Origin of the sequence: Paenochrobactrum gallinarii, from assembly GCF_014205685.1 — a bacterium.
Classification (GTDB): Bacteria; Pseudomonadota; Alphaproteobacteria; order Rhizobiales; family Rhizobiaceae; genus Paenochrobactrum; species Paenochrobactrum gallinarii.
Window position 1 is genome coordinate 57,310 of sequence record NZ_JACIIU010000007.1, and the last position, 56,755, is coordinate 114,064.

Annotated in this window: 57 protein-coding genes, 1 other RNA gene, 1 pseudogene and 1 riboswitch (1 of these 60 cut by a window edge); of the genes and pseudogenes, 23 read left to right on the forward strand and 36 right to left on the reverse strand. The window is 50.0% G+C overall.

Going from position 1 to position 56,755, the window contains the following annotated elements; all coding sequences use genetic code 11:
- Positions 1-116 precede the first annotated feature (116 nt).
- Entirely contained in the window at positions 117-866 is a 750-nt protein-coding gene (locus FHS77_RS08945; protein ID WP_184222506.1) for a YebC/PmpR family DNA-binding transcriptional regulator, read from the reverse strand.
- Between the two features lie 270 nt (positions 867-1,136).
- Here FHS77_RS08945 and FHS77_RS08950 point away from each other — a divergent pair, with 270 nt between their 5' ends.
- The 3 genes from FHS77_RS08950 (at position 1,137) to FHS77_RS08960 (ending at position 3,246) form a co-directional block, all read left to right on the forward strand.
- Positions 1,137-1,805 (forward strand): GntR family transcriptional regulator, encoded by a 669-nt coding sequence (locus tag FHS77_RS08950; protein WP_184222508.1) that lies wholly within the window; start codon positions 1,137-1,139, stop codon positions 1,803-1,805.
- A 382-nt stretch (positions 1,806-2,187) separates the two neighbouring features.
- On the forward strand, positions 2,188-2,739 hold the full coding sequence (locus FHS77_RS08955; RefSeq protein WP_374786237.1) for a biotin transporter BioY: 552 nt from the start codon (positions 2,188-2,190) through the stop codon (positions 2,737-2,739).
- A 69-nt stretch (positions 2,740-2,808) separates the two neighbouring features.
- Positions 2,809-3,246: a DUF1284 domain-containing protein gene (locus FHS77_RS08960; protein WP_184222510.1), complete on the forward strand. Its 438-nt coding sequence runs from the start codon at positions 2,809-2,811 to the stop codon at positions 3,244-3,246.
- A gap of 87 nt (positions 3,247-3,333) precedes the next feature.
- Here the strand turns inward: FHS77_RS08960 and FHS77_RS08965 are convergent, their stop codons facing one another.
- On the reverse strand, positions 3,334-3,594 hold the full coding sequence (locus FHS77_RS08965; protein ID WP_184222512.1) for a GapR family DNA-binding domain-containing protein: 261 nt from the start codon (positions 3,592-3,594) through the stop codon (positions 3,334-3,336).
- 89 nt (positions 3,595-3,683) lie between these two features.
- Positions 3,684-3,851 (reverse strand): hypothetical protein, encoded by a 168-nt coding sequence (locus FHS77_RS08970; protein WP_184222514.1) that lies wholly within the window; start codon positions 3,849-3,851, stop codon positions 3,684-3,686.
- Between the two features lie 166 nt (positions 3,852-4,017).
- On the opposite strand from FHS77_RS08970, the gene FHS77_RS08975 reads away from it, so the two are divergent.
- Positions 4,018-5,934, forward strand: coding sequence for a propionyl-CoA synthetase (locus tag FHS77_RS08975; protein ID WP_184222516.1), 1,917 nt, complete (start codon positions 4,018-4,020; stop codon positions 5,932-5,934).
- A gap of 65 nt (positions 5,935-5,999) precedes the next feature.
- On the opposite strand, the gene FHS77_RS08980 is transcribed toward FHS77_RS08975, so the two are convergent.
- Positions 6,000-6,305 carry a DUF1244 domain-containing protein gene (locus tag FHS77_RS08980; protein ID WP_184222518.1) on the reverse strand — a complete coding sequence of 102 codons (306 nt, stop codon included), beginning with the start codon at positions 6,303-6,305 and terminating at the stop codon, positions 6,000-6,002.
- 10 nt (positions 6,306-6,315) lie between these two features.
- A complete protein-coding gene (locus FHS77_RS08985) occupies positions 6,316-7,101 on the reverse strand; it encodes an N-formylglutamate amidohydrolase (protein ID WP_184222520.1) in 786 nt (261 codons plus the stop codon).
- A gap of 277 nt (positions 7,102-7,378) precedes the next feature.
- On the opposite strand from FHS77_RS08985, the gene FHS77_RS08990 reads away from it, so the two are divergent.
- Together FHS77_RS08990 and pyk are read left to right on the forward strand one after the other, a co-directional pair.
- Entirely contained in the window at positions 7,379-7,840 is a 462-nt protein-coding gene (locus FHS77_RS08990; RefSeq protein ID WP_184222522.1) for a DUF1036 domain-containing protein, read from the forward strand.
- Complete coding sequence (gene pyk / locus FHS77_RS08995) at positions 7,837-9,273, forward strand: pyruvate kinase (RefSeq protein ID WP_184222524.1); 1,437 nt, start codon at positions 7,837-7,839, stop codon at positions 9,271-9,273. Before FHS77_RS08990 ends, pyk begins: the two co-directional genes overlap by 4 nt.
- A gap of 69 nt (positions 9,274-9,342) precedes the next feature.
- Here the strand turns inward: pyk and FHS77_RS09000 are convergent, their stop codons facing one another.
- From FHS77_RS09000 to FHS77_RS09020, 5 genes are all read right to left on the reverse strand, one after another.
- Entirely contained in the window at positions 9,343-10,017 is a 675-nt protein-coding gene (locus FHS77_RS09000) for a tetratricopeptide repeat protein (RefSeq protein ID WP_374786236.1), read from the reverse strand.
- Between the two features lie 322 nt (positions 10,018-10,339).
- Positions 10,340-10,465, reverse strand: coding sequence for a type B 50S ribosomal protein L36 (ykgO, locus tag FHS77_RS09005; RefSeq protein WP_184222528.1), 126 nt, complete (start codon positions 10,463-10,465; stop codon positions 10,340-10,342).
- A gap of 200 nt (positions 10,466-10,665) precedes the next feature.
- Positions 10,666-11,763, reverse strand: a complete 1,098-nt coding sequence (locus FHS77_RS09010; RefSeq protein WP_184222530.1) for a 5-(carboxyamino)imidazole ribonucleotide synthase — start codon at positions 11,761-11,763, stop codon at positions 10,666-10,668.
- Positions 11,753-12,253, reverse strand: a complete 501-nt coding sequence (gene purE / locus FHS77_RS09015) for a 5-(carboxyamino)imidazole ribonucleotide mutase (RefSeq protein ID WP_184222532.1) — start codon at positions 12,251-12,253, stop codon at positions 11,753-11,755. The genes FHS77_RS09010 and purE overlap by 11 nt, the downstream gene beginning before the upstream one ends.
- A 79-nt stretch (positions 12,254-12,332) precedes the next feature.
- Positions 12,333-12,536 carry a YdcH family protein gene (locus FHS77_RS09020; RefSeq protein WP_184222534.1) on the reverse strand — a complete coding sequence of 68 codons (204 nt, stop codon included), beginning with the start codon at positions 12,534-12,536 and terminating at the stop codon, positions 12,333-12,335.
- Positions 12,537-12,785: 249 nt separating this feature from the next.
- On the opposite strand from FHS77_RS09020, the gene FHS77_RS09025 reads away from it, so the two are divergent.
- Complete coding sequence (locus tag FHS77_RS09025; RefSeq protein WP_184222648.1) at positions 12,786-12,968, forward strand: YdcH family protein; 183 nt, start codon at positions 12,786-12,788, stop codon at positions 12,966-12,968.
- A 496-nt stretch (positions 12,969-13,464) separates the two neighbouring features.
- On the opposite strand, the gene FHS77_RS09030 is transcribed toward FHS77_RS09025, so the two are convergent.
- On the reverse strand, positions 13,465-14,703 hold the full coding sequence (locus FHS77_RS09030; protein WP_184222536.1) for an MFS transporter: 1,239 nt from the start codon (positions 14,701-14,703) through the stop codon (positions 13,465-13,467).
- Positions 14,704-14,855: 152 nt separating this feature from the next.
- A complete protein-coding gene (locus FHS77_RS09035) occupies positions 14,856-15,044 on the reverse strand; it encodes a DUF1192 domain-containing protein (RefSeq protein WP_184222538.1) in 189 nt (62 codons plus the stop codon).
- A 182-nt stretch (positions 15,045-15,226) separates the two neighbouring features.
- Here FHS77_RS09035 and FHS77_RS09040 point away from each other — a divergent pair, with 182 nt between their 5' ends.
- Together FHS77_RS09040 and FHS77_RS09045 are read left to right on the forward strand one after the other, a co-directional pair.
- Positions 15,227-16,231, forward strand: coding sequence for an NAD(P)H-quinone oxidoreductase (locus tag FHS77_RS09040; protein ID WP_184222540.1), 1,005 nt, complete (start codon positions 15,227-15,229; stop codon positions 16,229-16,231).
- A 224-nt stretch (positions 16,232-16,455) separates the two neighbouring features.
- The gene (locus tag FHS77_RS09045; RefSeq protein ID WP_184222542.1) at positions 16,456-17,148 is read left to right on the forward strand and encodes a DUF1013 domain-containing protein; all 693 of its coding nucleotides are present in this window, start codon (positions 16,456-16,458) and stop codon (positions 17,146-17,148) included.
- Positions 17,149-17,273: 125 nt separating this feature from the next.
- On the opposite strand, the gene FHS77_RS09050 is transcribed toward FHS77_RS09045, so the two are convergent.
- The 4 genes from FHS77_RS09050 to tkt form a co-directional block, all read right to left on the reverse strand.
- Positions 17,274-18,299, reverse strand: coding sequence for a class I fructose-bisphosphate aldolase (locus FHS77_RS09050; protein WP_184222544.1), 1,026 nt, complete (start codon positions 18,297-18,299; stop codon positions 17,274-17,276).
- Between the two features lie 256 nt (positions 18,300-18,555).
- On the reverse strand, positions 18,556-19,746 hold the full coding sequence (locus FHS77_RS09055) for a phosphoglycerate kinase (protein WP_184222546.1): 1,191 nt from the start codon (positions 19,744-19,746) through the stop codon (positions 18,556-18,558).
- Between the two features lie 72 nt (positions 19,747-19,818).
- Positions 19,819-20,826 carry a type I glyceraldehyde-3-phosphate dehydrogenase gene (gene gap / locus FHS77_RS09060; RefSeq protein ID WP_184222548.1) on the reverse strand — a complete coding sequence of 336 codons (1,008 nt, stop codon included), beginning with the start codon at positions 20,824-20,826 and terminating at the stop codon, positions 19,819-19,821.
- Positions 20,827-20,917: 91 nt separating this feature from the next.
- Positions 20,918-22,912: a transketolase gene (gene tkt, locus FHS77_RS09065; protein WP_184222550.1), complete on the reverse strand. Its 1,995-nt coding sequence runs from the start codon at positions 22,910-22,912 to the stop codon at positions 20,918-20,920.
- A 503-nt stretch (positions 22,913-23,415) separates the two neighbouring features.
- Here tkt and FHS77_RS09070 point away from each other — a divergent pair.
- The 6 genes from FHS77_RS09070 (at position 23,416) to FHS77_RS09095 (ending at position 26,698) form a co-directional block, all read left to right on the forward strand.
- Positions 23,416-23,688, forward strand: coding sequence for a DUF4164 domain-containing protein (locus FHS77_RS09070; protein ID WP_184222552.1), 273 nt, complete (start codon positions 23,416-23,418; stop codon positions 23,686-23,688).
- 11 nt (positions 23,689-23,699) lie between these two features.
- The gene (locus FHS77_RS09075; protein ID WP_184222554.1) at positions 23,700-24,035 is read left to right on the forward strand and encodes a cell division protein ZapA; all 336 of its coding nucleotides are present in this window, start codon (positions 23,700-23,702) and stop codon (positions 24,033-24,035) included.
- 106 nt (positions 24,036-24,141) lie between these two features.
- Positions 24,142-24,300: non-coding RNA, 6S RNA (ssrS, locus tag FHS77_RS09080), on the forward strand.
- 43 nt (positions 24,301-24,343) lie between these two features.
- Positions 24,344-24,919 (forward strand): 5-formyltetrahydrofolate cyclo-ligase, encoded by a 576-nt coding sequence (locus FHS77_RS09085; RefSeq protein WP_343060983.1) that lies wholly within the window; start codon positions 24,344-24,346, stop codon positions 24,917-24,919.
- 21 nt (positions 24,920-24,940) lie between these two features.
- Positions 24,941-25,765: a TIGR00282 family metallophosphoesterase gene (locus FHS77_RS09090; protein WP_184222558.1), complete on the forward strand. Its 825-nt coding sequence runs from the start codon at positions 24,941-24,943 to the stop codon at positions 25,763-25,765.
- Between the two features lie 180 nt (positions 25,766-25,945).
- Positions 25,946-26,698, forward strand: a complete 753-nt coding sequence (locus tag FHS77_RS09095; protein WP_184222560.1) for a TerC family protein — start codon at positions 25,946-25,948, stop codon at positions 26,696-26,698.
- Between the two features lie 83 nt (positions 26,699-26,781).
- Here the strand turns inward: FHS77_RS09095 and FHS77_RS09100 are convergent, their stop codons facing one another.
- The 3 genes from FHS77_RS09100 to FHS77_RS09110 form a co-directional block, all read right to left on the reverse strand.
- Positions 26,782-28,602, reverse strand: coding sequence for an ABC-F family ATP-binding cassette domain-containing protein (locus FHS77_RS09100; RefSeq protein ID WP_184222562.1), 1,821 nt, complete (start codon positions 28,600-28,602; stop codon positions 26,782-26,784).
- Between the two features lie 190 nt (positions 28,603-28,792).
- On the reverse strand, positions 28,793-29,077 hold the full coding sequence (locus tag FHS77_RS09105; protein WP_184222563.1) for a YMGG-like glycine zipper-containing protein: 285 nt from the start codon (positions 29,075-29,077) through the stop codon (positions 28,793-28,795).
- Positions 29,078-29,195: 118 nt separating this feature from the next.
- Complete coding sequence (locus FHS77_RS09110) at positions 29,196-29,825, reverse strand: thiamine diphosphokinase (protein WP_184222565.1); 630 nt, start codon at positions 29,823-29,825, stop codon at positions 29,196-29,198.
- A gap of 85 nt (positions 29,826-29,910) precedes the next feature.
- A riboswitch (TPP riboswitch) is annotated at positions 29,911-30,023 on the forward strand.
- A 45-nt stretch (positions 30,024-30,068) separates the two neighbouring features.
- On the opposite strand from FHS77_RS09110, the gene thiB reads away from it, so the two are divergent.
- The 4 genes from thiB (at position 30,069) to cdlP (ending at position 35,259) form a co-directional block, all read left to right on the forward strand.
- Positions 30,069-31,073 carry a thiamine ABC transporter substrate binding subunit gene (thiB, locus tag FHS77_RS09115; RefSeq protein WP_184222567.1) on the forward strand — a complete coding sequence of 335 codons (1,005 nt, stop codon included), beginning with the start codon at positions 30,069-30,071 and terminating at the stop codon, positions 31,071-31,073.
- A gap of 16 nt (positions 31,074-31,089) precedes the next feature.
- Positions 31,090-32,745, forward strand: a complete 1,656-nt coding sequence (gene thiP / locus FHS77_RS09120; RefSeq protein ID WP_343060984.1) for a thiamine/thiamine pyrophosphate ABC transporter permease — start codon at positions 31,090-31,092, stop codon at positions 32,743-32,745.
- Positions 32,745-33,458: a thiamine ABC transporter ATP-binding protein gene (gene thiQ, locus FHS77_RS09125; protein WP_184222569.1), complete on the forward strand. Its 714-nt coding sequence runs from the start codon at positions 32,745-32,747 to the stop codon at positions 33,456-33,458. The genes thiP and thiQ overlap by 1 nt, the downstream gene beginning before the upstream one ends.
- Positions 33,459-33,801: 343 nt before the next feature.
- The gene (gene cdlP / locus FHS77_RS09130; RefSeq protein ID WP_184222650.1) at positions 33,802-35,259 is read left to right on the forward strand and encodes a cell division protease CdlP; all 1,458 of its coding nucleotides are present in this window, start codon (positions 33,802-33,804) and stop codon (positions 35,257-35,259) included.
- A gap of 71 nt (positions 35,260-35,330) precedes the next feature.
- Here cdlP and FHS77_RS09135 read toward each other — a convergent pair whose 3' ends face one another.
- From FHS77_RS09135 to FHS77_RS09155, 5 genes and pseudogenes are all read right to left on the reverse strand, one after another.
- Positions 35,331-35,900: a CarD family transcriptional regulator gene (locus FHS77_RS09135; RefSeq protein WP_184222571.1), complete on the reverse strand. Its 570-nt coding sequence runs from the start codon at positions 35,898-35,900 to the stop codon at positions 35,331-35,333.
- A gap of 384 nt (positions 35,901-36,284) precedes the next feature.
- Positions 36,285-36,623: a ferredoxin FdxA gene (gene fdxA / locus FHS77_RS09140; protein ID WP_184222573.1), complete on the reverse strand. Its 339-nt coding sequence runs from the start codon at positions 36,621-36,623 to the stop codon at positions 36,285-36,287.
- A gap of 236 nt (positions 36,624-36,859) precedes the next feature.
- Entirely contained in the window at positions 36,860-37,252 is a 393-nt protein-coding gene (locus tag FHS77_RS09145; protein ID WP_184222575.1) for an RNA-binding S4 domain-containing protein, read from the reverse strand.
- A gap of 247 nt (positions 37,253-37,499) precedes the next feature.
- Positions 37,500-40,308, reverse strand: a pseudogene (locus FHS77_RS09150) (helicase-related protein); the annotation flags it as partial.
- Positions 40,309-40,926: 618 nt separating this feature from the next.
- Positions 40,927-42,105 (reverse strand): acetyl-CoA C-acetyltransferase, encoded by a 1,179-nt coding sequence (locus FHS77_RS09155; protein ID WP_184222651.1) that lies wholly within the window; start codon positions 42,103-42,105, stop codon positions 40,927-40,929.
- A 257-nt stretch (positions 42,106-42,362) separates the two neighbouring features.
- On the opposite strand from FHS77_RS09155, the gene FHS77_RS09160 reads away from it, so the two are divergent.
- The gene (locus tag FHS77_RS09160; protein WP_184222579.1) at positions 42,363-42,794 is read left to right on the forward strand and encodes a GlcG/HbpS family heme-binding protein; all 432 of its coding nucleotides are present in this window, start codon (positions 42,363-42,365) and stop codon (positions 42,792-42,794) included.
- Positions 42,795-43,068: 274 nt separating this feature from the next.
- Here FHS77_RS09160 and rpmF read toward each other — a convergent pair whose 3' ends face one another.
- Together rpmF and mtgA are read right to left on the reverse strand one after the other, a co-directional pair.
- Positions 43,069-43,251 (reverse strand): 50S ribosomal protein L32, encoded by a 183-nt coding sequence (gene rpmF / locus FHS77_RS09165; RefSeq protein ID WP_184222581.1) that lies wholly within the window; start codon positions 43,249-43,251, stop codon positions 43,069-43,071.
- Positions 43,252-43,493: 242 nt separating this feature from the next.
- Entirely contained in the window at positions 43,494-44,222 is a 729-nt protein-coding gene (mtgA, locus tag FHS77_RS09170; protein ID WP_184222583.1) for a monofunctional biosynthetic peptidoglycan transglycosylase, read from the reverse strand.
- Positions 44,223-44,407: 185 nt separating this feature from the next.
- Between mtgA and FHS77_RS09175 the strand changes: the two genes are divergently transcribed.
- Positions 44,408-45,328, forward strand: a complete 921-nt coding sequence (locus FHS77_RS09175; RefSeq protein WP_184222585.1) for a polyprenyl synthetase family protein — start codon at positions 44,408-44,410, stop codon at positions 45,326-45,328.
- Positions 45,329-45,403: 75 nt separating this feature from the next.
- Here the strand turns inward: FHS77_RS09175 and ispG are convergent, their stop codons facing one another.
- From ispG to FHS77_RS09215, 8 genes are all read right to left on the reverse strand, one after another.
- A complete protein-coding gene (gene ispG, locus FHS77_RS09180; protein ID WP_184222587.1) occupies positions 45,404-46,678 on the reverse strand; it encodes a flavodoxin-dependent (E)-4-hydroxy-3-methylbut-2-enyl-diphosphate synthase in 1,275 nt (424 codons plus the stop codon).
- 156 nt (positions 46,679-46,834) lie between these two features.
- Complete coding sequence (locus FHS77_RS09185) at positions 46,835-47,941, reverse strand: MFS transporter (RefSeq protein ID WP_184222652.1); 1,107 nt, start codon at positions 47,939-47,941, stop codon at positions 46,835-46,837.
- 291 nt (positions 47,942-48,232) lie between these two features.
- The gene (locus FHS77_RS09190; RefSeq protein WP_184222589.1) at positions 48,233-49,360 is read right to left on the reverse strand and encodes a branched-chain amino acid ABC transporter substrate-binding protein; all 1,128 of its coding nucleotides are present in this window, start codon (positions 49,358-49,360) and stop codon (positions 48,233-48,235) included.
- Positions 49,361-49,468: 108 nt separating this feature from the next.
- The gene (locus FHS77_RS09195) at positions 49,469-49,813 is read right to left on the reverse strand and encodes a DUF6867 family protein (RefSeq protein WP_184222591.1); all 345 of its coding nucleotides are present in this window, start codon (positions 49,811-49,813) and stop codon (positions 49,469-49,471) included.
- Between the two features lie 11 nt (positions 49,814-49,824).
- Positions 49,825-50,556 (reverse strand): ABC transporter ATP-binding protein, encoded by a 732-nt coding sequence (locus tag FHS77_RS09200; RefSeq protein WP_184222653.1) that lies wholly within the window; start codon positions 50,554-50,556, stop codon positions 49,825-49,827.
- Complete coding sequence (locus tag FHS77_RS09205) at positions 50,556-51,815, reverse strand: ATP-binding cassette domain-containing protein (RefSeq protein WP_184222654.1); 1,260 nt, start codon at positions 51,813-51,815, stop codon at positions 50,556-50,558. Before FHS77_RS09205 ends, FHS77_RS09200 begins: the two co-directional genes overlap by 1 nt.
- A 29-nt stretch (positions 51,816-51,844) precedes the next feature.
- On the reverse strand, positions 51,845-53,221 hold the full coding sequence (gene livM, locus FHS77_RS09210) for a high-affinity branched-chain amino acid ABC transporter permease LivM (protein WP_184222593.1): 1,377 nt from the start codon (positions 53,219-53,221) through the stop codon (positions 51,845-51,847).
- A 2-nt stretch (positions 53,222-53,223) separates the two neighbouring features.
- Positions 53,224-54,132, reverse strand: a complete 909-nt coding sequence (locus tag FHS77_RS09215) for a branched-chain amino acid ABC transporter permease (protein ID WP_184222655.1) — start codon at positions 54,130-54,132, stop codon at positions 53,224-53,226.
- Between the two features lie 416 nt (positions 54,133-54,548).
- On the opposite strand from FHS77_RS09215, the gene FHS77_RS09220 reads away from it, so the two are divergent.
- Together FHS77_RS09220 and FHS77_RS09225 are read left to right on the forward strand one after the other, a co-directional pair.
- Positions 54,549-54,857 (forward strand): hypothetical protein, encoded by a 309-nt coding sequence (locus FHS77_RS09220; protein WP_184222595.1) that lies wholly within the window; start codon positions 54,549-54,551, stop codon positions 54,855-54,857.
- A 246-nt stretch (positions 54,858-55,103) separates the two neighbouring features.
- Positions 55,104-55,250 carry a hypothetical protein gene (locus FHS77_RS09225; RefSeq protein WP_184222597.1) on the forward strand — a complete coding sequence of 49 codons (147 nt, stop codon included), beginning with the start codon at positions 55,104-55,106 and terminating at the stop codon, positions 55,248-55,250.
- Positions 55,251-55,351: 101 nt separating this feature from the next.
- Here FHS77_RS09225 and FHS77_RS09230 read toward each other — a convergent pair whose 3' ends face one another.
- Together FHS77_RS09230 and atpD are read right to left on the reverse strand one after the other, a co-directional pair.
- Entirely contained in the window at positions 55,352-55,759 is a 408-nt protein-coding gene (locus FHS77_RS09230) for a F0F1 ATP synthase subunit epsilon (RefSeq protein ID WP_184222599.1), read from the reverse strand.
- A 70-nt stretch (positions 55,760-55,829) separates the two neighbouring features.
- On the reverse strand, positions 55,830-56,755 hold the 3' portion of the coding sequence (gene atpD, locus FHS77_RS09235) for a F0F1 ATP synthase subunit beta (RefSeq protein ID WP_184222601.1). 613 nt of this gene lie beyond the right edge of the window; the window shows 926 of its 1,539 coding nt (coding positions 614-1,539); its start codon lies beyond the right edge, outside the window — the gene reads right to left on this strand; it ends in the stop codon at positions 55,830-55,832.

The following is a 56,755-nucleotide window of genomic DNA, read 5'->3' on the forward strand; positions in this document are numbered from 1 at the left end:
TTAAAAAACCTCGCTTCGGCGGGGTTTTTTTATGTTCTGGTTTCCAGACGTCCAACCAATAAAAAAGTCCGGCTCGCTTGAGCCGGACTTTTTTAATTCATCAACGATGTGAAGAATCACTCAGCGCTGAGTTTCGCCATCACTTCATCAGATACTTCGAAGTTGGCATAGACGTTCTGCACGTCATCATCATCTTCCAAAGTGTTGATGAGCTTAAGCACGGAGCGCGCCTTTTCTTCATCCACATTGGTGTTGTTTTGTGGCTTCCAGACAGTTTTGATCGATTCAGCTTCACCAAGTGCTGTTTCCAGCGCCTTTGAGACCTCACCAATGCTTTCGAACGAGCAGATGATCACATGCTCTTCATCGCTTGACTGAACGTCGTCTGCGCCTGCCTCAATGGCCGCTTCCATAATCGCATCCGCATCGCCGGCTTCCGGCTTGTAGATGATTTCACCAACGCGGTCGAACATGAAAGAAACCGAACCGGTTTCACCCAAAGCACCACCGGATTTGGTGAAAGCTGCACGCACATTGGAAGCAGTACGGTTGCGATTGTCGGTCAGCGCTTCAACGATAACCGATACACCACCCGGGCCACGGCCTTCATAGCGCACTTCATCATAGTTTTCGCCGTCATTGCCCGCAGCCTTTTTAATGGCGCGTTCAATATTGTCTTTCGGCATGGACTGCGCTTTAGCGTTCTGGATAGCCAGACGCAGACGCGGGTTCATTGTCGGATCAGGCAAACCCTGTTTTGCAGCAACGGTAATTTCTCTGCCGAGCTTGGAAAAGATTTTTGAGCGCACAGCGTCCTGACGACCCTTGCGATGCATAATATTTTTAAACTGCGAATGACCAGCCATGACACCCCTGTATAGGTTCTTTAAATAACGTGCGGACAAAAGCGATGGCGGCTTTTGAAAATCAAGCTATTTGCAGCGCCTTTTATTGCGCCGTAACCGCAAGCCAGCCATCCTTAACCGGACGGGATGCGGCCTTATACGGAATGTTGCGCCCTACGTCCAGTCCACCTCCGGAACCACAAGGCTTGCTAAGGTATATATTGCCGCTTTTACGCGCAAAAAATTACAAAAACATAGACACTACAACCTTTATTGATTATCTATAATTACATGAAGAGCGAAGCGAACGAAACCATTGCCGTCAAAATCAGCCGCATCCTTGCCGATCGTATTATCGACGGCACGCTGGAACCGGGTGTAAAACTACGGCAAGACCATATTGCGGAAGAGTTTCAAACCAGCCATGTGCCGGTGCGCGAGGCGTTTCGCCGTCTCGAAGCACAAGGTCTGGCTATTTCCGAACCGCGTCGAGGCGTGCGCGTTGCTTCTTTTGACATCAATGAAGTGCGTGAAGTGGCCGAGATGCGTGCCGCATTAGAAGTACTGGCTCTGCGCCATGCTGCACCACATATGACCCGCGCCATTTTAGAGGCAGCCGAACAAGCCACATCAGAGGGCGATAATTGCGCCAATATCCGCGAATGGGAAGCCGCCAACCGGCGCTTTCATCGCCTGATTATTGAACCATGCGGCATGCCGCGCCTGCTTGCAGCGATTGATGATCTACATGCAGCCAGCGCCCGTTTTTTGTTTTCAACATGGCGCAGCGAGTGGGAAGTGCGCACCGATCACGACCACCGTGCCATTCTTGACGCTTTGCGCAAAGGTGACACAAACAGTGCCTGCCTTATTCTCGCGCGCCACGTCCAATGGATCGGCCACCGTCCTGTCCGGACGGCTTCAGGAAAAATCCGCGACGGCTTTTCCATTATCGGCTAAGTTCCGGTCGTCTTAACGCAGTAAGCTAACAATATTTGAATATCACCACCGCCCTGTTTGCCCCCTCGGCTTATCGGATTACAGTGCTATATTGCTCTTTTTGCCATCTATTGATCAGTCAAAAATCGCTCACTGCAAAATACATAAACATTAAAATTATCTATAAAACTAAAGTTAAAGTTATATTTTTTATCACATAACGCCACTGTACCAGAAAAATTTTTATCAATAATAACATATGGTTATTATAGAATCACCATCCTGTACGCGTTTAATTTTAGCACATAGACTTGCTTTCCCATAAATTTTCATAACAGATATATAGATCGAAATTAGATTTTATCTATAATTTATCTACGGAGTGATTATGTCCCAAATTGAGATGCATGCGCCAGCAGGTTTCAGCCCTTTGAACCTTGATAGCCGCTCGCTGCCTGTACGTGCTGCCGCCGTTATATTCGGTACATTCATTCTTGCACTCACCTCACAGGTTGAAGTGCCGATGATACCGGTTCCAATCACCTTGCAGACCCTGGTTGTGCCATTGATCGGTGCGCTTTACGGCTGGCGTTTGGGTGCCCTCACCGTTCTGGCATGGCTTGGTGAAGCCATGGTCGGCATGCCGGTTCTGGCAGGCGGCTCGGGTGGCATCATGGCTTTTGCAGGCCCGACCGCCGGTTATCTGGCATCTTTCCCGATTATCGCTGCCCTCACCGGCTATCTGGCCGAACGCGGCTGGAACGGTAAGCGAGTGGGCTTTGCCTTTGCTTCATTCCTTGCAGCCAATGCGCTTTGCCTTGTCATGGGCACACTCTGGCTCTCAAGTCTCATTGGCATGGAAAAAGCCATTGCTTTTGGCGCAACACCATTTTTGATCGGCGCAGTCATTAAATCCGCGCTGGGCGCAGCCATCCTGAAAGCTGCAAGCCGCTAAACTTTCATCTTACCGAAATAAACCCTATCCGGCACGTGAGCCGGATAGGGTTACAGACTATATGGTTTCATGACTATTCATCTGCGCGGCCACCATCTGCTTTGTATGCTGACTTATATCGGCAAGGGCTACTCACCTTTTTTCGTCGAAAATTACGACCAGATTGCAGAAGCTTTAAGCCACGGCACCGTCATCACACTTGTCAACGGCCCCGATGATATTTGCGCCCCACTTTTATGCGAAGAAAATTGCCACTGCCACAATGCAAGCGTCATCTTACGCGACCAAGCAGCACTGGAAGATATCAGCACATTGCTGGGCGTGCGCCTGCAATCAGGCAGCAAATTCATCCTCAACAGCCAATTACTGCAAAAGCTGCGTGCAGCTTTTAGTCAGAATACCATCCGCTCCGCCTGCAAGGGCTGCCAATGGGCAGCTCTCTGCACCGATATTGCGCAAAACTCTGCTTACAGACATGTCAAAATACAATGCACCGACATGGTTTGAATACATAAAAAAGGCTGGTTGCAGCATCCTGCAACCAGCCTTTTTTCATTAATATCAGACACTGTTTTTTCAAACAGGCGATATCACTCAACCCATACCAAGCGCATCCATATAAAGCTGGATCATTGCTTCTTCTTCCTGACGCTCATGTTCTTCTTTTTTGCGCAGGCGAATGATGGTGCGAACAGCCTTGCTATCAAAGCCCGAACCTTTCAGTTCGGCATAAACTTCTTTGATATCGTCCCCGATGGTTTTCTTTTCTTCTTCCAGACGTTCAATTCGCTCGATGAAAGAACGCAGCTGACCGACGGCTACCGTTTGTGCGGTTTCAGTTGTGATGTCATCCACAGGAGATACTCCAATTTATTAAAACAGGTGACTGACTGCGACTCGCAGTGTGAATATGTACTTTTCGATGCCTGACAGGGGCAAAATGGTCAAGGGTAACCACGCAATTGAATGCCCATTATCAAAGCCATTGTGCCAAGTGCTATCACCGCGATTTTCCAAAAATCGCTGCGGCGGCGCAAACCCGGCAAACCTAACGGCCTGAAAATATGCAGGATCATAATAATGATCAGCAAAGCAGGCAATATTTTGGACATCAGTGTCCCCTTAAACCATTCATTTCATGTGCCCCGCCTTTACCAGCAGAAGCTTGAGAAGAGCAAAGTATAGCCATAAAACGCTAAATTGATCTTAAGTTTTATGGACGCGATAATAGAGATGTGCCTAAGATCAGAAAAATCATACTGTTTTGGGAGGAACAGAATGGCATCGCAATACGGGGATATTTATTCCAACTGGCAGAAAAATCCGGAGGAATTCTGGCACGAAGCTGCTCAAAACGTGCATTGGTTCAAGCCTTACGACAAAGTTTTTGACGCAGATCAGGGCGTTTATGGCCGCTGGTTTACCGGTGGTGAAACCAATACCTGCTATAATGCAATTGACCGTCACGTCGAACAAGGCCGCGGTAATCAAACCGCTATTATCTATGACAGTCCTGTCACCAATCAAAAGCGAAAAATAACTTATGCGCAACTTCTGGAAGAGGTTGAAGCTCTTGCTGCGGTGATGCAAGATCACGGCGTGGTCAAAGGTGACCGCGTACTCATCTATATGCCGATGATCCCGGAAGCAGCTGTTTCCATGATGGCTTGTGCACGTATAGGCGCTATTCATTCCGTTGTTTTTGGTGGTTTTGCCGCCCATGAACTGGCAACACGCATTGATGATGCTGCTCCCAAAATGATTATCGCCGCCTCCTGTGGTGTCGAGCCTGGCCGCGTGGTGGCCTATCAGGACATGCTCGACAAAGCGATTGAGATGAGCCGCCATAAGGTTCAGCATTGCATTGTTTTGCAACGTCCCGAAAAAGCACATATTCCGGTAGAAGGTCGCGACATCGACTATAAACAAGCCGTTGATGCTGCCCGTGGCCGCCATGTGCCTTGTGTGCCGGTTCTGGCAACCGACGGGCTTTACATCCTCTATACATCAGGCACCACCGGTGAACCAAAAGGTGTGGTGCGTGATCACGGCGGCCATATGGTGGCGCTCACATGGTCTGTTGGTGCGGTTTACAGCATCAAACCGGGCGATGTTTTTTGGGTGGCTTCCGATGTGGGTTGGGTTGTCGGCCATTCCTATATTATTTACGCCCCGCTTTTCATCGGTGCGACGACTGTCATCTATGAAGGCAAACCAGTTGGCACCCCAGATGCAGGCGCATTCTGGCGGGTGATTTCCGAATATAATGTCCGCATTATGTTCACCGCGCCAACAGCATTACGCGCAATTAAAAAAGAAGATCCGGAAGGCTTACTCGTCAAGAAATATGATCTTTCCAAGCTGGAATGTATGTTTCTGGCCGGAGAGCGCGCCGACCCGGACACCGTGAAATGGGCAGAAAATATTCTCAATGTGCCGGTGATTGACCATTGGTGGCAAACCGAAACAGGCTGGGCAATCGCTGCCAATCCGTTGGGACTTGGCAAAATGCCAACCAAATACGGCTCGCCAACGGTTGGCATGCCGGGCTACGACATTCGCGTTGTGGATGATGGCGGCCATGAGGTCAAACGCGGCGAACTCGGCAATGTGCTGATCAAGCTGCCTCTGCCACCCGGTTGTCTGGTCACGCTTTGGAATGCAGAAGAACGCTTCCGCAAATCTTATCTCGATGAGTTCGAAGGCTATTATAAAACCTCCGATGCCGGCTATATGGATGAAGACAACTATGTCTATATCATGAGCCGTACCGACGACATCATCAATGTGGCTGGCCATCGCCTCTCCACCGGCGCGATGGAAGAAATCATCTCCGGCCATCCTGATGTCGCCGAATGCGCGGTCGTTGGTATTGCCGACACATTAAAAGGTCAGGTGCCATGCGGTTTTCTGGTGTTGAAAGCCAATGTCGATCGGCCTGAAAGTGTCATTGAAGCTGAATGTATTGAACGTGTGCGCAGTGAAATCGGCCCTGTGGCTTCTTTCCGGTTAGCACTTGTTATCAAACGTCTGCCGAAAACCCGCTCAGGCAAAATCCTGCGCTCCACCATCCAGAAAATTGCTGATGGTGAGCCGTGGAGAATGCCGGGCACCATTGATGATCCGGCAATCCTCGATGAAATCACGGATGCTTTGCGTGACCGCAAAATCGGCAATGCCTGTCAGGCAGCTTAAATCACCACATACAAAAGCCGCCTGCAATCATGCAAGGCGGCTTTTTAATAAGCGAAAATCAAGCCTTAATGATCGTGATTTTTTGCTGCAAAAGCTTGTTTTTGCGCGTCCGTCGCTTCCGTTTGATAGCGTGATTTCCACTCATCAAATGGCATACCGTAAATAATTGCGCGCGCGTCGTCTTTGCTCAGACTGATTTCTTTTTCTTCAGCCGCGTCTTTATACCAGTTTGCCAAACAGTTGCGGCAGAAACCGGCCAAATTCATCATGTCGATATTTTGCACATCTGCATGCTCACGCAAATGCTGAACCAACCGGCGAAACGCTGCCGCCTCCAATTCAACCTGTGTCTGATCATCAATTTTCGACATTACTGCCCCCTCAAACCGGATCGGTACGTGATCCGAAAAACTGAACTTCCTGCATTTCCGGCAGTTGATTAAGTGCCGTAAGCATCGGCGCCAAACGTGCCGCCCATTGATCTGTGCCTGCATTATCGGCAATCAAATCCTGCCGAACCTCAATCAGAATATGCGGATAGCCTTTAGATGTTGCATGTTTAAACATCGCATCATTGCGCAATGCACCATCATAAGGCTCATTGTCACCGGTAATCAGCAAATGCTCAGCACGCAGCATTTCCAATAATGGGCGCAGTGCCCTGTCATCTTTATCCCAAAGCAGACCGCAATGCCATGGCCGCGCTTTACCGCGCCAGACAGGTGTATAAGAATGAATGGACACAATAAAAGGCGCGCGCCCGCTTTCTTCCCGCACATCATACACCAAAGCCGAAACCTGATCATGATAAGGACGATAAAACGCGTTAAGCCGCGTTTCGCGTTCCTGTGCATCCATCGGATAATTGCCCGGTATCACCGCCCCGTCCGACAATTGCATAATCAGCGTCGGATCATCTTCACCACGGTTCGGATCAATCAACAATCTTGAAAATCCGCCCAGTACGGCAGGGGCATCAAGCCTTGCCGCCAGTTTGCGCGTCAGCTCTGCAACGCCGATATCATAAGCGATATGGCGGTCAAATTGTGCGGCTTCCAGCCCCAAACTGCCGTAAGCTTCAGGTAAGGCACGGCTGGCATGATCCGCAGTCAATAAAAGTCCTGATTTTTTATTACCGTCAATCAGTTCAAAGGGTGCAAAAGACATAAAAATTCCGGCCTTCTTTTATCCAATTTTATTTTGATCATACAGATAGTTGAAAAATTGTCTTGTTATGACCGCTCAGCTCGCATAAAAGTTGAATCTAATCGATTTATGCTGTGACATGGCTATGATATGAACGCAATGACCTGTTTACTAAGCGCTATTAAGTCTTTGGTTGTGCACGTTGACATCCCATGCGAAACTGCCGAAAAGAGAGCATCAAAAGATGAATTTTCCAAGCGTAGCAACCAGTCAATTGCGCGCTGAAAGGTTTCGTTGAATGCGACTTTCACACTTTTTAGCTTTATTTGCAGGTACCGGCCTTATGGCAACGGCGCTGATGGGCGTAGAAGCGCGCGCTGATTTCCGCGTTTGTAATGCCACACAAAATCTGGTCGGCGTTTCTATCGGCTATCGTGCAAAAAGCGGCTGGGTCACAGAGGGCTGGTGGCACGTCAATGCGTCCAGTTGCAAAACATTGATCGAAGGACCTTTGTCATCAAGATATTACTATCTTTATGCAGAAGATGCTGAAGGTGGTGGTCGCTGGGATGGCAAAGTAAATATGTGCGTGGCCGAAAAAGAATTTCGGATCAACGGCGTGGAAGAATGTCTCTCACGCGGGTTCCAGCGCGCAGGTTTTCAGGAATATGATACAGGCGAACAATCGAGCTGGATGGTCCAGCTGACTGATGAGGCACCGCCTGAAACTCCTACAGTAACAGGAACATCCAATCCATGAAGCGTAATCGTAAGGTCAAGATTCTCGCAACGCTTGGCCCGGCATCTTCGGAAGAAGCAACCATCGCTCAGCTTTTTGAAGCCGGAGCCGACGTCTTTCGTATTAATATGAGCCATGCCAGTCATGACCTCATGCGCACATTGGTAAAACGTATTCGTAATGTTGAGAAGCAGGTCGGTCGCCCGATCGGTATTCTCGCTGATTTGCAGGGGCCAAAGCTCCGCGTCGGCAAATTTCTCGAAGGTAAAGTCGAGCTCGAAGCCGGACAGACCTTCACCCTGGACAATCAGGAAACACCAGGCGACAACACCCGCGTCTTCCTGCCGCATCCTGAAATTCTTGAAGCCGTAAAGCCGGGTCATCGTCTGCTGATTGATGATGGCAAGTTGCATCTGGTTGCTGAAAAGTGCAATGGCACCTCCATCCAGTGTAAAGTTATTTCCGGCACCAATATTTCTGACCGCAAAGGCGTGAGCCTGCCGGATACCACTTTGGGTGTCGGCGCTCTGACCGAAAAAGATCGCAGCGATCTTGATGCCGTTCTGAAAGAAGAAATTGACTGGGTCGCCCTCTCCTTCATTCAGCGTCCGGAAGATCTGGCAGAAGTACGCAAAATCGCACGCGGCCGTGTTGGCCTGATGTCGAAGATTGAAAAGCCGCAGGCTGTAACGCGTCTTGATGAAATCATCGAAATGTCTGACGCTTTGATGGTAGCGCGCGGCGATCTCGGCGTGGAAATGCCGCTCGAAAGCGTACCTGGCATTCAAAAGCAGATCACCCGTAAAGCACGCCGCGCCGGTAAGCCGGTTGTGGTTGCCACACAGATGCTGGAATCAATGATTACCGCTCCTGTGCCAACACGTGCGGAAGTTTCTGACGTGGCGACTGCCGTGTTTGAAGGTGCAGATGCAATCATGCTCTCGGCAGAATCAGCATCCGGTGCCTATCCGGTTGATGCTGTTGCCACCATGAACCGCATTGCTGAACAAGTTGAACAGGATCCGACCTATCCGGCCATCATCGACGCACAGCGCGCTTTGCCTGAGCCAACCGGCGCAGACGCAATCTCGCTGGCAGCACGTCAGATTGCCGAAACACTCAATCTGTCGGCTATCGTCACCTATACCGCATCCGGCACCACCGGCTTACGTGCAGCACGTGAACGCCCGCGCAACAGAATCATCTCCGTTTCGCCGGTTGTTGAAACCGCACGTCGCCTGTCGCTCGTCTGGGGTCTGCACTGCGTGGTCACAGAAGATGCCAAAGATCTCGATGATATGGTCAACCGCGCCTGTGGCATCACCTATCGCGAAAACTTTGGTAAAGGTGGTGATCGCATCATCATCACCGCCGGTGTTCCGCTTGGCACACCCGGTTCCACCAATATGCTGCGCATTGCCTATATCGGCACAGATGGCAGCAGCGGCGCATAATCAAGGCGCACAAATATATAAAAAAAGCGGCATCAAAAGTGCCGCTTTTTTATTGCCTTCAATTTTGTATCAGGTGTGAATATCGCTGAGTTCCTCGCTCAGCGACTGCACCTGCCGCTGTGCTTCACGCATCATCGGATAAAGCGTCAGAATACGCTCATAAACCTTCAAAGCGCTCGCCTTATGGCCTCGCTCCTGCAAAATGCCCGCAAGGCCGGTCAGAGCACCAAAATGGCGTGGTTCAAGCTCTAAAGCGCGATTGATGTCATAAATGGCACGGTTATATTCGCTATTCAGCACATGCAAGGCCGCGCGGCGATTCCAGCTTTCGGCATTTTCAGGCGCAAGCGCGACCGCCTCATCGAGAAAATCAATCGCCACCGCATATTTCTTCTGGCTCATCGCGTCATAAGACCAGCCGAGCAGCAGATCGACAGTTGCACTGCCCGACTGCGCCCAGATACCGGAAATCTGCGCAGCAATGCGTCTGGCCTTCACTTCATTGGATGTTTTCAAAAGCTCAGAAAAAAGCTTATCCAGCCGCTCTTCAGGTGTAAGCTTTACCGCAGCCTCGACAGGCGCCTTGGTTTCAGGCCCGGGCTTTTCTGCTTCAGAGGCAGCCTCTTGCAGCGTCTGCTGCAATGCCTCAGGCGAAGCTTTATCGGACAAGGGGGGCTCTGGCATCGGCTGCAAGGCATCCTTTGCCCATGCAGAAGGCACGAACACCACCCCAAGCGAAAACATACCGGCACAGGCCAGAGCTTGTAACTTATTCATCAAACCGGAATGCGCGTGCGCAGCGTTGCAAAAATTTAGCATGAGCTGATTTTAATCATAGAGCCCCGCTGCACAAGTCAAATTTTGTGCCAGCCTGCCTCAAACACAGTCATTAACAAGCATAAAAAAAATGAGAGCATTTTAATCCGTTGTCAGATTAAAATGCTCTCATTCTATTTCGATAAGGCTGCCGTAGTTTTCTAAAACGAAAGCTACATTTCAGCGGTCATTCTAATTTGCGCTCTCCGTTGCCGGAGTGCAGAACCCCGCTTTGCAACGGGGTGCAAAATTAGCCCTGACGTGCTTTAAAACGCGGAGCAGTCTTATTGATGATGTAAACGCGGCCTTTACGGCGGATAAGCTTGCAGTCGCGATGACGAGCTTTGAGCGCTTTGAGCGAATTCTTGATCTTCATGTCAATCACCGGTCGGGTTGGCCCGTCACCGGGCATCATAAAAACAGGCGCCCGAGGCGCCAATTACTAAACGGACAGACAAGCTATCCATTGGGTTGGCCGAAATACACAAATATCGGCCAAAATGTCAACTCCCAAGGGGCAAGAATCCTGAAATCCTTCATAAGAAACTGCCCCTTTTGAGGGAAAAGACAATAAAATCAGCCTTTCTTAGGGCTGATATAGGTCACATGACCCATTTTGCGGCCAGCGCGAGCCTCTGCTTTTCCATACAAATGCAGCATGGCATGTGGCTCAGCAAGAATCGCTTCCACCTGCAAAACATCATCACCAATCAGATTGACCATGCGGCAATCGGAGTGGCGGGTGGTGTCTCCGAGCGGTAATCCGGCAACGGCACGAATATGCTGATCAAACTGTGACACAGGATTGGCAGCTTCCGTCCAATGGCCGGAATTATGCACACGCGGTGCAAATTCATTGGCAATCAATGTGCCATCAGGCATCACGAAAAATTCCAGCCCCAGCACACCGACATAATCAAGCGCATGCAGTAATTTTTCCGCTGCAAGCTGAGCGGCGGCGGCGGTCTCAGCACTGATATTGGCCGGAACGGTTGATGTATCCAGAATGCCGTTCTTGTGCACATTTTCAGCAATGTCGAAAAGTGCCACTTCGCCATTGCGGCTACGCGCTGCAATCACTGAAATCTCGCGCTCAAAAGCCATCAGCCCTTCGAGGATAGCCGGTGCATGGCCGATATCTTTAAGGGCTGCATTGATTTTATCTGCGCCACGGCTGTTTTCAGGCGTCAAGCGCACCTGCCCCTTACCGTCATAACCAAAACGGCGGGTTTTCAAAATGCCCTGACCGCCAAGAGCGGCCAGCGCTGAAACCAGCATATCGGCATCATCTACCAGGCGCCAGGGCGCGGTGGCGATACCCGATTCGTTTAAGAATTGCTTTTCAGTGAAGCGATCCTGTGAAATTTCCAAAGCGGCAGGCGGCGGATAAACGCCGATTTTTTCAGCCAGCTCCTGCACGGCCTCAATGGAGACATTTTCAAACTCATAAGTGATAACGTCACAAGCTTCCACCAGCTCGGCCAAAGCTGCCTTATCATCATAGGCAGCAACGATCTGACGATTGGCGGTCTGTGCCGCCGGACAATCGGCCTGCGGCTCTAAAATAATAGTGCGGAAGCTTAAACGTGCTGCGGCCATCGCCAGCATACGGCCAAGCTGACCACCGCCGATAATGCCGATTGTTGATCCTGCTTTCAACATATCAGGCCTCATCGCTCGGGCGTTCGGCCACACTTGTGCTCTGGTTTGCACGCCATGTATCAAGGCGGGCTGCCAGTTCTTCATCGTGCAGCGCAAGAACTGCCGCTGCGAGAAGCGCTGCATTAACCGCACCCGCACGGCCGATCGCCATAGTGCCGACAGGAATACCGGCTGGCATCTGCACGATGGAAAGGAGCGAATCCTGACCCGACAATGCTTTGGACTGAACCGGCACACCAAAAACCGGCAGTGGTGTCAGCGACGCTGTCATGCCCGGCAGATGGGCTGCGCCACCGGCACCGGCAATAATGACTTTAAAACCTTCAGCCTTGGCGCCTTTGGCAAATTCCATCATCCGCTCTGGCGTGCGATGTGCCGAGATGATGCGAGCATCGAAACGAATGCCGAGTGCTGCCAGCGTTTCTGCGGCATGGCGCATTGTTTCCCAGTCGGACTGGCTTCCCATAATGACTGCAACATCGAAGCGCGGAGCTAAGGTCATTGGTTTTTCCTATTAAATAATAAAGGTGCCCTTGCCGCTTGCAACGGTCAGAACACGAGGTCTCGGGACAAGAGGTTTTTTAAGCGATAATGTCAGGAATGATCTGGCTTTCCAGTTCCTGCTGTTTATCTTTAAGCGCCAGCTTTTTCTTTTTCATCCGCTGAATGCGCAACATGTCGCATCCGGTTGCTATCATGGCATTTATCGCGACATCAAAATCTTCATGGTCTTGCTTCAGCCGTGCCAGTGCCAGTCTGATTTCGGCTTGATTTTGATCGGACATAGAGTGCCCCGTTTTACAATGCGTTGATATGCAACAGCGTTTAACATTCAAAACTTCAAAACTACATTTTGAACGCTCAAAAGCTGCATAATGGTTTGCGTCATGCCTTTAGCACAAATATTGCAGTTAGAAAATGCTACAACAATCAATTCGACAGATCGCCTCAATCATGTCACACTGTCATTGTCTTGTCATAAAGCTGCCGATCAGCAGCCTGAGACATATGAAGGAAACAACCAAGGAGAATTGATGATGGCTATCGAGTCCCATCTTGCCACGCTGGAAAAGAAGCACGGTACTCTCGAACAGGAAATTTCCACTGCGATGGCATCACCAGCTATCGATAACCTTCTCTTAACTGACCTGAAACGAAAAAAACTACAGCTCAAAGAGCAAATTGAAAAAATTAAACAGCAAGTCACACAACACTAATTATTTTATCAACTAAGGAACGTAAAAAGGCAGAGGGTCAGATGGCAATTTTGACCATCATAATGACCAAAGCCCAACGTTCCCGCTAGAGCGGGTCGCACTTAAATACTACCCACTGCACTCGCTCTAACATTTTGTTTTTTGCGCATGTCTTTATCGCATCGAAGCAGGGACTGAAACCGTCAGCAAACTGATTTCCTTGCGGAGACGATGTCCATTTTTGGGCGACATGCTCTAACAGGCGACACGCTTTGTGACTGGTGACAAGAGCGCACCCTTCGCACAAAGCGTGCAGCCGGATTTCCCCACTTCTTTCCCTTAAAATCTCAACCATTTTCACCTGTCAAAATTGACAGCTGGCGCGCACCGTCTGCCGCTGCCATTTTCCTGTCAGATATAACAGGATCGCATCCGAAACCGGTCGGTTTGTCTCCGGTTCGGTTGAGGGCAGGTTGTGATTTTCAAATGACAGCCTGCCCTTGCAATTCACTACGCATCAACCCTCAGCATCTGCACGCGGATCGAGCTTGAAAGCTTCCGGCGTAGCACTGCGCTCCGGCGAAATTGTCGAGAACTGGTCTTTCTCCTGACGCGGCACAGATTTGCGCACGCGGGAGCGGAAAAGCACATAAACCGCAATAGAAATATGCGACACCGCAGTGATGGCAAACAGTGCTGACGGCCAGAAAAAATCCATCAATGTTGCAGCCAGCAAAGGCCCCAGCATGGTGCCAAAACCATAAAGCAGCAAAAGACCGCTGGAGATTTTGACAAAATTTTCGGATGTCGCGTGATCATTGGCATGTGCCACGGCCACCGGATAGAGCGTATAGGCCAATGCACCATAACAAGCAGCGGAAATAATAATCAACGCACTGCCTTGCGGGCTGAATAAAAACGTCAGCAAGCCGACAGTTGCCGCTAATGTTGCTGTGCCCGCCAGCACATAGCGCCGGTCGATCAGATCAGAAATGCGCCCCACCGGAATTTGCATCAATGCGCCGGCTGCAATGGTTGCCGACATCATCAATGCAATTTGGGTATTACTAATGCCTGATTTAGCACCATAGACTGCACCCAATGTGCCCCATGCGCCATTGGCGATACCCACCAGAATACAGCCCACAAAAGCGGCCGGTGAATTGCGAAACAGCGCCTTGAGATCAAGCTGCACTTCGGTCAGTGGTTTCGGGCTGCTGGCAGTCGAAATTGCAATCGGGATGAGCGACAGACAAAAGAAAATGCCTGCAAACATAAAGAGATGATCGGAGCGGATATCGCCAGCAGAAACCAGCATTTGTCCGGTCACGGTCGCCCCGTAGTTGACCATCATATAAAGGCCGAAAATCTTGCCACGGCTTTCATTGCTTGCACGTTCATTCAGCCAGCTTTCGATCACCATGAAAGCGCCAGCCATCGAAAAACCGGTAAATGTACGCAACACAATCCATGTTGTGACATCGACATAAATGCCGGATAATAGTGCGATGATCGCTGCCGATGCGGCAAAAATACCAAAAGCGCGCACATGGCCGACACGGCGCACCAAACGCGGCGCGAACAAACAGCCGGCGACAAAGCCCCCTGCCCATGTCGTACCGAGCAAACCCAGCGATGTAACAGAAAAACCTTCAGCGCCACCGCGCAATGGCAAAAGCAACCCGTGCAGGCCGGAGCCCATCAGCAAAAAAGTTGTACCAAATAACAGAGCCAAAACCTGAACATAAATACGCAACAGAATATTCCTAATTTTCAGTCGTTATTTGATTTGTATATGGCAGAACTGTCCGCCAATTATGGTGATTTTTATGATTAAAACATTTATTTTCAGTGCGTCACGCTTTTTTCATACAAAGCGTAACGAGAAGGTTGAAAAAGCCTGAGCTATCAGCGGAACAGTGCCTCGGCTTGCGCACGACTGCTTCCCCGTTGACTATGCTCTTCCCGCAGGCGATCAATCTCATGATGAAGCCGGTCGATCAGTTGCTCAATTTCGGAAACGGAGAGGTCTGTGAGATCATCACCAATGCTATATTTATGATGAACCTCAATGGTTTCTTCCAGAAAGCCGGACATGGTATACTCCTCCCAGTCAATATCCGTCACTCACCAAGCCAAAATGGCAAATAGCTAATAATGCCCTCGCATGAGTGCTTTTCCCCCTTAAAGCAGCCACACAAATATTTATCATACCTCAATAAACCGATTTAGCACCCCTAAAATTGCCTCGGACATTTTAAAGCAATCAGGAGACCATCATGCACCCGCAACACCCTCAAAAAATGCAGGCTATCGAAATTAAAGAGGCCGGTTCTCCTGATGTTTTAAGCCTGACAAACCGCATCATTCCCGAGCTGAAAGAAACGGATATTTTGGTGCGTGTGCATGCAGCCGGTGTTAACCGCCCTGATGTGTTGCAACGCCTTGGCCAATACGCCCCGCCCGAAGGCGCTTCCGATATTCCCGGCCTTGAAATCGCCGGTGAAGTGGTGACCTTGGGAGCACAAACCAGCCGCTATCAAATCGGCGACAAAGTCTGTGCGCTTCTTGCAGGTGGTGGCTATGCAGAATATGCCGTTGTTCATGAAAGCAATGCTTTGCCGGTGCCGCAAGGTTTCAGCTATGAAGAAGCTGCCTGCATTCCGGAAACTTTTTTCACTGTCTGGCACAATGTATTTGAGCGCGGAAATTTAAAAAAAGGCGAGACCTTTTTGGTTCACGGCGGCACATCCGGCATTGGCACCACAGCCATTCAACTGGCCAAAGCCTTCGGCGCTTTTGTCATTGCCACTGCCGGATCGGATGAAAAATGCGATGCCTGCCTGAAACTGGGCGCCGACATTGCCGTCAATTACAAAACGCATGATTTTGTCGAAGCCGTCAAAACGGCCACCAAAGGCAAAGGCGCTGATGTGATTCTCGATATGGTTGGCGGCGACTATGTTGACCGCAACTATCAGGCCGCCGCCATGGATGGCCGCATTGTACAAATTGCATTTTTAAACGGTGCTAAATCGAGCGTGAATTTTGCCCGCCTGATGACCAAACGCCTGACCCATACCGGCTCTACTTTGCGTGCACGCTCCGTCGAATTTAAAGCTGGCATTGCCGCAGCACTGCAAGCCCAAGTCTGGCCGCTTCTTGAAAAGCGCCGGATTGCACCGGTTATGGATCAAAGCTTTGCGCTAAACCAAGCCAATCTTGCCCATAAGCGTATGGAAGACGGTAACCATATTGGTAAAATCGTTTTAAAGGTTCGTTGATCGTAGTCCGCAGTTTTTCAGTTAGAATCCGCCCGTTTTCGTGGCTTTTGCTGAAAAACTGCCATGCCTCATCACCGAAGTTGCAGATAAACAATGCGACTTCATGCAGGGTTTTCTTGCCGACCAGCAAATAAACATATATATAGAGTTTGAATTTCCCGGAAATTGTGGTTTTTGCCCACGTCCCGCGCTACCGGAGCGGACGAACAAGAGGATTATATCTAATGGCCACCCAGCTTCTTATGCCGAAAGCAACGGCCGTCTGGCTTGTCGACAATACAGCTCTGTCTTTTGATCAGATCGCAAATTTCTGTCGTTTGCACCCGCTTGAAGTGAAAGCCATTGCAGATGGCGAAGCTTCGCAGGGCATCAAAGGTTTGGATCCAGTCATGACTGGCCAGCTATCGCGCGAAGAAATTGCACTCGGTGAAAAAGATATCAATCACCGTTTGAAATTGTCGGAACCTAAAGTACGCGTCCCTGAGCCAAAGCGTAAAGGTGCCCGCTATACACCTTTATCAAAACGTCAGGATCGTCCGAACTCCATTCTTTGGCTGGTTCGCAACCATCCGGAACTGAAAGACGCCCAGATTTCCCGTTTGCTCGGCACCACGAAATCAACCATTGAACAGATTCGCAACCGCACCCACTGGAACTCAGCCAATCTGACCCCGATGGATCCGGTAACACTCGGCCTTTGCAGTCAGATTGATCTGGATATTGAAGTGGATCGCGCAGCACGCAATCGTCCGGCAGAACCGGAAATCGATCCGACATTGATGCCGGCGACTGCGACCGAAAACCGTGATTATCATGGTGGTCCAGCAGAAGAAGAAGAGCTGGATGCCGACAAGGTATTCGCCAAACTGTCTTCGCTCAAAGGCGCTGCCTCAGACGACGAAGAAGAAGAAATTTAATAGATCTTCTAAAAGCCGGAACCCTGAAAAAGAGTTCCGGCTTTTTTAATGCCTTACGGTACTTCAAAGCAAACAGCAGATATAAAAAAACCCCGCTTGAAGCGGGGTTTTTAATGAAAGCTTTATTAGCCGGCATTTTCGAGAGCTTCGCTCCACTTGCCTTCTGCGGCCAAGCCGTTCATGCGGGCGCGATGTGCAAAGGCTTTCTGGCCTGCTGCAACATTTTCAGCCTTACCACTCCAGGCTTTCAGAGCAGCAGCCTGCAATGCGCGACCATATGAGAAGGTCAGGTTCCAAGGCATATCAAAGCCTGCATTCATCGCATTCAGGTTTGCGGTTGCCTCAACATCCGACTGACCGCCGGAAAGGAATGCAATACCCGGAACAGCAGACGGAACATTTGCCTTCAGGCAACGTACGGTCTTTTCTGCGATTTCAGCAACAGAAGCTTTACGCGCGTTTTTACCGTCGATAACCATGTTTGGCTTGAGGATCATACCTTCGAGCTTCACACGGGCATCATAGAGTTCATTGAAAACAGACTTCAGAACGGCATCGGTCACTTCATAGTTGCGGTCGATGGAATGATCGCCTGGTACGCCGTCCATCAGGATTTCAGGCTCAACGATTGGAACAATGCCAGCTTCCTGACAAAGCGCTGCATAGCGAGCCAGTGCTTGTGCATTCTGCTTGATCGCGCCATAGGTTGGCAGCGCAGAAGAAATCGAGATAACAGCACGCCATTTAGCAAAACGTGCGCCCAGTGCATAATATTCTGTCAGGCGTTCGCGCAGACCATCCAGACCTTCGGTGATGGTTTCACCTTCAAAGCCCGCCAATGGCTTGGCACCCATATCCACTTTAATACCAGGAATGCTGCCAGCATTACGCATGATATCAACCAGTGGTGTACCGTCTTTGGCTTTCTGACGCAGGGTTTCGTCATAAAGGATAACGCCGGAGATATGATTCTTCATAGCATCATCAGCGCGGAACAGCATTTCGCGGTAATCGCGGCGTGTATCTTCGGTTGATGTTACATTGATGGAATCGAAGCGCTTCTTGATTGTGCCGGAGCTTTCGTCGGCTGCAAGAATGCCCTTACCACTTGCCACCATGGCAACTGCAATATCTTCAAGACGTTCGGTCATACCCAAAAACTCCTGTAAAAGTTAGCTTGGTTTGCCGATAGCAGAACTGGCAGATAAAACAAATGCCCGCCAACTATTTGAAACGATTGAAATAAATTCAATCGATTTAGTTCGAACAAGTTTTTTTAATTATCGTTAAACTGCAACAGATTTGATCCACAGGCTAATCCTGTTTGCGGTTTGATGCGAGCATAAAATAAAAAGCCCCGCCGAAAAAATCGGCCGGGCTCATTTTTAAACAGATGTGAAAGCCTTATCAGGCCTTCAATGCATCCACACCCGGCAAAGGCTTGCCTTCCATCCATTCAAGGAAAGCACCGCCTGCGGTGGAAATATAAGTGAAGTCATCTGCAACCTTTGCGTGGTTCAACGCCGCCACAGTATCACCGCCGCCGCCAACAGAAACCAGCTTACCCAGACGGGTGCGCTCGGCCACATGACGGGCAATAGCAACGGTTGATGCATCAAACGGATGCAATTCAAATGCGCCGAGCGGACCATTCCAGATCAGCGTTGAGGCATCATCAATAACGGAAGCAATACGCTCAACCGACTGCGCGCCGACATCCAGCATCATACCGTCTGAAGGAATCGCATCCACACCATAAGTCTGGTGTGGTGCATCGGCGGCAAAATGCCATGCCACAACCGCATCAACCGGTAGAATGATTGCGCATTTGGTTGTTTCAGCCTTAGCCATAATGGCGCGTGCTGTGTCAGCCAGATCATGCTCGCACAAAGATTTACCCACATCATGACCAAGAGCAGCAAGGAATGTGTTAGCCATACCGCCGCCGATCACCAGTGCATCGACTTTTTCAATCAGGTTGGAAAGCAAATCAAGCTTGGTGGACACTTTTGCGCCGCCAACGATGGCCACAACCGGACGCACCGGCGCGCCAAGGCCTTTTTCCAAAGCTTCCAGCTCGCCCTGCATAGCACGACCAGCAAAGCCTGGCAGAAGATGCGCCAGACCTTCGGTGGATGCGTGTGCGCGATGTGCTGCGGAAAAAGCATCATTGACGTAGATATCGCCATTGGCAGCAAGCGCCTTAGCAAATTCCGGGTCGTTCTTTTCTTCGCCTTTGTGAAAACGGGTATTTTCAAGCAGCAAAACATCGCCGTCCTGCATTGCACTGACAGCAGCAGCCGCTTTTTCACCGATGCAATCTTCCGCAAAAGCAACTTTCAAGCCCAGTGCTTTATGCAAAGCGCTAACCACAACCTTCAGCGAAAATTCTGCAACGGCCTCACCTTTCGGGCGGCCGAAATGTGCCAGCAAAATGGTCTTGGCACCTTTTTTATGCAGTTCCTGTATGGTTGGCAAAATGCGCTCAATGCGGGTGACATCACTGACCTGACCGTCAGCAACAGGTACGTTGAGATCAACGCGTACCAGAACCCGTTTGGATTGAACGTCAGCATTGTCGAGAGTGCGGAAAGCCATCGGTTTTCTCTCTGTATATAATAGAACTAATGAAAAACGCCCCTCTTGAGCAAAAGGGGCGTTGATTTTATCTTAGAGGAACTTAGCCATAGCAACAGCAGTGTCGCTCATACGGTTGGAGAAGCCCCACTCATTGTCGTACCAGGTCAGGATGCGCACCATGGTGCCATCGATCACTTTGGTCTGATCCATGTGGAATACGGATGAATGCGGATCATGATTGAAGTCGGTTGATACCAGCGGTTCATCAGTGTAGCCTAAAATGCCTTTCAGACGGCCATTGGCAGCTTCACGGATAGCATTGTTGATTTCTCCAACAGTGGTTGCACGTTTGGCAACAAAAGTCAGATCAACAACAGAGACGTTTGGTGTTGGTACACGAATTGCAACGCCGTCCAGCTTACCCTTAAGCTCTGGCAGAACCAGACCAACAGCTTTAGCAGCACCGGTTGAGGTCGGGATCATCGACAAAGCTGCCGCACGGGCGCGGTAGAGGTCTTTGTGCATGGTGTCGAGGGTTGGCTGATCACCGGTATATGAGTGAATGGTGGTCATGAAGCCGTGGTCGATACCAACGGTTGCATCCAGAACCTGTGCCACTGGTGACAAGCAGTTAGTGGTGCAGGAAGCGTTGGAAACAACCAGATGATCTTTGGTCAGCTTGTCATGGTTCACACCATAAACAACGGTCAGATCGGCATTGTCAGCAGGAGCGGAAACGATAACGCGCTTGGCGCCAGCTTCCAGATGTGCGGCAGCTTTATCGCGTGTTGCGAAAATGCCGGTGCATTCCAGCGCAATGTCAACGCCTTCTTCTTTCCAAGGCAGTTCGGCAGGGTTGCGAACAGCATGAACCTTGATCGGGCCGTAACCCACATCAATTGTATCACCATCAACAGTGACTTTAGCCGGAAAACGGCCATGAACACTGTCATAACGCAACAAATGCGCATTGGTTTCAACTGGGCCCAAATCGTTGATAGCAACAACCTGAATGTCGGTGCGGCCTGATTCAACGATGGCACGAAGGACGTTACGGCCAATACGACCAAAACCATTAATTGCGACGCGAACTGCCATTTTATCTCTCATCTTCCGGGTGGGTTGATTAAAAAACTGCGTGTCTTGCGGGGCTGTTTCAAAACCACCCCGCAATCAATCACTTCGCTGTTTATGCAGCGGCTTTCAGCTTGGCTTCAGCGGCTTCCACAGCGGCTTCAGCAGTAATGCCGAAATGCTTGTAAAGGTCTTCAATCGGCGCAGAAGCACCAAAGCCTTTCATACCGATAAAGACACCGTTTTCGCCAATGAAGCGTTCCCAGCCAAGGGACAGAGCTGCTTCAATAGCAATTTTAACCGGCGCATTGCCCAGAACCGATGCCTTGTAAGAGTCGCTCTGCTGTTCAAACAGTTCGAAGCAAGGAACCGATACCACGCGCGCCGGGATGTCTTTCTCATCCAGCATTGCTTTGGCTTTCAGCGCAATTTCAACTTCTGAACCGGTGGCAAACAGAGTGACCTGTGCATCCTGATCAGTACCGGCCAATTCATAAGCGCCATAACCGCTTAAGTTTTCATCGGTGTGGGTGGTGCGCACAGTCGGCAGATTCTGACGGGTCAGAGCCAATGTCGATGGGGTCTTCTGGGACTGAAGCGCCAGCTGCCAGCATTCTGCGGCTTCAACAGCATCAGCCGGACGGAATACCAGATGGTTAGGAATAGCGCGCAGCACTGCCAGATGTTCAACCGGCTGGTGCGTCGGACCATCTTCACCAAGACCGATCGAGTCATGGGTCATGACATAGATAACGCGGATGCCCATCAGCGAAGACAAGCGCATGGCCGGACGGCAATAATCCGAGAAGCACATGAAAGTGCCGGAATAAGGAATGAGGCCGCCATGCAGCGCCATACCGTTCATCGCAGCAGCCATACCATGTTCACGAATACCGTAATGGACGAAACGGCCATCATAGTTTTCAGGTGTTACAGCATTGGTCTGGCTGGTTTTGGTATTGTTAGAACCGGTCAGGTCGGCAGAGCCGCCGATGGTTTCAGGAACGATACCGTTGATGACTTCCAGTGCCATTTCCGAAGATTTACGGGTAGCAACCTTTGGTTTATCAGCAGAAAGCTTCTTCTTATAATCGATGATTGCCTGATCAAAACCAATTGGCAGTTCACCGCGCTGACGGCGCTCAAACTCGGCGCGGGTATCAGCATCAAGAGCAGCAAAACGCTTTTCCCATTCCAGACGCTTCTTGGCGGCGTTGAGGCCAGCCAAACGCCATGCATCCAGCACTTCTGCCGGTACGGTGAATGGTTCTGCGGTCCAGTTCAGTGCCTTACGGGTAGCAGCAATTTCTTCTGCGCCCAAAGGTGCACCGTGAACTTTGTTGGTACCGGCTTTATTTGGCGAACCAAAACCAATCACTGTCTTACAAGCAATAAAGGTTGGCTTTGGTGAGGTTTTAGCCTGTTCGATTGCTTTGGCAATCGCTTCCTGATCGTGACCGTCAACAGAAATTGTGTTCCAGCCTGAAGCCTGGAAACGGGCAACCTGATCGGTTTTATCGGAGAGTGAAACTGCGCCGTCGATGGTGATGTTGTTGTCATCCCAAAGAACGATCAGTTTGTTCAGCTCCAGATGGCCGGCCAGACCGATAGCTTCCTGGCTGATACCTTCCATCAGGCAACCATCGCCAACCAGCACATAGGTGTAGTGGTCAACAATGCTGTCGCCGAATTTGGCATTCAGGATGCGCTCGGAAAGCGCCATGCCAACACCGTTGGCAATACCCTGACCCAACGGGCCGGTTGTGGTTTCGATACCAGCGGCATAACCATATTCCGGATGACCGGCAGTGCGAGCACCAATCTGACGGAATTTTTTGATTTCATCGATGGTGATATCTTCATAACCGGAAAGATAGAGAACCGAGTAAAGCAGCATCGAGCCGTGGCCTGCGGAAAGCACGAAACGATCGCGATCCGGCCAATGCGGGTTCTGTGGGTCATGCGATAAAAAACGGGTGTAAAGGGTGGTGGCGATATCAGCCGCACCCATCGGCAATCCCGGATGGCCGGAATTTGCTTTTTCCACTGCATCCATCGAGAGGAAGCGGATTGCGTTGGCCAACTGGTTTTGTTTGTCGGAATTGGTCATGGTCTCTGCTGTCTTTCCATGAAACGTTCAGCGCTTGTGGCGAAATTTGAAGGCAACGGACACATAGCACCTGCACCTTGGGAGTCAATAAAACGATACACTCTCAAACCATAAACCCGCCTCAACTAATCGATTGAAAGGTGGATGAGTGGCCAAAACCAAGGTTTTATACGATGCGCTGCATCAATTTACCGCTGATTCCAGTGTATGAGTGCCGCCTTATTGCCGTGATTTGTTGCTTATCAGCACGGTGATTATTACAGTCAGTCAGACAAATCGCAATTGCGGGTGCGATTCGAACCGGCCCCATGCCAGTTTTTTTTCAAACTGCCTGCATATTGTGTATCTTAAACGATCGGGTGGGTGAATATCCAAAAAATAGTCAGCCACTCCGGATTTTATGTTTGGCCGTATTGTCACAGGCATCAAGTCATTTTACTTGTTTGTGCATTGTTCTTAAAGATCTTACCGATCATTCGGAACATATACTGGAAAGGTTGATAATGGCGCCGGAAACGACCCTCACACAAGCTTTGGAGCGACTGGAAAAGGCGCTGAACGGGCTGGAACAGGCCGTCGATCTCCGTCTTGATAAAGAAGGAGATTTTGCCGAAGCCGAGGAAGAAGTGCAGCGCATGAATGCCGACCGCAGCCGTTTGGCTCAGGAGTTGGACAATTCCGAAGCGCGCGCCGAGCGCCTTGAAACTGCTAATCGTGAAGTATCCCGCCGATTGGTGACAGCGATGGAAACCATCCGCGCAGTGCTGGATCGTTAAAGGAAAACATCATGGCAACAGTGACCGTAACGATTGACGGCAAATTATACCGCATGGCCTGCGATGAAGGACAGGAACAACACCTGACCGGTCTGGCCGAACGTTTCGACCAATATGTCGGCCATCTGAAATCTTCTTTTGGCGAAATCGGCGATGTACGCCTCACCGTCATGGCAGGTATTATGGTGATGGATGAATTGAACGAAATGCAAAAGCGCGTCAGAGCGCTGGAAGAAGTCTCCTCACAAGCCAACCGCAATGATGCAACTATCAGTCATGTTCTTAATGATATGGCTCATCGCATCGAACAATTGGCAAACCGGATTGCGCCACGGCCAAGCTCATAAGCTCTTAGAAACCACCGTCTCAGCCCCTTTCATATTATTAATAAAATTAAATATTTAGTGTTGGGGGCACTGGTAATTTTTCATCTGAAAGATTATATTCGTTTTCGGCGTACTGCGCTTCGCGACAGGGGTAACAGCATCCCCGGGGCCTTACTGATCTCTTAGGGAGCTGTCCCTGTGAAGGCTCGTGGGTCTTCGCATATGGCGCCCACCTACTTTGTAGGCACCCGGGATCAAACACTTCCATCGGTCGTTGCGGTCGCCACTTTATTCTTTTAGCCGGTTCCATCTGTCAACGGATGTATAGTGTGCCAAGCTCCCTCACTGAAAAACAAATCTTGCGCAATGCGGTTTTAGCCAAACGCGATGCGCTAACGCCGGATTTCAGGGACAAAGCTGCCCGCACAATTGCTGAAAACTATGCGGATGATCTGAACATTCAAAGCGGCCAGGTCGTTTCCGGCTTCTGGCCAATCCGGTCCGAGATCGACCCGCGCCCTGTCCTGAATATGTTCCGTGAGCGAGGCGCATTAATCTGCTTACCAGTCATTCTAAATAAAACTCAAATTTGTTTCCGGTTCTGGCAAGAAGATCAGGCACTTGTTCCTTGCGGGTTCGGCACCATGGCACCCGATCAAACCGCACCCACCTTACGCCCTGATGTCATGCTGATGCCGCTTGCCGGTTTTGACAAAAGCGGCCACCGGCTTGGCTATGGCGCGGGCTATTATGACCGCTATATCTCAAATCTTCATAATCAAGGTCATTTTCCTGAACTTATCGGCTTCGCCTTTAGCTGTCAGGAACTCCCATCCGTGCCCGATGAGCAACATGATGTACCTCTTGAGAAAATCGTGACCGAGAATGGCTTGCGTTTTTTCTAAACACGTTATTAAAGACATCACATGAGATTGCTATTTTTGGGTGACATGGTGGGTCGGACAGGACGCACGGCTGTTTATGAAAAGCTGCCGGGCCTGGTTTCTGACCTGAAACTGGATTTCGTTATCGTCAACGGCGAGAATGCTGCTGGCGGTTTTGGTATAACGGAAGAAATCTTCAATGATACGATCCGCGCAGGCGCAGACGTAGTTACCACTGGTAACCACGTTTGGGATCAGCGCGAAGCATTGGAGTTTTCGCGCCGCGAACAACAGTTCCTGCGTCCAGCCAATTTTCCTAAGGGCACAGCCGGTCACGGCTCCGGTGTCTATATGGCTAAAAACGGTGCACGCGTACTCGTCTCCAATATTATGGGACGTGTTTTCATGCATCCCGATCTGGACGATCCGTTTTTAGCCGCAGAAAAAATTCTCGAAGCTTGTCCGCTTGGCGAACAGGCAGATGTGGTTTTCTTTGATTTTCACGCCGAGGCCACCAGCGAAAAACAATGTTTCGGCCATTTTGTGGATGGTCGCGCCAGTGCGGTTGTCGGCACCCACACCCATGTGCCAACCGCTGATTATCAAATCCTGCGTAACGGCACTGCCTATATGTCCGATGCTGGCATGTGCGGCGATTATGATTCATCCCTTGGTATGGATAAGGAAGAACCGCTCAACCGTTTCTTATCCAAAGTGCCAAAGGGTCGCTTTGAAGTGGCTTCGGGGCCCGCCACTATTTGCGGTGTCGGCATTGAAATTTCCGACCGCACTGGTTTGGCCGAAAAAATAGAGCCATTGCGCATCGGCGCGCATTTACAGCAAACAATCCCATCTTTTTGGGCTTAAAACCGCTTGTAATTTTAAAAAAGCATCCCTACTTTTTGCATTAGGGGTTACTGTCTGGTGTTATCAACATATCAGGCAGTTTTTCTGCATCTGAAATTTATTATTCTTTTCCGACGCAGTTCATGACGGAAGTTATTCTTTTCCGTTAAAATTGCTCTGGAAACCAGAGAGAAAACATTAATGGACTTTATCGCGGAACATTTTTCCTTCTTGTCCAGCCCGACAGGCTTGGCAGCACTGGTCACCCTGGTGGTGATGGAGGTTGTACTTGGTATCGACAACCTTATTTTCATCTCCATTCTCACCAATAAATTGCCGCAAGAGCTGCAATCAAAAGCGCGCCGTATTGGTATTGCTGCTGCGCTGATTTTACGCCTGCTCTTGTTGTTCACCATTTCCATTATTGTTCAGATGACCGAGCCGGTCTTTGAAATTTTCGGCAACGGATTCTCATGGCGTGATATTATTCTGGTGGTGGGCGGTCTCTTCCTTGTGTGGAAAGCAACCAAAGAAATTCACCATACTGTCGACCCTGAAGCACAAAAAGACGCATCCGTTTCCGGTGCTGTCACCATGACAATGGGTGCCGCCATTGTGCAAATCCTGTTGCTTGATCTGGTATTCTCGGTAGACTCGATCATCACCGCAGTCGGCATGACCGATGAAATCGCCATTATGGTGATTGCAGTTCTGGCCGCTGTCACAGTGATGATGCTGGCCGCTGATCCGCTGTCAAAGTTTATTGCTGCCAATCCGACAATCGTCATGCTGGCGCTGGGCTTCTTGCTGATGATCGGCATGACCTTGATTGCTGACGGTTTCGGCTATCACGTACCGAAAGGCTATATCTATGCCGCAATGGGCTTCTCCGCTTTGGTGGAAATGCTCAATATGCTGGCGCGCAACAGACGTAAACAGTCAGGCGGGCATTAACATTCAATAAAAAAGGCCGCTCTGACGAGCGGCCTTTTTTAATATCAGGATTTCCAGGCTTCCAAGATTTCCAGGCTTCAGTGTCAGCCTTCAATCTCTTCGCGCAGCATTTCCAGCTCCAGCCATTCTTCTTCAAAAGCATCGCTTTCACTGCGCTTTTTCTCCAGTTCGGCGGCTACCTTGGCAAAAAGATCTGGGTTTTTCGCATAAAGCTGCGGGTCAGCCATTTTGGCTTCCAGCACATCGATCTCTTTGGACAAAGCGTCAATCTTGCCCGGCAATGTTTCGAGCGCAAATTTTTGCTTGTAAGAAAGCTTGCGCTTTTCATCACGCTTTGGCGCCTGAGCCGCTGTGCCATCATTGCCAGCCGCAGCGCTGGCAGCCTTTGCCACCTGACGTTTGGCAATCGCCTGCTCTTTACGCTGCGCCATCATATCGGCATAGCCACCGGCATATTCCAGCCAACGCCCGTCACCTTCCGGCGCAATCACCGATGAAACGGTGCGATCGAGAAAATCACGATCATGGCTGACCAGAATAACTGTGCCATTGAAGGCTGAAACCAGCTCCTGCAACAGATCAAGCGTTTCCATATCCAGATCGTTGGTCGGTTCATCGAGGATGAGCAGATTGGCCGGACGGGAGAGAACCCGCGCCAGCATCAAGCGCGCGCGCTCACCGCCGGAAAGCTCACGGATCGGCGTGCGTGCCTGTTCAGGCTGGAACAGAAAGTCTTTCATATATGAGACCACATGGCGCTGCTCACCATTGACGATCAGGCTTTCACCACGACCATCAGTCAGGTAATGCGCCAGCGTATCATCCAGATTAAGGCTTTCACGCTTCTGATCAAGCTCAGCCATCTCCAGATTAACGCCCAGGCGCAATGTGCCTGAATCCGGCGCCAATTGTCCTGTCAGCATCGAAAGCAATGTTGTTTTACCGGCACCATTTGGCCCAACCAAACCAATGCGATCACCGCGTTGCACACGGATGGAGAAATCTTTCACCAGCACGCGTTCGCCATAGGCTTTGTTCAAGCCTTTGGCTTCAATCACCAGCTTGCCGGATTCTTTACTGTCACTTGCTGCCAGCACGGCTGTGCCTTGCGCTTTGCGATGATTGCGAAACTCAGCACGCATCGAATGCAACTCACCAAGTCGGCGCATATTACGCTTACGACGCGCGGTCACACCATAGCGCAGCCAATGCTCTTCACGCACAATCTGACGGCCAAGCTTGTGCAGGTCGCGCTCTTCTTCTTCCAGCACCTTATCGCGCCATTCTTCAAAATGGGCAAAACCTTGCTCGATGCGGCGGGTCACACCACGATCCAGCCAAATGGTTGAGCGGCTGACATTCTCCAAAAAACGACGGTCATGGGAGATCAGCACAATCGCCGAGCGGATCTGGCGCAGCTCATCTTCCAGCCATTCAATCGTATTGAGATCAAGATGGTTGGTAGGCTCGTCTAAAAGCAAGACATCAGGCTGCGGGGCAATCACCCGTGCCAATGCTGCACGGCGCGCTTCACCACCCGATAATTGCTGCGGTGTTTCTTCGCCCGTCAGCCCCAGATGCTCAAGCAGATAGGTGACACGATGCGGATCATCAATCGGCCCCAAGCCAGCTTCCACATAGGCGCGCACATTTGCAAAGCCATCCATATCAGGCGACTGCGCCAGATAGCGCACGGTTGCGCCGGGATGTTTAAAAACTTCGCCATTGGTTGGCTCAACCATACCGGCTGCGATTTTCAAAAGCGTGGATTTACCCGAACCATTACGACCGACCAGCGCAATGCGCTCACCTTCACTGACCGACAAGCCAGCATCTTCAAGCAGCGGTGTACCGCCAAATGTCAGTTTAATCTGGTCGAGGCGAAGAAGTGGTGGTGGTGCCATGGATAATGATTACTTCTTTTCAGGTGATTTTTTCAAAATCAAAGGTCAATTTGCACTGCTTGTCGTCGAGAAAGAGCTTTCTGTCAAATGACGTCTTTTCAGCGCACAAAAAAACAGGCCGGAAAATCCGACCTGTTTCTAATCTTTTCAAGCTTGGCTTGCAAATAAATGAACCGCTTTGGTTCTGTTATTATTGGCAAGGTGCTTCGTAAACGCGGCCATATGGATCGCGGTATTTGCAATATTGTACGCCATTGCGGGTTGTGGATGCACCCAGCAATGTACCTGCAACCGCACCAATAGCAGCACCGGTAAGCGCGCCACGGCCATTGCCGCCAATTGCACCACCAGCCAATGCACCAAGAGCTGCACCGCCAACACCATAGCCAGCTGTACGCTGCTCATTGGTTGTGCAAGCAGCGGTTGAGAATGCGAGCAATCCTGCGACTGCAATCATAGTAAGACGTGATTTCATGGAAGAAATCTCCCTTTATACGTTGAAAACCACCGACCTTGCGTCCCCAATTCGGCGCTTGCAGGTAGTCCTGCTATTATTAGCTTACATTATATTAACCGTTGTTCGTCAAGTCTTTTCATGACGGTTTTGCGATAAGTATTGCATGGCCTAAACGCAGAGAAACATAAAGCGTTCCACGAACAACATTAGAAACTGTCAAAGATGAGCCTAAAGGCAGCGTTATTTTATCCAATGGCCACTCTGCTTGCTCAATTGTCAGCCCTTCAAGCTGTGAAAAGCTTAAAATACTGAAAACAGAAGCTTCTGGCAGATTATAATGGAATTCACCCGGCACCAGCGGATATGCTTCTTCAAAACCACTGGATAGTAAAATCTGTCGCCCGAGGATCGCGTGTCTGGTTGCCATGGTCAGGTGTAAAAGTGTGTGATCGGTACGCTCTCCACCAAAAGCACCACATAGAATCACCCGTTTTGCGCCTAGTTGATAGGCTTTATTGAGCGCCAATTCGCCATCGGTCATATCTTTAGCAACTGGAAACGTCTCGCGCGGCACTGCTGTGAATTTTTCCAGCAGATCAGGATCGGTTGAATCAAAGTCACCCAGCCATAATTCCGGCACGACACCTAAACTCAGCGCATGGCGCATCCCGCCGTCTGCGGCTAAAAAACGTGCGCCCTTGACTTGGGCGCGCAAGCGATCCGTGACGGTTAAGTCACCACCGAGAAGAATGACAAATGTGCTCATAAAACTGCTCATAACATGCGTGCCCCGCCCCGAAAAGCTCCTTTAAGGATGGCTTGCGATAAGCCTCGGAAATGCTTAATATAAAGCTGCTCTAACGGGGTGCCTGATGTTTTCATCAGGCTGAGAGGCCGCAACTCCGGCCAACCCGCCGAACCTGATCCGGTTTGTACCGGCGGAGGGATTAGATGCTGTCCATATCCGACGCATAATCCTTTTGAACCTGATAACTTAAGGAGACGCATTATGCGGCTATTATCTTTACTCGCCTCGTCCGCAGTCATCATGCTGAGCATGGCTCATGTAGCTCAGGCAAAAGATACGCTTACCATTTACACTTATGACAGCTTCACCGCCAAATGGGGGCCGGGACCTGTTGTTAAAGAAAACTTTGAAGCGGTCTGTGATTGCGAGGTTAAATTCGTAGCAGCTGCTGATGGTGTGGCACTGCTTAACCGTATGAAGCTGGAAGGCGCTAAAACCGAAGCTGACATCGTGCTCGGCCTCGACAATAACCTCATTGCTGATGCCCATAAATCCGGCCTCTTTGCCCCAAGTGGCGTCGATCTTGGCCAAGTCGAAGTACCGGGCGGTTTTAAGGATGATGTTTTCGTCCCCTATGATTACAGCTATTTTGCTGTTGTCTATGACAGTGAGAAAATGAAAAATCCGCCTCAAAGCCTGAAAGAGCTGATTGAAGGCGATGCGTCACAAAAAATCGTACTGCAAGACCCGCGTACTTCCACACCTGGCCTTGGCATGTTGCTCTGGATGAAGGCGGTTTACGGTGATCAAGCAGCCGATAAATGGGAACAGCTGCAAAAACGCATTCTCACCGTCACACCCGGCTGGTCTGAAGCTTATGGCTTGTTCACCAAAGGCGAAGCACCGATGGTGCTTTCTTACACAACCTCGCCCGCCTATCATGTGATTGCCGACAAGACCAACCGCTATCAGGCACTTGCTTTTGAAGAAGGCCATTATTTGCAGGTGGAAGTGGCGGGCATGACCAAAACAGGTGAGAAAAACCCGCTCGCCAAACAGTTTTTAGCTTTCATGCTGGAGCCTGGCTTTCAGGATGCCATTCCGGAAACCAACTGGATGTTCCCTGTAGCCAAAACATCCAAGCCGCTTGATCCGGCCTTTGATGCTTTGGTAAAACCTGCAAAAACCTTGCAAATCTCATCCGAAGATGTCGCCGCCAATCGTAAAGAGTGGATCGACGAATGGCTGAGTGCTTCCAGCAAGTAAAAGCGGAAATTTTTAAGTGCGCCACTTGAGATCTTCATTCATCAAACCTCTCAGCGGGAGCATTGCTCTCGCCTTCTTGGGGCTACTGGCAGGCGGCGCACTTTTTTCGCTCGGATGGCAATCCTTTGGCGAGAGCTCGCTCTTTGCCAATTTTGATACCTATGTCTGGCGCATCACCCGCTTCACACTGTTGCAGGCCTTGCTTTCCAGCCTGTTATCGGTGGCAGTCGCCATTCCCTTAGCGCGCGCTTTACATGCATCGCATGAGTTTTATGGCCGCGCATTTATTTTGCGGCTCTTTACGCTGCCCTTGGTGCTGCCTTCACTAGTGGCCATTTTAGGCATTACAGCCATTTATGGCCGCAACGGCCTGATTGCCTGTCTTTTCAATTTGAGCGGCAGTTCCTTTGTGCCCAATATATACGGCCTTACCGGTATTTTGCTGGCGCATGTGTTTTTCAACATGCCGCTGGCCGTACGGCTTATTTTAGCCAATCTGGAAACCATTCCGGCTGATTACTGGAAACTATCCGCGCAATTGGGCATGGGCAATTTTGCGCGGTTCCGCCTGATTGAATGGCCGGTGATACGACGTAATCTATCCGGCATTGCCGGTTTGATTTTCATGCTCTGCATTACCTCCTTCACTACCGTTCTAACCCTTGGCGGCGGCCCGCGTGCCACCACGCTGGAAGTAGCGATCTATCAGGCATTGCATTTTGACTTTGATCTGACCCGCGCTGTAGCCCTTACGCTGATGCAGCTTGTTTTGACGCTCTCAGTGCTGGCCTTACTACGTTTTTTTGGCCGTCCCAGCGAAGAAGGATTTTCGCTGCAAATCACCACCAAGCGCTATGATCATGCGAAAAAAACAGAGCGTCTGACGAATTATGCAATCATTCTCCTCGGTTTATTTTTTGTCGCCAGTCCGGTGATCGGCATTGTGGCATCATCATTTATGGCCGATTTTACACGGCTGCTCAGTGAGGCTGCAGTATGGAATGCAATCTTCACCAGCCTGTGGCTTGGTGCGTCATCAGCCTGCCTGTCAGTCGGCCTCTCTTTCGCATTGGTGATTGCTCGGGAATATAGCGCAAGCCAAACAATCAACATCAAACCACGCCCGTTAACGCGCTTCTATCAAAATGCGCTTGAAACCGGCTCCGGCCTGATCCTGGTGGTACCGCCGATTATTTTAGGCGCAGGCTGGTTTATTCTGTTGCGCAATTTCGGCAATCCCTTTTCCTTTGCCAGTATGATGGTCATCACCGTCAATGCGGCCATGGCCATGCCTTTTGCTGTGCGTCTCATTCGCCCCGCATGGGACAATGCCGCCGCCAATCACAATCAATTATGCGCACAACTGGGCATTTCAGGCATCAACCGTTTACGCCTCATTGACTGGCCGGTGATGCGTCAGCCTGCTATTATTGCTTTTGCCTTTGCCTTTGCTTTATCTCTGGGTGATCTGGGCACAATTGCACTTTTTGGCAGTGACGCACTCACAACTCTGCCCTATTTATTGTTGCAACGGATGGGTAGCTATCGCACCCTTGATGCGGCTGGTCTTGCGCTTATTTTAGGTGGCTTATGCCTGTTGCTGATGATGATTGCTGACCGTGCCGCCAAATCCCGCCCCTATCAGCCCTGCCCCTGTAAGAAAGCCGGTTAATGTCGATTGTCATTGATGATGTGTTGTTCAACTATGGTGAAATGCAGATGCGCTTTGACACAGAGCTGCCTGCAAACCGCATCACATCCATTATCGGCCCCAGCGGTTCGGGCAAATCCACTTTGCTCAACATTATTGCCGGTTTTGAACAGCCGCTGAGCGGCAAAGTGATCATTGGCGGTCAGGATATGACTGATCTGTCACCATCCGCGCGCCCTGTTTCGATGGTATTTCAGGATAATAATCTCTTTGCCCATCTGGATGTGACGCAAAATGTCGGCCTTGGCCGCTCCCCCAATCTGAAGCTTAACGCCGCCGATCATCAGGCAATCATGAGCGCCATTGCGCGCGTCGGCTTAAATGGCAAAGAACATCGCAAGCCTGAAGCTCTGTCCGGCGGTGAGCGCCAGCGTGTCGCCATAGCGCGCGCACTTGTGCGCCAAAAACCGGTTTTGTTACTGGATGAAGCCTTTGCCTCATTGGGGCCGGCTCTTCGCCATCAGATGCTTGACCTGATTGATGCGCTGCAACAAGAAAATGCCATGAGCGTTTTAATGGTAACGCACACGCCGGAAGATGCCCTGCGTTTAAAAACATGGCTGATCTTCATTGAAAACGGGCAAATCAGTGCAACCGGTGAAGCAGAAGAACTGCTCTCTGACACCGGTCCGCAAGCCTTGCAGCACTATATGGGCAATCAGCAGCAAGATTGAGGCTTATCGAACTTTGATGTGCCTTATTCTGACGAAATATTAATGAGATGGTTAGCCTAAGCACACTGGACACTTGACTGTTAAATAATTAAATTGGCAACCGATTATTCGCTTCAAGCGGCTTGCTTGCATATGATGACATAGAAAAAACAATATTCATGCAACTTAAGTCAGTCAGAAGCGTTTTCCTTACAACTTTACAATAAGCGCATAAAACCGCTCCGGTATCAAAGCGAGGAATACAATAAAACCTCTCCGCCCCCTCCGCTCAAAATCATCCGATGATGCAACATTGAGCCTCTCAAAAAATGGTCTTGTCGGCACTGCGATCAATAATCGCGGTATGCGTAAAGTTTTGACTGTTTTAGGGTTGGCAGGTCTGTCTTTCCTGAGTGCCTGCCAGACGCTGGATTTTAGCGATCCGGACAGTTTACGCCCCTCCGACAATCCGGTAACCGTTGCTAATGTCAGCCGCAATGACCGTTTGGCACAGCTTGGCGCACAGCAGCATCCGCGGATTCTCGCCACTTATGGCGGCGAATATAAAGATGCCAAGCTAGAGCGTATGGTCGCCAAAATTGTCGGTAAACTGACAACCGTTTCCGACAAGCCGGATCAGACCTATCGCATCACTATTCTGGATAGCCCGAACATTAATGCCTTCGCATTGCCGGGCGGCTATTTATATGTGACACGCGGCCTGCTGGCGCTTGCTAACGACTCCTCCGAAGTAGCAGCGGTGATTGCCCATGAGATGGGTCATGTTACCGCCAATCACGGCATTTTGCGTCAGGAAAAAGAGGCCGAAACAGCCATAGCCAGCCGTGTCGCCACCGAAGTGTTGCACAATGAAGCGGCAGGGCGTGAAGCACTCATTCGTGGCAAGCTCAAACTTGCCCAATTCTCGCGCAATCAGGAATTACAGGCAGATTCGATCGGCATTCGCATGATCGGTGAAGCAGGCTATGATCCGTTTGCTTCGCCGCGCTTTCTGCAATCGATGGAGGCATATTCAAGCTTCCGCTCCATTTCAGGAGCGACCGATGCCAGCCTTGACTTCCTCGCCAGCCATCCGGCCACGCCGCAGCGTATTGAACTCGCTATGGGACATGCGCGCCGCATTGGTGCACCGGGTGTCGGCACGACAGACCGGGATTCCTTCCTTAATGGTATTGATGGCCTGCTTTATGGCGACACACCAAGCGAAGGCTATGTACGGGAACGGGTCTTCATCCATCCGAAACTTGGCCTGACCTTTACAGCGCCTGCCGGTTTCAGCATCGACAATTCCGCCACCGCCGTTATGGCAAGCGGGCCGGGCGAAGTGGCCATCCGCTTTGACGGTGGCAATTTGCCATCCGGCATGAAACTGACCGATTATATCTCTTCGGGTTGGGTCACAGGGCTGGATGAGAGCTCCATCCGCCCGATCACCATCAACGGTCTGCCAGCCGCCACCGCACGCGCCAGTGCCGACCGCTGGCAGTTTGATATTGTGGTCATCGGAGCCGGTGATAAGGTTTACCGCTTCCTGACCGCAGCACCGCGCGGCAGCAATGCTTTGATGCCAGCTTCGCAAAGCATCACCCAATCTTTCAAAATGCTCACAGCGGCGCAGAAAAACGCGATCAAGCCACTACGCATCCGCGTGGTTACAGTCAGAGCCGGCGAAACTGTCGCAAGTCTGGCTGAACGCATGTATGGCACTGACAGGAAGCTTGATATTTTCCGCCTGATCAATGCTCTGCCGATCGGCGCAACCGTATCTGCCGGTGACCGCGTCAAACTGATTTCAGAGTAGGTAAGACCTTTTATACGAATACAAAAAAGCCCGGTAAAAACCGGGCTTTTTTAAATGAACAGGCATTAAAATTATGCTGCTTCAACTTCTTCGTCTTCAGCTTCGCCTTTGGCGCCGCGCTTAGGACCTTTCGCCAGATTAACTTCAATCAGACGAACTGCTTCCGTTTCCGACATTTTATTAACGGCTGCGATTTCACGAGCCATACGGTCAAGCGCTGCTTCATAAAGCTGACGCTCTGAATAAGACTGTTCCGGCTGGTTATCAGCGCGGAAAAGGTCACGAACAACTTCCGAGATGAAAATCAGATCGCCGGAATTGATCTTTGCATCATATTCCTGCGCACGACGTGACCACATAGTGCGTTTGATACGCGCACGACCCTGAACAACTTTCAAGGCACGTTCGACATAATCAGTTTCCGAAAGCTTGCGCATACCGATAGTCAGAGCCTTGGCTACAGGAACCTTAAGGCGCATTTTATCTTTTTCGAAATCGATCACAAAAAGTTCTAACTTGTGGCCGGCAACTTCTTGTTCTTCAATGGCTACGATCTGGCCGACACCATGAGAGGGATAAACAATCGATTCACCGGTCTTGAAACCCTGACGAGCTGGGGACTTCTTCTGCTGGGATGACATACGCTTCCATACTCCCTGTTGTGCCCGGCGCTTCCGCCGGTTAACACGCGATATTCTTTTTAGCCCGTGCTTTAAAAAAAGCACTTGCAGGCATAAAATTGTCAGTTTACTTTCTGAAAATCACTGCTAAGCATAATTCATCGACCGGCTTAATGATGAGCAGTTTGCAATCAGCATGATTAACCGCTCCGGGTCATTTTATCCGGTAAATGTATTTATCCTATCAAAGATTAGCGCATAAACGTAGCGACTTAACGTCCAGAGACCGACATTTTGGCGGCACTCTACCATAAAATACATATAGAAGCAAGAATTTGCCAAAATCATGCTGGCCGAAGCAAGTTTCCTTCAGCCAGCTATCTACAAATCTGATGGTTTTATAAATTAATCGCCTGAGCCCGGCTCAGCTGAGAAAAACTGTTCCAGCTTATTGGCAACGCCGTCCATTTCTTTGGCTTCCGGCAGTTCGTCCTTCTTCACAGTAATATTCGGCCATTTTGCAGAATATTCCGTGTTCAGTTCCAGCCACTTGTCCAGCCCCGGTTCAGTGTCAGGGCTGATCGCCTCAGCCGGACATTCAGGCTCGCAAACACCACAGTCGATACACTCGTCAGGATTAATGACGAGCATATTTTCACCTTCGTAAAAGCAATCAACAGGACAGACCTCTACACAATCCGTATATTTACAACGGATACAATTGTCAGTGACAACGTAGGTCATAAGTCAAACTCCAGTCAGAAAAGGCATTCGTTGAGCAGTCAGGTAACGATTTTGAAGCCGTATGACAAGCCTAGAAACACGCACCAGTGACGGTTCACCGCAGGGCAGAGGTCAAATGGCACACGGATTGCAGTTTTTACCGCACTCTTAGAATTTTCATCTCAAGGCAGCAGAAACTGTAAAAATCTCATTACACTGTAATCATCATCAATCTGTTAATCAGCAGTGCCCGATATTCAATCAGAAAAAACCTGGCGCAATTTATCCGTCAAACGGCGCTCGCGCTTGGTCGGGCGACCGGAGCCGGCATCTCTCAAGCCTGATTTAATATTGGTCAGATCATCTTTGGCAGGCATTGCGGGGGAGTTATCCTGATAAAGCAATTGTGCTTCCACAGCTGGCCCTCGCCTCTCACCCAACAATAAAACTTTATAGATCAGAATTTTACGCTCTAGCGTGATGGTCAGATCATCACCAAGCTTTACGCCATAGGAGGCCTGATCAATCTTTTGTCCATTGACCCTGACATGACCACCGGCGGCAAGCTTTGCCGCCAGCGATCTTGATTTCACCACCCGCGCAAAAAACAGCCATTTGTCGATCCGCTGCTTTTCTGCTGCTACGCTCATGATTATTTCTTCAGTTGTTCCTTCAGCGCCGCCAATTTTGCAAATGGCGAATCAGGATCAAGCTTCACAACACGTTCCTGACGTTCAAAACGCTGATTGCCTTCATGCTTGTTGTTCTGACCACCGCGTTTCGGGCCGCCCTTATGAGGCGCGCCGGATTTGCGCTGATCATCACGGTGATGCTTGCGGTTTTCACCTTCACCAGCATGATTCTTGGCTGCATTATCGCCTGAAGGCTTACGCTTATTTCCACGGAAATTGCGACGCTCGCCTTTTTCGCCTTCAGCATTTTCTTGACGACCAGCAGCTTCAGCGCCACCGCGCTGATTGTTCTGACGGGCACCACCACGCTGATGACCACGGTTATCAGTACGGTTGCGGTTTTCAAAACGACCCTGACGCCACAGAAGAACAGGCTTAGCCTCTTCCGCAACAACTTCAGCAGATGTTTCCGGTGCTTCAACAGCAGCTTCAGCCTCAGCTTCAACTGCAACAGGTGCCGGAACCGGCTCTGCATCTGGCACTTGTGGCTTGGCGCTCTCTGCAGCTTTGGCTGCAAATGCGTCGAGTTCCGCAAATTTAGCTGCAACATCCACATCCGTGGATGCTTCATGGCGATAGCCAAGGCTTTTCAGAATTTCTTCCATATCATCAGCAGTTGCGCCCAAAATGGACATCATAGCCGCTGTGACTAAGAACTTGCTGCCATCATAAGCACCTTCAGGGCGCTCGCCAATACCCGGACGCCATGCCAAAGCCGGACGGATCAGATCCGCCAAACGCTCCAGAATGTCGATACGTACGGCACGGCGGCCAAGGACGCGGTAGCCGGCCAGACGGTAGAAAACCGGATCAAATTCAGGGTCAACGACAGCCGATGTACGACCAGCGGCCATCACATTGACGACTTCGCCGTAACCGTTTTTCTCGCGGCCATCGTTTTGCAGGCTCCACAGCAAGGTGATGAGACCTGCCGGTGCCGGCTTCAGCAAAGCTGGCATAAAGACGTGATAGGCACCAAAGCGCACGCCAAGACGACGCAGAGCTGCACGTGAATCCTGATCCAGACCGCGTACTTCTTCAATCACATCACGACGTTGCAAAATGCCTAAATTTTCAACGAGCTGGAAAGCAAGACCACGGGTCATGCCGGTCAGCGCATCTGCGCTTGCCAGATCGGTCAATGGCTTCAGCACGGTTTCAATATGATGTGCAACAAAGCGATCGATACGGGCTGCGACCTTATCGCGGGCCGGACCGGTCAATTGCTCGTCAGCCAACAGGACTGCACGAGGTTTCATCACATCTTCACCGGCTACCAGTGTGGCAATAGCCGCACCGACATAACGCAGCACACCGTCTGATCCCAGTGCAAAATCACCGTTCGGCGCGGCGGCAAATCGCTCGCTGCGCTTTTCAAACTCGGCGGCAAGCGCCTTTTGTGCAGCCGTTCTCACTGCCTTCGCATCCGAACCTTCGGCTTGCGTATCGGCAGTGAAACGGAATCCTTCCAAATGCCCGACGTTATGACCTTCAACAATCACATCGCCGGACGGGCTGATTTCAGCTTCAAGCATGGCATTCTCTCTCAGGCGCCTCATAAGCACGCTTGTCCTGCGGTCTACAAAGCGTTTCGTCAACCTCTCATGGAGCGCGTCGGACAATCTGTCCTCAATTTCGCGCGTCTTTTCCTGCCAGTGTGTCGGATCTGCCAGCCATCCCGGCCGATGCGACACAAAAGTCCAGGTTCTTATCTGCGCCACTCTATGCGAAATAGTGTCGATTTCACCATCAACATTATCCGCACGGCGCAATTGTTCGCTCATATAATCTTCATCGACGCTCCCCCGGCGTACGAGATCCTGATAGATCGACGCAATAATTTCAGCATGCTGTGCCGGCGCGATCTTGCGGTAATCCGGCAGAGCACAACAATCCCATAACATTTCTATACGTTTTGGTGTCGTTGCCAACCGGCTAATTTCTTCATCACGCGACAGATGGTCCAATGCTTGCGCATCGACTGCCGGTAATGCACGGACAAGTCCTTCAATTGGTGCAGGTTTGTCCAAAGAATTGCGCAAAGCGTTGATCGACGAAAAGTCGAACTTGGCTGTGCGCCATTGCATCAGTTTCACGGGATCGAAATTATGTGATTCGATCCGCTCCACCATTTCATTGTCGAACGGATCAACCTGTCCCGTCACGCCAAATGTACCATCACGCAAATGACGACCGGCACGACCGGCAATCTGCCCGATTTCCGACGGAGTCAGATCACGGAACTGATAACCGTCAAATTTCTTGTTCTGCGCAAACGCCACATGATCGACATCGAGATTAAGCCCCATGCCGATTGCATCAGTCGCGACCAGAAAGTCGACATCGCCCGACTGATAAAGCTCAACTTGGGCATTGCGGGTACGCGGGCTCAAGGCCCCCATCACCACCGCAGCTCCACCGCGCTGGCGGCGGATTAATTCGGCAATCGCATAAACCTCGTCGGCTGCAAAAGCGACAATGGCCGAGCGACGCGGCAAACGGGTGATTTTTTTCGAACCGGCATAGGCCAGATGTGACAAGCGCGGACGGGTGATAACATTAATGCCGCGCAGCATCTTTTCCAAAATGGTGCGCATGGTAGCAGCACCCAGCAGCAATGTTTCATCACGGCCGCGTAAGTGCAAAATACGGTCTGTGAAAATATGGCCCCGGGTCAGATCGCCGGCCAACTGAACTTCATCAATGGCCACAAAGGCAACATTAGTGTGGCGTGGCAAAGCCTCAACCGTGCAAACAGAATAACGTGCACCAGGCGGAATGATTTTTTCTTCGCCGGTAATCAGCGAAACATTAGCCGCCCCTACCCGCTCGACCACCCGCGTGTAAACCTCACGCGCCAGCAAACGCAGCGGCAAACCAATCATACCGCTGCTATGCGCCAGCATACGCTCGATCGCCAAATGCGTTTTACCGGTATTAGTCGGCCCCAGCACAGCCGTCACATTGCGGCCACTCAGCACTAAAGGCATATCTTGGGTTGGTTGATGGTTCATAAGGTTAGCGGTTAAGGCCTCAGTATATCGTCTTAAATCTGGTTGTCAGCGATAGCACTGATTCCCCGTCACTGGAATACCGCTATAAATAAATGACAAGCGCACAATAGCGTGCGTTTTGCTGATTACAATGGCAATTTTAACGAATGGAACGACTCTCGAACGAATCGGCGACGAATCGCCGACCCATAAGCTTTCTCTTTTTGTTCACGGCTACATATAGTAAGGCACAACCCGACCGCTACTATAGCGTGAAACAGCTTCAATCCAGCGCGCAAAAAACAAGCCGTAAACACACTGCCCCGTTAACTTTTGGAACAAGAAAAGCAGGAATAATATTTCTGACTAATAGGCGCTGAATAAATTCAGTTTCTGGAGGTAGCCTGTCATGGCAAAAACATTGATTTTTCGGGATCTTGTTAAGCTTTGGCTCAAAGGCGGAACGAATCGGCGACGAATCGACATTGAATCACTATTCGCCCTTTGTTCACACTCTATCTGGTGATCGCTCACGCAAAGAGGCACTAAATAAAATGACAGAGCTGCAATAAACTCTGTCATGATGAGCAGTTTGACCGCTTTTTGTTAACCTTTGAGCGCTTTTTCTTTTTTAAATACTCAGTCGCGTTCAACGCAAAGCGCAACCCCCATACCGCCGCCGATGCACAAAGTTGCAAGGCCGCGCTTTAAATTGCGCTGCTGCATGGCATAGAGCAAAGTTATCAGCACCCTTGCGCCTGAAGCGCCAATCGGATGACCGATGGCAATCGCCCCGCCGTTAACATTCACAATCGCCGGATCAAGTTTCAAATCACGCACCACGGCACAGGATTGGGCGGCAAAAGCTTCATTAGCTTCCACCAGATCAAGATCATCCACTGTCCAGCCAGCCTTTTGCAAGGCTTTCTGCGAGGCAGGGATAGGCCCTGTGCCCATAATTGATGGATCAACACCAGCCGTTGCCCAAGAAACGATTCGCGCCAATGGTTTCACCTGACGCTTTTCCGCCTCAGCCGCCCGCATCAGCACGACAGCCGCAGCACCATCATTGATGCCGGAGGAATTCCCTGCTGTGACCGTTCCTGCCTTGTCAAAAGCAGGTCGCAGCTTGGCCAGTGTTTCCAGTGTGGCGCCATGACGGATATATTCATCTTCGCTCACTATGATCTCAGCTTTGCGGGTTTTCACCACCACCGGCACGATCTCGTCTTTAAAGCGACCGGATTTTTGCGCGTCTTCGGCTTTATTTTGAGAATCAACCGCAAACTGATCCTGTTCCTCGCGGCTCAACTGCCATTGGGTGGCAATATTTTCAGCCGTGATGCCCATCGGATAGCCAAAAAAAGCATCGGTCAGACCATCGAGCATCATGGTATCGACCATTTTGAAATCGCCCATCTTCACACCGCTGCGCAAATGTGCGCAATGCGGAGCCATCGACATGGATTCCTGACCGCCAGCCACAACGATGTCAGCATCACCGGTTAAAATCTGTTGCATACCAACCGCAACGGCACGAAGCCCCGAACCACAAAGCTGATTGAGACTGAAAGCGGTAGTTTCATTCGGGCAGCCAGCAAGTTTGGCGGCTTGGCGCGCCGGATTTTGCCCCTCACCAGCGGTTAAAACCTGTCCAAACACCACTTCATCAACATCTTCAGGCGCAACACCTGCCCGCTGCAAAGCTGCGGCAATCGCAGCGGCTCCCAGTTCATGTGCCGGTACATTGGCAAAAGCACCATTGAAACTACCCACAGGTGTGCGAGCCGCACTGGCAATCACAATCACATCATTCATGGCTGACATCAGATCTCAAGCTCCCGGTTTGCTGGCTTTTAGCGCCGCAATTTATATTCTTGCCCATACAGTAATCACAAAAGAGCCGATAAACAACAAAACAGACGCAACCACCTTTCGATCAAACAGCTAAGCCTTGCATCCGCGCTGATCCTTCACGCTTTAGATTAAGTGTTTTTCCCGCAAATCAAAGCTTATCTCGTGCAATGTCCCGCCAGGGCCGTTAGATTGGTGACAGAAAATCACAGGAGTTTTTCATGTCGAAACTTACCCTCGCCAAAGCCAACCAGATGATCAACGGTGCATTGGAACGCGCTAAAGAAGCTGGCATGCAGCCACTTTCAGTTGTTGTACTGGATGCAGGCGGCTATGTGACCGCGTTTCAGCGTCAGGACGGCTCATCAAACTTACGCTTCGCCATTGCTTCCGGCAAAGCTTACGGCGCATTGGCTGTGGGCAAAGGTTCACGTTGGCTGAACGATCAGGCTAAAGACCGCCCGCATTTCCTCGAAGGCCTTTCCAATGTTTCCGGCGGCAAAATCGTTGCTGTTCCAGGTGGCGTGCTGATCAAAAATGCTGAGAACGAAATTCTCGGTGCTGTCGGCATCACCGGTGACACATCAGACAATGACGAGCTGGCAGCAATTGCCGGTATTGAAGCTGCAGGCTTCACCGCTGTTGCGAACTAGAGCATAATTCCTTCAACTCGGATCAGTTTAAGGTAAAATTACGCTCTAATTTTAAAGTGCTAGAGCGACCTTTACGTGCCAAGTCTGGCACACGGCGCTCTAATCAGCATCACTAACAATAAAAAGCCTCCGTGCGGGAAACCACACGGAGGCTTTTTTATGTGCCTGTTGATAAGCAAGCTTAAAAACAAATAAAAACACCGCGCGAAATTCGCACGGCGTTTTTAATTCACAAACAATATTCTGAGCGTAAAGCGCAGATTATTGAAGAAGCTTAAGCTTCCTTCGGTGTGATAACCTGACGGCCACGATACATACCGCTCTTCAGATCGATATGATGCGGACGGCGCAGTTCACCTGAGTTTTTGTCTTCAACATAGGTAGGCGCCTTCAGGGCATCAGCCGAACGACGCATACCGCGCTTCGACGGGGAAGTTTTTCGTTTAGGTACAGCCATGGATTCTGCTCCAATGATCGGTCAATAATAGTCCGGCCCGGCCCCAAAGGAGCCTGTCACATCGGACAAGATTCCGGAAAGTGACGAGCCTATACACGTTTTGGCAGCGTTTGACCAGTCAAATTCGCATTTTTTTGCATCATCACTGTTCTAACTATTGCTTATAAGTGCTTCTACACAGCATTTCTGAAAGGTCAATTAAACTTATCAGCGCAGACAGCACAATCTGAGCTGAACAAATGTCAGCGTACACAGGTAACGTAAGGCCCTGCTTTTTTTGCCCGATTCTGTACAATATTGGCGGTTCTTACCATGCCGCGGCTGGGCTTGGTTGGATTACGCACCGCAGGGTTAGGCAAAGTAACAGCCAAAAGAGAGGCTTGCTGCAAGGTCAGCTTTGATGCCGAGCGCTTAAAATAATGCTGTGAGGCAGCCTCCACACCGTAAATTCCCGGCCCCCATTCAGCAATATTCAGATAAATTTCCATCACACGCTTTTTAGAAAGCACTATATCCGTTGCCATCGACAACGGCAGCTCCAGTGCTTTTCTGAAATAAGAGCGGCCATTCCACAGAAAGAGATTCTTTGCCGTCTGCATGGTGATGGTAGAGGCGCCACGCGCCGGTTCGCCATTCACCGCATCTTTCACCACCAGCGACATCTGATGCCAGTCCACACCGCTATGGCTGCAAAACTGGCCATCCTCCGACATCATCACAGCATTGACCAGATGAGGAGAAATATTATCAATATCGATCCATTGCCGTTCAATTGTCTGTAACAGCAACTGATCTTTGAGCATTAATGTGGAAACCGGATGCACAAACGGCACTTTATAAATGCCCAGCAACAGAATCGGTAATATCAGTAAAAACAGACCAATCTTGAAAACAAGACGCAAGCGACCTTTGCCGGCAGGCTTAGCGGTGTCATCACCGTCATCCTTGTTTTGATTAAAGTCTTTTTCCACTAAACTCAGCCTGTTCTTCTTGTTCGATAAGCCATAGACTATTTAATTAACAGAATGAACCCGCTTGCCGGAAAGTTAACAAATGTTAAACAAGGTTTATCATGGCAAATTTATGATGCTGGTTTCATACAATCTTCAAGCTCTCATAGTTGACCCCCTCCTATAGTCTGGTAAACGCTTCCGTCATGGATAAGAACAGTCTTGCACCTCATTTCACCACCGCTCTTGCAACCCGTGCCATGCAGGTTGAAACCATCCTGCAAAAATTGCTGGATGAGCGGTTAAGAGCGGGCGAAATTGCCCGTCCGGAACGGCTGATGGCAGCCATGCGCTATGGCGTTTTAAATGGCGGCAAACGTCTGCGCCCGTTTTTAGTGATGGAAACCGCCGCGCTTTTTGGTGCGAATGAAGAAGCCGCATTGCGCGTTGCCGCAGCGCTTGAAAGCATCCATTGCTATTCACTTGTGCATGATGACCTGCCGGCCATGGACGATGATGATCTGCGCCGCGGCCAGCCGACACTGCATAAAGCCTTTGATGAAGCTGCCGCTATTCTGGCCGGCGACAGCCTGCTGACTTATGCTTTTGACATTATTGCCAGTGACGAAACCGATCTTGACGCCGCAACCAGACTGGAGCTGGTGTTAAGCCTTGCCCGTGCTGCAGGCCCTGGCGGCATGGCAGGCGGCCAAGCCCTTGATTTAATGGCAGAAGAACAAAATCCGGATGAAACTGGCATCATCACTTTGCAAGCGATGAAAACCGGCGCGCTCATTCGTTTTGCCTGCGAAAGCGGAGCCATTATTGGCGGTGCAACGCGCGAAGAACGTGAGCGTCTGGCAGAGTTTGGCTCAGCAATCGGCCTTGCTTTCCAGCTGGCTGATGATCTTCTGGATGTAACTTCGGATGCAGCGCATCTTGGCAAAGCCGCAGGCAAAGATGCTGCCGCCGGTAAAGCCACATTAGTGGCGCTTCATGGCATTCACTGGACACGCAACCAGTTGGCTGGCTTGGTAGCGCAGGCTGAAGAACTGCTGTCCCCTTTTGGCGACAAGGCCGAAATTTTGAAGCAAGCTGCGCATTTCATCGCCAATCGCGAGAGCTGAAATAATTTCAACCCAATAAAAAGGCCGGTGTTTGATAATCAGACACCGGCCTTTGTTATAATGCAATTCTCAGTCTCAGGCTTCCGCCTTTACCGGCTCTTTAGCGCCAAGGCCAAAACGGTTTTCGATATAGTCGGCAACCATTTTCTGGAAATCTTCGGCGATTGCTGGTCCACGCAATGTGGTTACCTTTTTACCATCGACAAAAACCGGTGCTGATGGCGTTTCACCTGTACCAGGCAATGAAATGCCAATATCGGCATGTTTCGATTCGCCCGGCCCATTAACAATGCAACCCATCACCGCGACAGAAAGCGCCTCGACACCTGGATATTTCTCACGCCAGACCGGCATATTCTTGCGGATATCATCCTGAATGGTCTGCGCCAGTTCCTGAAACACGGTCGAAGTGGTGCGTCCGCAACCAGGACACGCCGCCACAATCGGAATAAACTGACGGAAGCCCATAGTCTGCAACAGTTCCTGCGAGACCTGCACTTCACGGGTACGGTCGCCGCCTGGTTCCGGTGTCAGCGAAATGCGGATTGTGTCACCGATACCCTGCTGCAACAAAATACCCATCGAAGCAGATGATGCCACCACGCCTTTGGTGCCCATCCCTGCCTCGGTAAGCCCCAAATGCAAAGCATGATTGGAGCGCTGCGCCAGCTCGGTATAAACCGCGATCAAATCCTGCACCTGACTGACTTTGGCAGACAGAATGATCTTATCGCGCGGCAGACCAATTTCTTCCGCCAGATCAGCAGAAATCAGCGCAGATTGCACAATGGCTTCCCGCATCACTTGCTGCGCGGTCAAAGGTGCACCTTCCGCCTGATTGCGATCCATCAAAGTGGTGAGCAATTCCTGATCAAGCGAACCCCAGTTCACACCAATACGCACCGGCTTATTATAGCGAATTGCCATTTCGACAATATCAGCAAACTGCTTGTCTTTTTTATCCTTGAAACCGACATTGCCCGGATTGATGCGATATTTTGCCAAGGCTTCGGCACAAGCGGGATGATCAGCCAGCAATTTATGGCCGATATAATGGAAATCTCCCACCAGCGGCACGTCGAGCCCCAAACGCTCCAGCCGTTCGCGGATTTTAGGCACAGCCGCAGCGGACTCATCACGGTCAACGGTAATGCGCACCAGCTCAGAACCTGCATGATAAAGGGCTGCAACCTGCGCCACAGTGCCATCAATATCAGCCGTGTCCGTATTGGTCATCGACTGCACCACAACAGGCGCGCCGCCGCCCACAATCACACCGCCAACATCCACGCCAACAGAAGTGCGGCGGGCAAAAGGGTGCGAAAAATAGCTGATTTGTTCGGAGGCCATTTTATTCAATTCATCCAGGATTTTTTAAACTGCTCGATGGCTGCGCATTTATAATCACAAATATCAAGTGCCATAAATTTATGGCTTTATATAGTCCCTTACAAGCCGCATGTCGCCCCTTGTCGGGGCAATCATGCAGAATTTTATTGCCTTTGCTTAATGTCCGCCATGATTATGGTCGGCAAAGCGCGCAAGCTTTGAAAACACCAGCACCACGAGCAATAAAAGCGGCAGGCAAGCAAAGACCAATGCGAAGCCATGAAACTTGGCAATCCAGCCAATCAGTGAGGGTGCTACCAGCGTGCCGGAATAGCCAAGACTGGTGGTGATCGACAAGCTGACACTTGGAACAACACCCGGCACATTACCGGCCATCGAAAAGATGATTGGCGCCATATTGGAAATGCCGATGCCGCACACGGCAAAACCGGCTATAGCGAGCCAAGGTGTCGGGGCAAAGGCTGCAATCAGCAAGCCGGTGATGGCCACCAGTGTGCAGGCGCGCAATGTGTTGACTGCGCCAAAGCGATCACGCACGCTGTCACCGGCAAAACGCATCATCGCCATAGTGAGGGAGAAGGCTGCAAAAGTGAAACTCGCCGTTTCAACCGAAGCGCCGTAATCCTGTCGCAGATAATAGCTGCTCCAATCCATGATTGCCCCTTCCGGTATCATGGAAAATAAAGCCAAAACGCCAATGAGCCATGGCAGCGGTTGCCGCGGTAAGCTGAGTTTCGGGCGCTCGCTGGCCTCGCTGATTTTGTCTTCCAAAATCCGGCTCCATGCAAAAGCCACCAATAAACCGGCAACAACCGAAACAATCACGCCGTGTCCGACCGAGCCAATATGGGTTAAAAGATAACCGGCACTGCCTGCCCCCAGCAAACCGCCAAGGCTCCAAAAAGCATGGCATGAAGACATCACCGCACAACGTAGCGATTTTTCCATCGCCACCGCATTGGCATTCATCGCCACATCCATGGCAGCGATAAAGCCGCCAAAATAAAAAAGTACAATCACCGCTACGATTTCATGCTGTACCAGACTGATTAAAAATAAGACCGGAACCACAGCAAGCGCAGAAACCTTCACGATAATTGCCGAGCCGAAACGCGCACATAAAGCGCCGGAAAGCGGCATGAATAATACTGAACCAATCCCGAAAATCAGGATCATCAATCCCATTTGTGCGCTATCAAAACCTAAGCGCGTTGCAAATTCAGGAATTCTTGGTGCCCAGCTGCCAAAAATATAGCCATTCATTAAAAACAAAAGCGCCACCGCCAAACGAGATGGCGGAAAAGCTGTTTTTAAGCGCTGATGCAGCGTTATTTTGGGGGAAAGATTTGTCAAAGAAGGCACGCCGTCGTTGATTTTAAAACATAAAGACAAAAGTCAATATCGTCCTTGTTTCAAAACCACGAAGATATGTCAAAACAATAGCTCATCACAAAATTGCGACAGCCAACCAATTATTCCAAACATCCGAAAATCACGAAAGCCCCCGCCATTGAAAATCAACGACGGGGGCTTTTTTGTAATTTTGTTCAGATGTTAGTTGGCAAGAACCTGCTGTTCATAGACATAATTGCCATCAGCATTTTTCTTCCATTCATACATCACGTAACCCGGCAGCTCCGCGTCACCTTTAGCGTCAAAGGAAAGCGCGCCCAGTGCGGTCTGGAACGGGCCTTTTTCTTTCAGTGCTGCGGCCACTTCCTGCGGATCATTGCTACCTGCTGCCGCTGCTGCAGCAGCAATCGCCTGTGCAGCTGCATAGGAGTAGATGGTATATGCTTCAGGCTCGAAACCTGAGGCACGGAACTTCTCAACCAGCTCCTTATTTGCCGGATCCACACGAGGATCAGGGCCAAAGGTGTTGAGGGTACCAATCACTGCGTCACCGGCAATTGAAGCCAATTCGTTATTCACGATCGCATCACCGGAAATGACAGGAACCTTCAGATTATTTTCAGCCAACTGACGAATAATCAATCCGCCTTCTGTATGTACGCCACCCCAATAGATAGCTTCAACACCAGCTGCTTTTGCCTTGGTGATCAAAGCCGAGAAGTCTTTTTCGCCGACATTAACGCCTTCATAAAGAACTTCTTTCACACCAAGCTCGTTAAACTTCTTCTTGGTAGCATCGGCCAAACCCTGACCATAAGGAGTTTTGTCATGAACAACTGCGATTTTCTTATCTTTGAAATGTTTCGCAATATATTCACCGGCAACGATACCCTGCTGATCATCGCGGCCGCAGGTGCGGAATACGTTCCACAGACCTTTTTCGGTATAGCCTGGATTGGTAGCGCCCGGACTGATCATAAGAATACCATTTTCGGCATAAACGTCAGAAGCTGGTATTGCGACACCTGAGTTATAAGGTCCGATCACAAACTTTACGCCGTCACCGGCGAATTTGTTAGCAACAGAGATACCCTGCTTAGGATCGGAAACGTCATCACCGATAACGATTTTTATCTGCTCGCCATTCATGCCGCCTTTTGCATTGATTTCAGCAATCGCTGCTTCAGCGCCCTTCAAAATCTGCGCACCATAAGTTGCGTTCGGGCCGGTCATCGGCGCGCCAACACCCACCAGAATATCAGCCCATGCACCACCGCTCATCGCCAATAATGCGGACAGAGCAACACCGGTAAATAATGATTTTTTCAATTTTTCACTCCCTTTATTTTCAATCCCCAACGGGCAGCGCCCGTTATTTCCGAATAATGCTATTTGAATTATGCTTATATTAAACGGCCGGTTTAACTGGATTTGTGACTACTTAGCCCTCCACGTCAAAAATGATGCCTTTTCATAGAGCCAGCTATATTGGTTAACCATTTGATTGGCTCTGGTATATCTGAAACCAATAGATCCGATTATGATCAATACAATCGTATCTACCAGATAATAATGCAACGAAAGCATAGTACCTTCGAATAAGGCATGATGGATAAAGCGCACGGCCAAACCAAGCGGGATCAGATAACACAGCAAAATTCCGTAAGGGCGCCATGTTTGTGCACAGGCACGCCCCGTCATCCATGCTGCCCAGCCACCAAGCATACAGGTGATCAGGATAAACAGCCAGATTGATGGTTCTTCGTAGAGAATTCCCTGCATGATTTTTCTCCTTAATGCCTTCCGCCTTCGAGATAGGCAGCCCGCACTTCCGGATTTGCCAGTAAGTCTGTACCTGTTCCACTCATTGTGATGGAACCATTGACCATCACATAGCCGCGGTCAGCCAGTTTCAAAGCACCAAACGCATTTTGCTCAACCAGAAAAACAGTGAGGCCACGCGTACGGTTAAGCTCTTTGATCGCTTCAAAAATCTGCTTTACGATCAATGGAGCCAAGCCCAATGATGGCTCATCCAGCAACAGCAAACGCGGACGCGCCATAAGCGCGCGGGCAATAGCCAGCATCTGCTGCTCACCGCCCGATAATGTTCCGCCGCGCTGATGCATACGCTCTTTCAAACGCGGGAAAAGCTCAAACATCAAAGCGACATCTTCCTCGAAGAATTGCTGGTTATCGAGGCTGGCTCCCATTTGCAGATTTTCATACACGGTCATACGCGGGAAAATACGGCGTCCCTCAGGTGACTGCGCAATACGAAGATGAGCAATCAGATGAGGCTGCATATTGGTGATATCCTGCCCGTCAAAAATAACGCGTCCGGTACGCGCACGCGGCATACCGAAAATCGTCATCATCAAGGTTGATTTACCAGCACCGTTGGCACCGATAAGGGTCACAATTTCCCCCTCATTCACCACCATATCAATGCCCTTGAGGGCACAAATATTGCCGTAATAAGTTTCAACCTTGTCAATCACCAGAAGCGGATTTTTATCCTGCATCATTTATCCCCTTCAGCCTGAGTTTTATGACTAGTAGGGACATCTCCTGCCTCAACCCGTTTAGAAAACTCCGTATTCTGTCCGGCAGCCAGTCGTTTTGCCTGCCCCACCCAATCTTCGCGCTCTATACGCCCGCCAAAGGCAAGAAACTCATCGAATGCAGCAATATCTGCTGGCGTCCATGCGGCGATCTGATCAAAATGGAAGATGCCGTGTTTATGCAGTTTCTCTTCATTGACGGCACCAACCCCTTTAATAAGGGTCAGATTGTCAGGAGCATCACCTCGCGGTGCCTGAAGAGCGCCTTTTGGCACAAAGCTTGCGGCCACTTGCACTTTGGCAGCCTCATTGCCTTGTTCAGCCAAGGCTTCTCTGGTCAGCGCAACAGTGACAAAATCTGCCGTATCCTTGCTTGCAGGAGCATCTTCAATCAGCTCTGCCACTTCATCATCATCAACACCCAGATAGGCCGCAATTACCTTTGGATCGTCACGGACAAATTCCGGCGAGCCATCAGAAATCTTGGTGCCATATTCAAGCACGATAACGTGATCAGATATTTCCATCACTACCGACATATCATGCTCAATGAGCAGGATAGAGGTACCGGTTTCGTTTTTAATATCCAGCAACAGCTTGTTGAGTTCGGCCGATTCACGCGGGTTCAGACCTGCTGCCGGCTCATCGAGACAGAGCATTTCTGGCTCTGTGCACATGGCACGGGCAATTTCCAGACGACGCTGATCACCATAGGGAAGGTCACCGGCCGGATCATCAGCACGATCAATCAGATCGATTTTCTCAAGCCAGCGGGTAGCTTTTTCAATCGCTTCCCTGGCCGCATGTTTATAGGCAGGCATCCCCAAAAGTCCGAGGATAGTGTAGCCCGATGAACGCATCAGCTTATTATGCTGGGCAACCAGCAGGTTTTCCAAAACAGTCAAACCGGTAAACAAACGAATATTCTGGAAGGTACGCGCCACATGCGCCTTCTGCGTGATCTTAAAATCAGGCAGACGTTCCAGCAAAAACTGTTCGCCGGATTTGCGCGTCATGGTCAACATGCCACCGGTTGGTTTGTAAAAACCGGTAATACAGTTGAACACGGTGGTTTTACCGGCCCCGTTCGGGCCGATAATTGCAGTAATTTCCCCACGCTTCACATTAAAAGACAGGTCATTGATTGCAACCAGCCCGCCAAAGCGCATGGATAAATGTTCTACCTTGAGAATCTCATCTCCGGTTTTGTTGGTAGACATCATATTTGCTTCCGCCATCAATCCCGCCATTAGCCATGCCCTTCCTTAGTAAAGGCACCTGACACCATTTTTTTACCGTGCAGAAATGCACTTGGTTCTCGTTTGCCGACAAAGCCGCGCGGTTTCCAAACCATCATCACAACCATCGCCAGACCGAAGATCAGCATGCGATAGAGTTCCGGTGTGAAATCGGGACCGAATATAGCTTTCAAGAAAGTCATATCACGCAAGATTTCCGTGCCGCCAATCATAACAATGGCTGCCACTGCAATCCCCATCAGCGAACCCATACCACCTAGAACCACAATCGCCAGAATAACGGCGGACTCCAGGAAGATGAAAGATTCCGGACTGACAAAGCCCTGACGTGCAGCAAAGAATGAACCTGCAAAACCACCAAACATTGCACCGGTAGCAAAAGCGGTGAGCTTGGTTGTGGTTGTATTGATACCCAGTGAGCGGCAAGCAATTTCATCTTCACGCAAAGCTTCCCATGCACGGCCAACCGGCATGCGACGCATTCTGATTGTCACCCAAGCTGTCAGCAGGGCTAAAAACAGGATTACGTAATAAAGGAAAATTTTGTAATGCGCTGCAGAGAACGACAAACCAAAGGTTGCCGCAAAACCATTCGGCGTAGCGTTAAACGGAATGCCGAAGAAGGTTGCTTTGGCAATACCCGATACACCAAATGTTCCTTTGGTCACATCCGTCCAGTTAATCAGGACAAGGCGGATAATCTCACCAAATGCCAGCGTCACGATGGCAAGATAGTCACCGCGCAAACGCAGCACCGGAAAACCTAGAATAACACCCCAAAGGGCTGCAAAAATACCGGCCATCGGCAGCAAAATCCAGAAGGACAAGCCCCAATAGCTTGAGATCAATGCGTAAGAATAAGCACCCACTGCATAGAAAGCGACATAGCCCAGATCAAGCAGACCTGCGAGGCCGACAACAATGTTCAGCCCCCATGCCAGCATCACATAAATGAGGATCTGGACACCAAAATTGTCGATCCATTTCAATGATCCCTGCATGCCAAAGACATTGACGATGAACACAGGATAAATCAGCAGAATGGCAATACCGATCTGCGCAATGTGTTTACGGATAAAAGACTGGCTCTCGGCCTTAACAGGCTGAGCCGCTTTTGCCATTTTGCGCTTATCAAGCCAAGGCTCGAGAAAGGCCTTGAACAAAAAGCGCCCCACCGCGGCAATGGCCACAATTGTGAAAAGCTGCGGCCAGCGTGTTGTTAATATCAGCTGGTTATTAATGTTCTGATCCGTTTTAAAACCGACGATCAAAACAAAAAGCCCCAGAGCCAGCAAACCAGCCATAATCCCTTCGCGAAGGGCTTTGCCGAAAACGGATTCGTTACGTGAAGACGATTGTAGCGCCATGATTACACCTTTTCGACTTCAGGACGACCGAGAATACCGGACGGCATAAAGATCAGTACGATGGCAAGAATAGAGAATGCCGCGACGTCTTTATAATCAATCGAGAAATAAGCAGACCAAAGCGCTTCGATCAGGCCAATCAGCAATCCACCAACCACAGCGCCTGGAAGCGAACCAATACCGCCCAGAACTGCCGCAGTGAACGCTTTGACGCCTGGTGTAAAGCCGTCTGCGAAGGAAATAACGCCGTAGAATGACAGATAAAGCGTACCTGCAACGGCGGCGAGCATCGCACCCATGACGAATGTTAGCGAAATAACGCGATCAACATTAATACCGAGTAACGCCGCCATTTTGCGATCTTGTTCACAAGCACGTTGTGCGCGGCCAAGCGATGTACGGTTAACCACATACCAGAACGCTGTCAGCAGGACTGCTGTAACCACAACCACCACGATTTGCTTCAATGAAATGGTTACATTACTGCCAAACAGTGAATATGAATCATTGATCAGATTCGGGATTGCTTTATTGCGCGGCCCTTGTGTGACCTGCACAAAGTTTGACAAAGCAATCGACATACCGATGGCTGTAATCAGTGGTGCCAAGCGGAAAGAACCGCGCAAAGGACGGTATGCTACCCGCTCAATTGCCCAGCTCCAAAGACCCGTCAGCAACATTGCTACAATCATCATGATCAATAGCGCCAATGCGACAGGCAAAGCACCGATAAAGGTCGTGATAATCAAAAAAACAATCAGCGCCATAAATGCGCCAAGCATGAAGACATCACCATGAGCAAAGTTGATCATGCCGATGATGCCATAAACCATCGTATAGCCGATGGCGATCAGACCGTAGATCGAACCGAGCGCAAGCCCATTGATCACTTGCTGAAAGAAATATTCCATCGAAGAGCCACCCATTATTTTATGCGGGACGTTATAATTATGCCCTGAACGGCTTGGTTGTTATCCCTAAAAACCAAAACTAAACGCTGTATTACGGAATGCAAGCGGTTTTCATATCAGACATTCGGCTAATAGAATTGTTCGCTTTTGCACGAATATGGTTAGATAATTGATATTAAAGGCTGTTTTCCTGCTTTTAATACCCGTAATAATTGTATTCCCGCTGCCATATCGCCTGTTCAAAAAGAGCAGGTTTTTGAAAAAAATTAAGCAATTGAGTCGCTGTAAATCCATTTTAGAAAAATTTTCTATGCCTGCTTGGAACTATTCCTGAACTGACACGTTTTGATTTCACAGCATTAAAGAATTTTGAGGATTTAATGCGATGCGTAAATTTAGGTTTTAAGGAGTTAGACATGGCATCATCAACGGATAAAACCGCAGCAGAAGTACGCGATGCATTAGAAGCACAGATCACAGAAATGCGCAAAGAAATTGCTTCTTTGAGCAAATCACTCACAAAGAAGGGCTCAAGCCTTGCCGCTACAGCTGAAGATACAGCATCGGAATTTTATGATGTTGTGCGTGAGCGTGGTGCACAGGCAGCTGATAAAGTTTCTCAGCAAGCCCGCATCGTCAAAGAAACTGCTCGCGAAAATCCGATTGCAACACTTGCTGTTGTTGCCGGTATCAGTCTGCTGGTTGGATTGATTGCCCGCAAATAGAGTAAGCTATTTTTAAATGTCCCGTTTAATTATGCCGGTGAGTACTGAACAAGCGATCACCGGTTTCATGAGAGGGTGGGTCGTCCATTGCCCCCCAGATGACTCACCCTCTCTATAATTTCATAAATGAACATGTTTGAGTTTGATGTCACGGGTACCACCATACTGATTGTATCCTGATCAGTAAAATTCTCAAATATTGAAATTTCTTTCGCCTGACTACACCCATTCACACGGGAGAAAAATATGAATCGCAACACGCTTTATCTTCTGCTTGGCGCTCTGATCGTCATTATTATCGGTTTCAGTATTTACACTTATCAGCAAGAAACCAAGCCATCCGGTGTTGAACTTAAAATCAACGAAAACGGTGTTTCTGTTGAACAAAACTAATCATTAAAAGGCGCTATTCACCATCGCCCAACCTCCAAATACAGACAATAAAAAAACGGGCTTGCGCCCGTTTTAAAACTATTCAGATCAAGAAACCAAACTTATGCAGGAAGAATTGCGCCCTGCAAAGTCATCAGCTGGTGCAAGAAAGCTTCCAGCTTGGTGCGGTGTTCATGATTGTCACTGTTGTCTAAGGAATGACGCGCTTCATCAATGCGACGCTGCAAATCGGAACGATCCAATTCGTCAATATGCGTTGCAGATTCTGCCAAGATAGAACAGCCATTTGCCGAAATATCTGCAAAACCACCGTAAACAACGTATGAATCAGCTTTACCATCAGGTGTTTTAACACTGACAATGCCCGGCATGATTGTTGTCATCAACGGCGAATGTCCGGCAAGCGCGGTCAAATAGCCTTCGCTGCCCGGAATGACGACTTCCGTTACCTGCGTCGAAAGCAGAAGTCGCTCAGGCGACACCAGTTCGAATTGGAAAGCTACAGACATGGGTTCTCACTCAGATTGCTAAACAGACTGGAAGTCCCGGCAGGTCGATACCTGCAGGGACTTCAACTTATTAGGCTGCTTCTGCTGCCATACGCTCTGCTTTTTCGATCGCTTCTTCAATAGAGCCGACCATGTAGAAAGCAGGTTCTGGAAGGTGATCGTAATCACCTGCGCAAAGGCCTTTAAAGCCTTTGATGGTGTCAGCAAGATCAACCAGCTTACCAGGAGAACCGGTGAAGATTTCAGCCACGAAGAATGGCTGGCTGAGGAAGCGTTCAATCTTACGAGCGCGCGCAACGGTCAGCTTATCTTCTTCAGACAATTCATCCATACCAAGAATGGCGATGATGTCCTGAAGGGACTTGTAACGCTGCAGGATGGACTGAACCTGACGAGCAACTTCATAATGCTCTTCACCAACAATCATTGGGTCAAGCATACGGGAAGTTGAATCGAGCGGGTCCACAGCCGGGTAAATACCCTTTTCAGCGATCGAACGGTTAAGAACGGTCGTTGCATCCAAGTGCGCAAAGGATGTTGCCGGTGCAGGGTCGGTCAAGTCATCCGCAGGGACGTAAATCGCCTGAACGGAGGTAATCGAACCCTTGGTTGTTGTGGTAATACGTTCCTGCATCTGACCCATGTCAGTTGCCAGTGTTGGCTGATAACCAACAGCAGATGGAATACGACCTAACAGAGCCGACACTTCGGAACCAGCCTGTGTGAAGCGGAAGATGTTGTCCACGAAGAACAGAACGTCCTGACCTTCATCACGGAAGTTTTCCGCAATTGTCAAACCGGAGAGAGCAACACGTGCACGAGCACCCGGTGGTTCGTTCATCTGACCGTAAACGAGTGCAGCTTTGGAACCTTCGCCGCCGCCCATCTTGTTCACGCCGGATTCGATCATTTCGTGGTAAAGGTCGTTACCTTCACGGGTACGCTCACCAACACCGGCGAATACGGAGTAACCACCGTGTGCTTTAGCCACGTTGT

What these genes read in the sequence shown, in the direction of transcription:
- FHS77_RS08945 (WP_184222506.1), bottom strand. Translation starts at nt 866, where the DNA reads ATGGCTGGTCATTCGCAGTTTAAAAATATTATGCATCGCAAGGGTCGT.
- FHS77_RS08950 (WP_184222508.1), top strand. Translation starts at nt 1,137, where the DNA reads ATGAAGAGCGAAGCGAACGAAACCATTGCCGTCAAAATCAGCCGCATC.
- FHS77_RS08955 (WP_374786237.1), top strand. Translation starts at nt 2,188, where the DNA reads ATGCATGCGCCAGCAGGTTTCAGCCCTTTGAACCTTGATAGCCGCTCG.
- FHS77_RS08960 (WP_184222510.1), top strand. Translation starts at nt 2,809, where the DNA reads ATGACTATTCATCTGCGCGGCCACCATCTGCTTTGTATGCTGACTTAT.
- FHS77_RS08970 (WP_184222514.1), bottom strand. Translation starts at nt 3,851, where the DNA reads ATGTCCAAAATATTGCCTGCTTTGCTGATCATTATTATGATCCTGCAT.
- FHS77_RS08975 (WP_184222516.1), top strand. Translation starts at nt 4,018, where the DNA reads ATGGCATCGCAATACGGGGATATTTATTCCAACTGGCAGAAAAATCCG.
- FHS77_RS08980 (WP_184222518.1), bottom strand. Translation starts at nt 6,305, where the DNA reads ATGTCGAAAATTGATGATCAGACACAGGTTGAATTGGAGGCGGCAGCG.
- FHS77_RS08985 (WP_184222520.1), bottom strand. Translation starts at nt 7,101, where the DNA reads ATGTCTTTTGCACCCTTTGAACTGATTGACGGTAATAAAAAATCAGGA.
- FHS77_RS08990 (WP_184222522.1), top strand. Translation starts at nt 7,379, where the DNA reads ATGCGACTTTCACACTTTTTAGCTTTATTTGCAGGTACCGGCCTTATG.
- pyk (WP_184222524.1), top strand. Translation starts at nt 7,837, where the DNA reads ATGAAGCGTAATCGTAAGGTCAAGATTCTCGCAACGCTTGGCCCGGCA.
- FHS77_RS09000 (WP_374786236.1), bottom strand. Translation starts at nt 10,017, where the DNA reads ATGTTTTCGCTTGGGGTGGTGTTCGTGCCTTCTGCATGGGCAAAGGAT.
- ykgO (WP_184222528.1), bottom strand. Translation starts at nt 10,465, where the DNA reads ATGAAGATCAAGAATTCGCTCAAAGCGCTCAAAGCTCGTCATCGCGAC.
- FHS77_RS09010 (WP_184222530.1), bottom strand. Translation starts at nt 11,763, where the DNA reads ATGAGGCCTGATATGTTGAAAGCAGGATCAACAATCGGCATTATCGGC.
- purE (WP_184222532.1), bottom strand. Translation starts at nt 12,253, where the DNA reads ATGACCTTAGCTCCGCGCTTCGATGTTGCAGTCATTATGGGAAGCCAG.
- FHS77_RS09020 (WP_184222534.1), bottom strand. Translation starts at nt 12,536, where the DNA reads ATGTCCGATCAAAATCAAGCCGAAATCAGACTGGCACTGGCACGGCTG.
- FHS77_RS09025 (WP_184222648.1), top strand. Translation starts at nt 12,786, where the DNA reads ATGATGGCTATCGAGTCCCATCTTGCCACGCTGGAAAAGAAGCACGGT.
- FHS77_RS09035 (WP_184222538.1), bottom strand. Translation starts at nt 15,044, where the DNA reads ATGTCCGGCTTTCTGGAAGAAACCATTGAGGTTCATCATAAATATAGC.
- FHS77_RS09040 (WP_184222540.1), top strand. Translation starts at nt 15,227, where the DNA reads ATGCACCCGCAACACCCTCAAAAAATGCAGGCTATCGAAATTAAAGAG.
- FHS77_RS09045 (WP_184222542.1), top strand. Translation starts at nt 16,456, where the DNA reads ATGGCCACCCAGCTTCTTATGCCGAAAGCAACGGCCGTCTGGCTTGTC.
- FHS77_RS09050 (WP_184222544.1), bottom strand. Translation starts at nt 18,299, where the DNA reads ATGACCGAACGTCTTGAAGATATTGCAGTTGCCATGGTGGCAAGTGGT.
- FHS77_RS09055 (WP_184222546.1), bottom strand. Translation starts at nt 19,746, where the DNA reads ATGGCTTTCCGCACTCTCGACAATGCTGACGTTCAATCCAAACGGGTT.
- gap (WP_184222548.1), bottom strand. Translation starts at nt 20,826, where the DNA reads ATGGCAGTTCGCGTCGCAATTAATGGTTTTGGTCGTATTGGCCGTAAC.
- tkt (WP_184222550.1), bottom strand. Translation starts at nt 22,912, where the DNA reads ATGACCAATTCCGACAAACAAAACCAGTTGGCCAACGCAATCCGCTTC.
- FHS77_RS09070 (WP_184222552.1), top strand. Translation starts at nt 23,416, where the DNA reads ATGGCGCCGGAAACGACCCTCACACAAGCTTTGGAGCGACTGGAAAAG.
- FHS77_RS09075 (WP_184222554.1), top strand. Translation starts at nt 23,700, where the DNA reads ATGGCAACAGTGACCGTAACGATTGACGGCAAATTATACCGCATGGCC.
- FHS77_RS09090 (WP_184222558.1), top strand. Translation starts at nt 24,941, where the DNA reads ATGAGATTGCTATTTTTGGGTGACATGGTGGGTCGGACAGGACGCACG.
- FHS77_RS09095 (WP_184222560.1), top strand. Translation starts at nt 25,946, where the DNA reads ATGGACTTTATCGCGGAACATTTTTCCTTCTTGTCCAGCCCGACAGGC.
- FHS77_RS09100 (WP_184222562.1), bottom strand. Translation starts at nt 28,602, where the DNA reads ATGGCACCACCACCACTTCTTCGCCTCGACCAGATTAAACTGACATTT.
- FHS77_RS09105 (WP_184222563.1), bottom strand. Translation starts at nt 29,077, where the DNA reads ATGAAATCACGTCTTACTATGATTGCAGTCGCAGGATTGCTCGCATTC.
- FHS77_RS09110 (WP_184222565.1), bottom strand. Translation starts at nt 29,825, where the DNA reads ATGAGCACATTTGTCATTCTTCTCGGTGGTGACTTAACCGTCACGGAT.
- thiB (WP_184222567.1), top strand. Translation starts at nt 30,069, where the DNA reads ATGCGGCTATTATCTTTACTCGCCTCGTCCGCAGTCATCATGCTGAGC.
- thiQ (WP_184222569.1), top strand. Translation starts at nt 32,745, where the DNA reads ATGTCGATTGTCATTGATGATGTGTTGTTCAACTATGGTGAAATGCAG.
- cdlP (WP_184222650.1), top strand. Translation starts at nt 33,802, where the DNA reads ATGCGTAAAGTTTTGACTGTTTTAGGGTTGGCAGGTCTGTCTTTCCTG.
- FHS77_RS09135 (WP_184222571.1), bottom strand. Translation starts at nt 35,900, where the DNA reads ATGTCATCCCAGCAGAAGAAGTCCCCAGCTCGTCAGGGTTTCAAGACC.
- fdxA (WP_184222573.1), bottom strand. Translation starts at nt 36,623, where the DNA reads ATGACCTACGTTGTCACTGACAATTGTATCCGTTGTAAATATACGGAT.
- FHS77_RS09145 (WP_184222575.1), bottom strand. Translation starts at nt 37,252, where the DNA reads ATGAGCGTAGCAGCAGAAAAGCAGCGGATCGACAAATGGCTGTTTTTT.
- FHS77_RS09155 (WP_184222651.1), bottom strand. Translation starts at nt 42,105, where the DNA reads ATGAATGATGTGATTGTGATTGCCAGTGCGGCTCGCACACCTGTGGGT.
- FHS77_RS09160 (WP_184222579.1), top strand. Translation starts at nt 42,363, where the DNA reads ATGTCGAAACTTACCCTCGCCAAAGCCAACCAGATGATCAACGGTGCA.
- rpmF (WP_184222581.1), bottom strand. Translation starts at nt 43,251, where the DNA reads ATGGCTGTACCTAAACGAAAAACTTCCCCGTCGAAGCGCGGTATGCGT.
- FHS77_RS09175 (WP_184222585.1), top strand. Translation starts at nt 44,408, where the DNA reads ATGGATAAGAACAGTCTTGCACCTCATTTCACCACCGCTCTTGCAACC.
- ispG (WP_184222587.1), bottom strand. Translation starts at nt 46,678, where the DNA reads ATGGCCTCCGAACAAATCAGCTATTTTTCGCACCCTTTTGCCCGCCGC.
- FHS77_RS09185 (WP_184222652.1), bottom strand. Translation starts at nt 47,941, where the DNA reads ATGAATGGCTATATTTTTGGCAGCTGGGCACCAAGAATTCCTGAATTT.
- FHS77_RS09195 (WP_184222591.1), bottom strand. Translation starts at nt 49,813, where the DNA reads ATGCAGGGAATTCTCTACGAAGAACCATCAATCTGGCTGTTTATCCTG.
- FHS77_RS09200 (WP_184222653.1), bottom strand. Translation starts at nt 50,556, where the DNA reads ATGCAGGATAAAAATCCGCTTCTGGTGATTGACAAGGTTGAAACTTAT.
- FHS77_RS09205 (WP_184222654.1), bottom strand. Translation starts at nt 51,815, where the DNA reads ATGTCTACCAACAAAACCGGAGATGAGATTCTCAAGGTAGAACATTTA.
- livM (WP_184222593.1), bottom strand. Translation starts at nt 53,221, where the DNA reads ATGGCGCTACAATCGTCTTCACGTAACGAATCCGTTTTCGGCAAAGCC.
- FHS77_RS09215 (WP_184222655.1), bottom strand. Translation starts at nt 54,132, where the DNA reads ATGGAATATTTCTTTCAGCAAGTGATCAATGGGCTTGCGCTCGGTTCG.
- FHS77_RS09220 (WP_184222595.1), top strand. Translation starts at nt 54,549, where the DNA reads ATGGCATCATCAACGGATAAAACCGCAGCAGAAGTACGCGATGCATTA.
- FHS77_RS09225 (WP_184222597.1), top strand. Translation starts at nt 55,104, where the DNA reads ATGAATCGCAACACGCTTTATCTTCTGCTTGGCGCTCTGATCGTCATT.
- FHS77_RS09230 (WP_184222599.1), bottom strand. Translation starts at nt 55,759, where the DNA reads ATGTCTGTAGCTTTCCAATTCGAACTGGTGTCGCCTGAGCGACTTCTG.